58 protein-coding genes, 6 tRNA genes and 1 pseudogene (2 of these 65 cut by a window edge) are annotated in these 54,104 nt (G+C 70.8%); 40 read left to right on the top strand and 25 right to left on the bottom strand.

Annotated features, from left to right (window positions below; all coding sequences use genetic code 11):
- Positions 1-457, bottom strand: the beginning of a protein-coding gene (locus tag ACWEVS_RS28365; RefSeq protein WP_452416106.1) for a styrene monooxygenase/indole monooxygenase family protein. Its footprint begins 767 nt before the window's first position; 457 of the gene's 1,224 nt are visible here — the first part of the coding sequence; it begins with the start codon at positions 455-457; its stop codon lies beyond the left edge, outside the window.
- Between the two features lie 97 nt (positions 458-554).
- Entirely contained in the window at positions 555-1,532 is a 978-nt protein-coding gene (locus ACWEVS_RS28360; RefSeq protein ID WP_449923524.1) for an AraC family transcriptional regulator, read from the bottom strand.
- Between the two features lie 263 nt (positions 1,533-1,795).
- On the opposite strand from ACWEVS_RS28360, the gene ACWEVS_RS28355 reads away from it, so the two are divergent.
- Positions 1,796-2,647 carry a helix-turn-helix domain-containing protein gene (locus tag ACWEVS_RS28355; RefSeq protein WP_452416104.1) on the top strand — a complete coding sequence of 284 codons (852 nt, stop codon included), beginning with the start codon at positions 1,796-1,798 and terminating at the stop codon, positions 2,645-2,647.
- A gap of 12 nt (positions 2,648-2,659) precedes the next feature.
- Here ACWEVS_RS28355 and ACWEVS_RS28350 read toward each other — a convergent pair.
- Positions 2,660-2,998: pseudogene (locus tag ACWEVS_RS28350) on the bottom strand (class I SAM-dependent methyltransferase); the annotation flags it as partial.
- A 608-nt stretch (positions 2,999-3,606) separates the two neighbouring features.
- Here ACWEVS_RS28350 and ACWEVS_RS28345 point away from each other — a divergent pair.
- Positions 3,607-3,918, top strand: a complete 312-nt coding sequence (locus ACWEVS_RS28345; RefSeq protein ID WP_449923515.1) for a helix-turn-helix domain-containing protein — start codon at positions 3,607-3,609, stop codon at positions 3,916-3,918.
- Here the strand turns inward: ACWEVS_RS28345 and ACWEVS_RS28340 are convergent.
- Positions 3,915-5,330, bottom strand: coding sequence for an FAD-binding oxidoreductase (locus ACWEVS_RS28340; protein ID WP_452554051.1), 1,416 nt, complete (start codon positions 5,328-5,330; stop codon positions 3,915-3,917). The genes ACWEVS_RS28345 and ACWEVS_RS28340 overlap by 4 nt on opposite strands.
- A gap of 148 nt (positions 5,331-5,478) precedes the next feature.
- On the opposite strand from ACWEVS_RS28340, the gene ACWEVS_RS28335 reads away from it, so the two are divergent.
- On the top strand, positions 5,479-6,177 hold the full coding sequence (locus ACWEVS_RS28335) for a winged helix-turn-helix transcriptional regulator (RefSeq protein WP_452554050.1): 699 nt from the start codon (positions 5,479-5,481) through the stop codon (positions 6,175-6,177).
- A gap of 45 nt (positions 6,178-6,222) precedes the next feature.
- Here ACWEVS_RS28335 and ACWEVS_RS28330 read toward each other — a convergent pair whose 3' ends face one another.
- Positions 6,223-7,293, bottom strand: a complete 1,071-nt coding sequence (locus ACWEVS_RS28330; protein WP_449923506.1) for a glycerophosphodiester phosphodiesterase — start codon at positions 7,291-7,293, stop codon at positions 6,223-6,225.
- 150 nt (positions 7,294-7,443) lie between these two features.
- Complete coding sequence (locus ACWEVS_RS28325) at positions 7,444-7,998, bottom strand: GNAT family N-acetyltransferase (RefSeq protein WP_354922349.1); 555 nt, start codon at positions 7,996-7,998, stop codon at positions 7,444-7,446.
- Positions 7,999-8,043: 45 nt separating this feature from the next.
- On the opposite strand from ACWEVS_RS28325, the gene ACWEVS_RS28320 reads away from it, so the two are divergent.
- Together ACWEVS_RS28320 and ACWEVS_RS28315 are read left to right on the top strand one after the other, a co-directional pair.
- A complete protein-coding gene (locus ACWEVS_RS28320) occupies positions 8,044-8,634 on the top strand; it encodes a TetR/AcrR family transcriptional regulator (RefSeq protein ID WP_452554049.1) in 591 nt (196 codons plus the stop codon).
- Between the two features lie 121 nt (positions 8,635-8,755).
- Complete coding sequence (locus ACWEVS_RS28315; protein ID WP_452554048.1) at positions 8,756-9,499, top strand: SAM-dependent methyltransferase; 744 nt, start codon at positions 8,756-8,758, stop codon at positions 9,497-9,499.
- Positions 9,500-9,651: 152 nt separating this feature from the next.
- Here the strand turns inward: ACWEVS_RS28315 and ACWEVS_RS28310 are convergent, their stop codons facing one another.
- Positions 9,652-10,314, bottom strand: a complete 663-nt coding sequence (locus ACWEVS_RS28310) for a helix-turn-helix domain-containing protein (protein WP_449923494.1) — start codon at positions 10,312-10,314, stop codon at positions 9,652-9,654.
- 89 nt (positions 10,315-10,403) lie between these two features.
- Entirely contained in the window at positions 10,404-11,234 is an 831-nt protein-coding gene (locus ACWEVS_RS28305; RefSeq protein ID WP_449923491.1) for a helix-turn-helix transcriptional regulator, read from the bottom strand.
- A gap of 102 nt (positions 11,235-11,336) precedes the next feature.
- On the opposite strand from ACWEVS_RS28305, the gene ACWEVS_RS28300 reads away from it, so the two are divergent.
- Positions 11,337-12,044: an SDR family oxidoreductase gene (locus tag ACWEVS_RS28300; protein ID WP_449923488.1), complete on the top strand. Its 708-nt coding sequence runs from the start codon at positions 11,337-11,339 to the stop codon at positions 12,042-12,044.
- Between the two features lie 172 nt (positions 12,045-12,216).
- On the opposite strand, the gene ACWEVS_RS28295 is transcribed toward ACWEVS_RS28300, so the two are convergent.
- Entirely contained in the window at positions 12,217-13,512 is a 1,296-nt protein-coding gene (locus ACWEVS_RS28295) for a UDP-glucose dehydrogenase family protein (RefSeq protein ID WP_452554047.1), read from the bottom strand.
- 374 nt (positions 13,513-13,886) lie between these two features.
- Here ACWEVS_RS28295 and ACWEVS_RS28290 point away from each other — a divergent pair, with 374 nt between their 5' ends.
- Positions 13,887-14,522, top strand: coding sequence for a class I SAM-dependent methyltransferase (locus tag ACWEVS_RS28290; RefSeq protein ID WP_452554046.1), 636 nt, complete (start codon positions 13,887-13,889; stop codon positions 14,520-14,522).
- Positions 14,523-14,671: 149 nt separating this feature from the next.
- Here ACWEVS_RS28290 and ACWEVS_RS28285 read toward each other — a convergent pair whose 3' ends face one another.
- Complete coding sequence (locus tag ACWEVS_RS28285; protein ID WP_452554045.1) at positions 14,672-15,994, bottom strand: aspartate aminotransferase family protein; 1,323 nt, start codon at positions 15,992-15,994, stop codon at positions 14,672-14,674.
- A gap of 131 nt (positions 15,995-16,125) precedes the next feature.
- Between ACWEVS_RS28285 and ACWEVS_RS28280 the strand changes: the two genes are divergently transcribed.
- Together ACWEVS_RS28280 and ACWEVS_RS28275 are read left to right on the top strand one after the other, a co-directional pair.
- Entirely contained in the window at positions 16,126-17,031 is a 906-nt protein-coding gene (locus ACWEVS_RS28280) for a LysR family transcriptional regulator (RefSeq protein ID WP_449923478.1), read from the top strand.
- 138 nt (positions 17,032-17,169) lie between these two features.
- The gene (locus ACWEVS_RS28275) at positions 17,170-17,823 is read left to right on the top strand and encodes a maleylpyruvate isomerase N-terminal domain-containing protein (protein ID WP_452554044.1); all 654 of its coding nucleotides are present in this window, start codon (positions 17,170-17,172) and stop codon (positions 17,821-17,823) included.
- A 95-nt stretch (positions 17,824-17,918) separates the two neighbouring features.
- Here ACWEVS_RS28275 and ACWEVS_RS28270 read toward each other — a convergent pair whose 3' ends face one another.
- Entirely contained in the window at positions 17,919-18,380 is a 462-nt protein-coding gene (locus ACWEVS_RS28270) for a VOC family protein (RefSeq protein ID WP_449923472.1), read from the bottom strand.
- On the bottom strand, positions 18,377-18,964 hold the full coding sequence (locus ACWEVS_RS28265) for a DinB family protein (RefSeq protein WP_452554043.1): 588 nt from the start codon (positions 18,962-18,964) through the stop codon (positions 18,377-18,379). Before ACWEVS_RS28265 ends, ACWEVS_RS28270 begins: the two co-directional genes overlap by 4 nt.
- Positions 18,965-19,024: 60 nt before the next feature.
- On the opposite strand from ACWEVS_RS28265, the gene ACWEVS_RS28260 reads away from it, so the two are divergent.
- Positions 19,025-20,023: a helix-turn-helix transcriptional regulator gene (locus ACWEVS_RS28260; RefSeq protein ID WP_452554042.1), complete on the top strand. Its 999-nt coding sequence runs from the start codon at positions 19,025-19,027 to the stop codon at positions 20,021-20,023.
- 52 nt (positions 20,024-20,075) lie between these two features.
- On the opposite strand, the gene ACWEVS_RS28255 is transcribed toward ACWEVS_RS28260, so the two are convergent.
- Positions 20,076-21,005, bottom strand: coding sequence for an AraC family transcriptional regulator (locus tag ACWEVS_RS28255; RefSeq protein ID WP_452554041.1), 930 nt, complete (start codon positions 21,003-21,005; stop codon positions 20,076-20,078).
- 82 nt (positions 21,006-21,087) lie between these two features.
- Here ACWEVS_RS28255 and ACWEVS_RS28250 point away from each other — a divergent pair, with 82 nt between their 5' ends.
- Positions 21,088-21,816, top strand: coding sequence for an SDR family NAD(P)-dependent oxidoreductase (locus ACWEVS_RS28250; protein ID WP_449923461.1), 729 nt, complete (start codon positions 21,088-21,090; stop codon positions 21,814-21,816).
- Between the two features lie 94 nt (positions 21,817-21,910).
- On the opposite strand, the gene ACWEVS_RS28245 is transcribed toward ACWEVS_RS28250, so the two are convergent.
- Complete coding sequence (locus ACWEVS_RS28245) at positions 21,911-23,404, bottom strand: MFS transporter (protein ID WP_452554040.1); 1,494 nt, start codon at positions 23,402-23,404, stop codon at positions 21,911-21,913.
- Between the two features lie 246 nt (positions 23,405-23,650).
- On the opposite strand from ACWEVS_RS28245, the gene ACWEVS_RS28240 reads away from it, so the two are divergent.
- Both ACWEVS_RS28240 and ACWEVS_RS28235 read left to right on the top strand, forming a co-directional pair.
- The gene (locus tag ACWEVS_RS28240) at positions 23,651-24,022 is read left to right on the top strand and encodes a YciI family protein (protein ID WP_449923456.1); all 372 of its coding nucleotides are present in this window, start codon (positions 23,651-23,653) and stop codon (positions 24,020-24,022) included.
- A complete protein-coding gene (locus ACWEVS_RS28235) occupies positions 24,019-25,308 on the top strand; it encodes an RNA polymerase sigma factor (protein ID WP_452554039.1) in 1,290 nt (429 codons plus the stop codon). Before ACWEVS_RS28240 ends, ACWEVS_RS28235 begins: the two co-directional genes overlap by 4 nt.
- Here the strand turns inward: ACWEVS_RS28235 and ACWEVS_RS28230 are convergent.
- Together ACWEVS_RS28230 and ACWEVS_RS28225 are read right to left on the bottom strand one after the other, a co-directional pair.
- Complete coding sequence (locus ACWEVS_RS28230; RefSeq protein WP_449923451.1) at positions 25,272-25,556, bottom strand: hypothetical protein; 285 nt, start codon at positions 25,554-25,556, stop codon at positions 25,272-25,274. The two genes, ACWEVS_RS28235 and ACWEVS_RS28230, sit on opposite strands and share 37 nt — an antisense overlap.
- Before the next feature lie 317 nt (positions 25,557-25,873).
- On the bottom strand, positions 25,874-26,425 hold the full coding sequence (locus ACWEVS_RS28225; protein WP_452554038.1) for an isochorismatase family protein: 552 nt from the start codon (positions 26,423-26,425) through the stop codon (positions 25,874-25,876).
- A gap of 59 nt (positions 26,426-26,484) precedes the next feature.
- Here ACWEVS_RS28225 and ACWEVS_RS28220 point away from each other — a divergent pair, with 59 nt between their 5' ends.
- The 6 genes from ACWEVS_RS28220 (at position 26,485) to ACWEVS_RS28195 (ending at position 29,450) form a co-directional block, all read left to right on the top strand.
- On the top strand, positions 26,485-26,922 hold the full coding sequence (locus ACWEVS_RS28220; protein WP_452554037.1) for a MarR family winged helix-turn-helix transcriptional regulator: 438 nt from the start codon (positions 26,485-26,487) through the stop codon (positions 26,920-26,922).
- On the top strand, positions 26,919-27,584 hold the full coding sequence (locus ACWEVS_RS28215) for a tetratricopeptide repeat protein (RefSeq protein WP_452554036.1): 666 nt from the start codon (positions 26,919-26,921) through the stop codon (positions 27,582-27,584). The genes ACWEVS_RS28220 and ACWEVS_RS28215 overlap by 4 nt, the downstream gene beginning before the upstream one ends.
- A gap of 25 nt (positions 27,585-27,609) precedes the next feature.
- Positions 27,610-27,753, top strand: coding sequence for a hypothetical protein (locus tag ACWEVS_RS28210; RefSeq protein WP_452554035.1), 144 nt, complete (start codon positions 27,610-27,612; stop codon positions 27,751-27,753).
- Complete coding sequence (locus ACWEVS_RS28205) at positions 27,750-27,881, top strand: hypothetical protein (RefSeq protein ID WP_449923440.1); 132 nt, start codon at positions 27,750-27,752, stop codon at positions 27,879-27,881. The genes ACWEVS_RS28210 and ACWEVS_RS28205 overlap by 4 nt, the downstream gene beginning before the upstream one ends.
- Positions 27,882-27,954: 73 nt before the next feature.
- On the top strand, positions 27,955-28,602 hold the full coding sequence (locus ACWEVS_RS28200) for an FMN-binding negative transcriptional regulator (RefSeq protein ID WP_452554034.1): 648 nt from the start codon (positions 27,955-27,957) through the stop codon (positions 28,600-28,602).
- A gap of 305 nt (positions 28,603-28,907) precedes the next feature.
- Positions 28,908-29,450 (top strand): GNAT family N-acetyltransferase, encoded by a 543-nt coding sequence (locus ACWEVS_RS28195; protein WP_354908858.1) that lies wholly within the window; start codon positions 28,908-28,910, stop codon positions 29,448-29,450.
- Between the two features lie 155 nt (positions 29,451-29,605).
- On the opposite strand, the gene ACWEVS_RS28190 is transcribed toward ACWEVS_RS28195, so the two are convergent.
- Positions 29,606-30,652 carry a LacI family DNA-binding transcriptional regulator gene (locus ACWEVS_RS28190; protein ID WP_449923432.1) on the bottom strand — a complete coding sequence of 349 codons (1,047 nt, stop codon included), beginning with the start codon at positions 30,650-30,652 and terminating at the stop codon, positions 29,606-29,608.
- A 154-nt stretch (positions 30,653-30,806) separates the two neighbouring features.
- Positions 30,807-31,973, bottom strand: a complete 1,167-nt coding sequence (locus tag ACWEVS_RS28185) for an erythromycin esterase family protein (protein WP_452554033.1) — start codon at positions 31,971-31,973, stop codon at positions 30,807-30,809.
- A gap of 90 nt (positions 31,974-32,063) precedes the next feature.
- Here ACWEVS_RS28185 and ACWEVS_RS28180 point away from each other — a divergent pair, with 90 nt between their 5' ends.
- Positions 32,064-32,747, top strand: coding sequence for a TioE family transcriptional regulator (locus ACWEVS_RS28180; RefSeq protein WP_452554032.1), 684 nt, complete (start codon positions 32,064-32,066; stop codon positions 32,745-32,747).
- Positions 32,748-32,885: 138 nt separating this feature from the next.
- Here the strand turns inward: ACWEVS_RS28180 and ACWEVS_RS28175 are convergent.
- The 4 genes from ACWEVS_RS28175 to ACWEVS_RS28160 form a co-directional block, all read right to left on the bottom strand.
- Positions 32,886-32,958 (bottom strand) — tRNA-Cys (locus tag ACWEVS_RS28175).
- A gap of 28 nt (positions 32,959-32,986) precedes the next feature.
- Positions 32,987-33,067, bottom strand: a tRNA-Tyr gene (locus tag ACWEVS_RS28170).
- Positions 33,068-33,077: 10 nt separating this feature from the next.
- A tRNA-Leu gene (locus ACWEVS_RS28165) sits at positions 33,078-33,150 on the bottom strand.
- A 5-nt stretch (positions 33,151-33,155) separates the two neighbouring features.
- Positions 33,156-33,227: transfer RNA gene (locus tag ACWEVS_RS28160), tRNA-Gly, on the bottom strand.
- Between the two features lie 448 nt (positions 33,228-33,675).
- On the opposite strand from ACWEVS_RS28160, the gene ACWEVS_RS28155 reads away from it, so the two are divergent.
- The 5 genes from ACWEVS_RS28155 to ACWEVS_RS28135 all read left to right on the top strand — a co-directional run bounded on the left by ACWEVS_RS28155 (position 33,676) and on the right by ACWEVS_RS28135 (position 37,234).
- A complete protein-coding gene (locus ACWEVS_RS28155; RefSeq protein ID WP_452416073.1) occupies positions 33,676-34,245 on the top strand; it encodes a TetR/AcrR family transcriptional regulator in 570 nt (189 codons plus the stop codon).
- A gap of 78 nt (positions 34,246-34,323) precedes the next feature.
- Positions 34,324-35,478: an aromatic ring-hydroxylating oxygenase subunit alpha gene (locus ACWEVS_RS28150; protein WP_452554031.1), complete on the top strand. Its 1,155-nt coding sequence runs from the start codon at positions 34,324-34,326 to the stop codon at positions 35,476-35,478.
- 99 nt (positions 35,479-35,577) lie between these two features.
- Positions 35,578-36,993 (top strand): hypothetical protein, encoded by a 1,416-nt coding sequence (locus ACWEVS_RS28145; protein WP_452554030.1) that lies wholly within the window; start codon positions 35,578-35,580, stop codon positions 36,991-36,993.
- Positions 36,994-37,077: 84 nt separating this feature from the next.
- Positions 37,078-37,150 (top strand) — tRNA-OTHER (locus ACWEVS_RS28140).
- Between the two features lie 12 nt (positions 37,151-37,162).
- Positions 37,163-37,234 (top strand) — tRNA-Pro (locus ACWEVS_RS28135).
- A gap of 221 nt (positions 37,235-37,455) precedes the next feature.
- On the opposite strand, the gene ACWEVS_RS28130 is transcribed toward ACWEVS_RS28135, so the two are convergent.
- Entirely contained in the window at positions 37,456-39,057 is a 1,602-nt protein-coding gene (locus ACWEVS_RS28130; protein WP_452554029.1) for a multicopper oxidase family protein, read from the bottom strand.
- Positions 39,050-39,457: a hypothetical protein gene (locus ACWEVS_RS28125; RefSeq protein ID WP_452554028.1), complete on the bottom strand. Its 408-nt coding sequence runs from the start codon at positions 39,455-39,457 to the stop codon at positions 39,050-39,052. Before ACWEVS_RS28125 ends, ACWEVS_RS28130 begins: the two co-directional genes overlap by 8 nt.
- A 110-nt stretch (positions 39,458-39,567) precedes the next feature.
- Between ACWEVS_RS28125 and ACWEVS_RS28120 the strand changes: the two genes are divergently transcribed.
- The 13 genes from ACWEVS_RS28120 (at position 39,568) to ACWEVS_RS28060 (ending at position 51,019) form a co-directional block, all read left to right on the top strand.
- The gene (locus tag ACWEVS_RS28120; RefSeq protein ID WP_452554027.1) at positions 39,568-40,464 is read left to right on the top strand and encodes a LysR family transcriptional regulator; all 897 of its coding nucleotides are present in this window, start codon (positions 39,568-39,570) and stop codon (positions 40,462-40,464) included.
- Positions 40,465-40,603: 139 nt separating this feature from the next.
- Positions 40,604-40,903 (top strand): hypothetical protein, encoded by a 300-nt coding sequence (locus ACWEVS_RS28115; RefSeq protein WP_452416062.1) that lies wholly within the window; start codon positions 40,604-40,606, stop codon positions 40,901-40,903.
- Positions 40,904-41,199: 296 nt separating this feature from the next.
- Positions 41,200-42,060 (top strand): SDR family NAD(P)-dependent oxidoreductase, encoded by an 861-nt coding sequence (locus tag ACWEVS_RS28110; protein ID WP_449923406.1) that lies wholly within the window; start codon positions 41,200-41,202, stop codon positions 42,058-42,060.
- A gap of 10 nt (positions 42,061-42,070) precedes the next feature.
- The gene (locus ACWEVS_RS28105) at positions 42,071-42,613 is read left to right on the top strand and encodes a MerR family transcriptional regulator (protein ID WP_452554026.1); all 543 of its coding nucleotides are present in this window, start codon (positions 42,071-42,073) and stop codon (positions 42,611-42,613) included.
- Between the two features lie 141 nt (positions 42,614-42,754).
- Positions 42,755-43,468, top strand: coding sequence for an ABC transporter ATP-binding protein (locus ACWEVS_RS28100; RefSeq protein ID WP_452416056.1), 714 nt, complete (start codon positions 42,755-42,757; stop codon positions 43,466-43,468).
- Positions 43,465-44,154 carry an ABC transporter permease gene (locus tag ACWEVS_RS28095; RefSeq protein ID WP_354908828.1) on the top strand — a complete coding sequence of 230 codons (690 nt, stop codon included), beginning with the start codon at positions 43,465-43,467 and terminating at the stop codon, positions 44,152-44,154. Before ACWEVS_RS28100 ends, ACWEVS_RS28095 begins: the two co-directional genes overlap by 4 nt.
- A 4-nt stretch (positions 44,155-44,158) precedes the next feature.
- Entirely contained in the window at positions 44,159-45,259 is a 1,101-nt protein-coding gene (locus ACWEVS_RS28090; protein ID WP_449923398.1) for a sensor histidine kinase, read from the top strand.
- Positions 45,259-45,855: a response regulator transcription factor gene (locus ACWEVS_RS28085; RefSeq protein ID WP_354908825.1), complete on the top strand. Its 597-nt coding sequence runs from the start codon at positions 45,259-45,261 to the stop codon at positions 45,853-45,855. Before ACWEVS_RS28090 ends, ACWEVS_RS28085 begins: the two co-directional genes overlap by 1 nt.
- Before the next feature lie 350 nt (positions 45,856-46,205).
- Positions 46,206-46,844, top strand: a complete 639-nt coding sequence (locus ACWEVS_RS28080) for an urease subunit gamma (RefSeq protein WP_354908822.1) — start codon at positions 46,206-46,208, stop codon at positions 46,842-46,844.
- On the top strand, positions 46,837-48,747 hold the full coding sequence (locus tag ACWEVS_RS28075; protein ID WP_449923393.1) for an urease subunit alpha: 1,911 nt from the start codon (positions 46,837-46,839) through the stop codon (positions 48,745-48,747). Before ACWEVS_RS28080 ends, ACWEVS_RS28075 begins: the two co-directional genes overlap by 8 nt.
- Positions 48,748-48,823: 76 nt before the next feature.
- A complete protein-coding gene (locus tag ACWEVS_RS28070; RefSeq protein ID WP_452416048.1) occupies positions 48,824-49,498 on the top strand; it encodes an urease accessory protein UreF in 675 nt (224 codons plus the stop codon).
- A 25-nt stretch (positions 49,499-49,523) separates the two neighbouring features.
- The gene (gene ureG, locus ACWEVS_RS28065; protein ID WP_354908816.1) at positions 49,524-50,222 is read left to right on the top strand and encodes an urease accessory protein UreG; all 699 of its coding nucleotides are present in this window, start codon (positions 49,524-49,526) and stop codon (positions 50,220-50,222) included.
- Between the two features lie 47 nt (positions 50,223-50,269).
- Entirely contained in the window at positions 50,270-51,019 is a 750-nt protein-coding gene (locus ACWEVS_RS28060; protein WP_452554025.1) for an urease accessory protein UreD, read from the top strand.
- Positions 51,020-51,426: 407 nt separating this feature from the next.
- Here ACWEVS_RS28060 and ACWEVS_RS28055 read toward each other — a convergent pair whose 3' ends face one another.
- Positions 51,427-52,191 carry a helix-turn-helix domain-containing protein gene (locus tag ACWEVS_RS28055; RefSeq protein WP_452554024.1) on the bottom strand — a complete coding sequence of 255 codons (765 nt, stop codon included), beginning with the start codon at positions 52,189-52,191 and terminating at the stop codon, positions 51,427-51,429.
- Between the two features lie 346 nt (positions 52,192-52,537).
- On the opposite strand from ACWEVS_RS28055, the gene ACWEVS_RS28050 reads away from it, so the two are divergent.
- A complete protein-coding gene (locus ACWEVS_RS28050; protein WP_452554023.1) occupies positions 52,538-53,767 on the top strand; it encodes a serine hydrolase domain-containing protein in 1,230 nt (409 codons plus the stop codon).
- Between the two features lie 96 nt (positions 53,768-53,863).
- Positions 53,864-54,104, top strand: the 5' portion of a protein-coding gene (locus ACWEVS_RS28045; RefSeq protein WP_452554022.1) for a hypothetical protein. 167 nt of this gene lie beyond the right edge of the window; the window shows 241 of its 408 coding nt (coding positions 1-241); the start codon lies at positions 53,864-53,866; its stop codon lies off the right edge, out of view.

The raw sequence follows: 54,104 nt of genomic DNA, 5'->3' as shown, positions 1-54,104 counted from the left end.
GCGAGGCGATCTGCCCCTTGCCGGCGGCGACCAGGACCAGATCGTGCTGCGCGGCGTAGCCCTCGAGGTCCTCGGCGCCGGCGTCGTGGATGACGACCTTGCCGCCGAGCCGTTCCACCTCGGCGAGCCAGGCCGGCATCTTCATCCGCTGGTCGACCGAGACCGCCGGGGTGTGCAGGCGGGCGGCCCAGTCGATCGCCTTGCCGCCCTCGGGGCCGGGCACCGACAGCTCGATGCCCTCGACGGGCGGGCAGGTGCCCGCCCACCAGTCCAGGCCGAGGGCGCGCTCGTGCGCCTGGGCGGTGCCGAACATGGCCTGGCCGGACATCACCCGGCCGTCCCGGAGGGACTCGGCGGTGCGGTTGGACACGACGGTGACGTCGTAGCCGTTCTGGAGGAGGCCGAGGGCCAGGTGCAGGCCGGCCTGTCCGGCGCCGACGACGAGAATGCTGCGCATGGTGGGTGTCCCCTCTGTCAGGTGGTGGTTGTCGATCGGCGCCTGATCCGACGGTATGGCAGGCCCCGCCGGCCGGGCCATCCGCTGAGCGCGGATCTCATCCACCTGGCGCGAAGCGCAGCGTCTCCGAAGGGCTCCGCCCGAACTTCCGGCGATACAGCGCGGCGAACCGCCCCTGGTGCAGGAAGCCCCAGCGGGCCGCCACCGTCGTGACCGTGACCCGCGCCGGGTCCCCGGCCGCGAGCTCGTCGTGCACCCGCGTCAGCCGTACCTGCCTGAGATGGGCCATCGGGGTGAGCCCGAGATGGGCGCGGAAACCCTCCTGGAGCGAGCGGCTGCTGACCGCGACCGCCCTGGCGACGTCGTCCGTGGTGAGCGGGAGATGGGCGTGTCCCTCGATGAACTCCACGGCCCTGCGCACCACCTTCGGCACCGCGGGCCGGCGGGGGGCGCTCAGCCGTTCCAGGTAGTTGGACGGCTGCATGGTCAGCAGCGAGGTGATCAGCGCGTTCTCCAGATGCGCGACGGCCAGCGGCTGGACGGCCAGCCCGTCGTCGTGCTCGGCCTCCCGGACGATCAGGTCGATCATGCCTCGCCAAGCCCGGGCCCAGCCCGCGGCCATGTCCACCCCGAGATCGAAGATGACCGGCTGGTCGAGCGGCTCGCCCAGCATCTGCTCCAGCGAACGCTCGATCGCGGTGCGCTCGAACTTGACCAGCAGCTGGGGGCAGCCCGCCGCCCAGCGCATGTCGAGGTGGCGCTCCGGCGAGGGCAGCGCGGCCGTGGCCGGGGTGGAGACGATCTCCTGGTCGCCGCCCCTGATCAGGCTGCGGCCGGCGAGGGGGAGCATGGCCAGGAAGAACGTGCCCAGGTCGCCCGGCTCGATGCGGACGTCGGCCCCGTAGTCGAGGTAGCTGACGCGGACCGAGCCGAACTGGACGGAGTTGAACCAGGCCGACAGCGGGGCGCTGTCTCCCGCCAGGTCCAGTCGGTGCGCGCAGAACACCTTGGCCACCTCGTCGCGGACCTCGTCGAGGTCGGTGCTGGCGAAGATCGGTCGGTTGCTGAGAAGCACAGCCGATGGTCCCCGGGCCAGGCGCCGGCGTTCCAGGTAAAACGACGCACACGGGCCGGGCGGTTCCGCGACTTTCAGGAGGCGTTCGCCCGGAAGGAGGACCGGTAGGACTGCGGCGTGGCCGGCGACCCCGATCAGTCCCGCCGGTGAGTGACCCGCGTAGTTCCGCACGATGATGACAGGCGACTGTCCGCCCGTCCGTCATACGCCAAGGGCCGATTACAGTTGCCACACGTGATGATGAAAGGGGCGGCGGGAGGCTGATGCCGGATTTCGTCGTCGGCCGTGGCTACGCCTTCTACCAGGGTCCGTCGGTGGACAGTTCTCTGCACCGGCACGCCGCCTTTCAGATCGTCGTCGCCGCCGTGGGCGAGGCGGCCATGGCGGACGCCGACGGCGTCCGTCATCAGGCGCCCGCGCTCGTCGTGCCGCCCATGGTGCGGCATCGGATGCTCGCGACGGGCGACCTTCGGGTGTTCTTCGTCGAACCCCACTGCGCGATGGCCGACCGGCTGCGCCGGCGTTACGGTCCCGGGATCACCGGCGTACCCGAACTGCGCCATCTCGACGAGAGCGACGTTCGCCACGCCGGCGCCCGGCCGGCCGGCGAACTTGATCCCCGTCTGCTCGCGGCCATGACGGCGCTGGCGGACGGGTCGGTCCCGCTGGCGGATGTGGCCGCGACAGTCGGCCTGTCTCGCCAACGTCTGCGCTCCTTGGCGAGCAGCCAGCTGGGCATGCCTCTGGCGCGCTGGCGTGCCTGGTATCGGCTGCGCACAGCGGTCGAGGCGTTGCGGAACGGGGAGTCGCCGGCCGGCGCCGCGATGACGAGCGGCTTCGCCGACCAGGCGCACCTGACGCGCTGGATGCGCGAGATGATGGGGCTGACCCCGAAGGTGGTGAACCCGCTGCTGCGCTCCTCAGGGGCGGAACGCGACGTACACCGAGATCGAACCCGTGAGTGTCGAGACGACCTCGGCCTCTCTCACGTCACGGAAGCCGGCCTGGGCGATCAGGTGCGGCAGGATGCCCTTGGCGTTGGGCCGGGTGTCCTCGAATCCGTCCGCGAGTTGCACCAGCCGGAATCCCAGCCGCATCAGCCCGGTGCGCTGTAGCCCGTAGTCGGCGATGACCAGCTTTCCGCCGGGCCGCACCACCGCGTACATCGACGCGAGGATGGCCCGTTTCATGGCGAGCGGACATTGGTGGAGCACCAGGCTGGACACCACCGTGTCCGCGACGCTGGTCCCAAGGAGTTCCGGCAGCGCGTCGCCCATGCCGATCTTCCATTCGACCGCCGCGTCGGAGGCCTCGGCCTTGCGTCGTGCCACCGCGATCACGTCAGGGTCCGGGTCCACGGCGATGACCCGTGCGCGCGGCTCGATCCGGTTCAGCAACAGCTCCGTCGAACCGGTGCCGCAGCCCACGTCGACGATGACCTCCTCCGGTCGCGGCGCGACGTACATGACCATCAGCGTGCGCCACAGCCGTTCGCGGGTCACCGCGACGATCGGATCGTAGAAGCGCGTGGGCGCCATGCGTCCCAGAGCGGGAGTGAAGGTGTTTCCGGTCATGCCCGTAGTCTCGGCGGCACGGCACGCCGCGGTCTTGAACGAAACGCTCAGGTCGGCCCGCACCGGCCTCGATCGTCTTCGACGGCCCTCGCGGGTAACACCGGTGGCCGGGTGCGCCAGGTGTGGATGTACGACGCGATCGGCCCGTCACGGTGCCCCTTCCGTGGTTGGATCCGGCGCGAACGGCGGTGGACACGGCCGAGTGGGATGCCCGCTCGGCTCAGGAGCCGAGCGCGTGCCCTGTCGTTGCGTCGATGTGGTCGGGAATCTCGGCAGGACGGTCGCCGACCGTCGGTGTCCCGGCGGGCTCGAACCATGAGGATCGCGGCTCCGGCGGGAGCGGACGGCTTGTGCTCCGTGCCGCGGGAGACGGTGAACACCGCGACGCGCGTGACGATGCGGGGGCTCCACAGGGCGTCGAAGGAGGCCAGGGCCTTGCCGAGGGCGATGGGTTCGTTGTTCACGGCTGAATCCTGGCCCATGGGGTGCGACCGGCGTGAGTGCTGGACGCCGCGCTCACGGTGTCCGACCTCGCAGCGCGTGCCTCGGTCAGCCCGGCGACACTGCATCGCCGCTTCCAGGCACAGCTGGGCACCACACCGCTGCAGTGGCTCACAGGGGAGCGGCTTGCGTTGGCGTGCCGGCTGATCGAGCGGGGCGAGTCGCGCTTCGAGATGGTCGCACGGCACAGTGGGCTGGGCACCGCCGCCAATCCGCGTGCGCTGATGCGCCGCAGGACCGGGCTCACTCCCTTGGAGTACCGGCACCGGTTCGGCCCCGGGACAGGCCAGGGACCGGCCGCGCCCGCCTAGTGCTGTGGTGCCACCGTTTCCCGGCCGATCGCGCCCGCCCCCGCTCGACCGGGGCGGACGTTCTTGTTGTGGTGGAAGGCGTTGTCGGGGTCGTACGTGGCCTTGACCTCGGCGAGCCGCACGATGTGATCGCCGTAGGCCTCGTGGACGCGACCGGCGTCGTCGTCGGAATCGAGGAAGTTGACGTAGACGCCGCCGGCCCGATGCGGTCGAAGGGCCGCGAGGAACCTTCGGGCCCAGGCGGTCTCGGCCGCGGCGTGCTCGCCGGACTCGTCCGGGAGCCACACGGCGTCGATGATGATGTTGTGGGCCACGTCGCGACCGGCGTAGGCGGTGGCGTCGCCGGGCACTCGGGCGACGGCGCCGCCCAGGTGGAACATCGCCGCGTAGGTCCTGGGTGAGCCGGCGGCGTAGGCGTGATCGGCGATGGCGTCGACGGCTCCGTCGGACAGGCCCGATAGGTTCGTGGACTTCCAGTAGTAGTGCCATCCGTGCGGGACGGTGTCGTCCAGGCCGCTCTGGTGGGCCACGTAGGGGGTGGGGTCGAGCAGGTCCACGAGGGGCGTCCCGAACCGCCGCAGGGCCCGCACCGCACGTTCGCCGTCGTCGACGCCGCCGGCGTAGCAGCAGGCGACGGCGATGGCCGGCCGATGGTGCAGGTGCTCGGGGATGGTCGGCAGTGGAGGGACGGTGCCGAGCCTGACCACGCTGCCGAGCTCGTCGGGCGCCGCGGCGGCGAAGTCCCGGTAGAAGCGCAGCACGTCGGTGGTGTCCTCGGCCGCCCAGAAGACCGGTCCGGCCAGCACGGTCGGTCCGACGGGGTGCAGCGCGAACCTGAACGAGGTGACGACGCCGAAGTTGCCGCCGCCGCCTCGCAGCGCCCAGAACAGATCGGGGTGTTCGTCGGCGGACGCCTGGACGATGCCGCCTTCGGCGGTGACCACCTCGGCGGCCAGCAGGTTGTCGACGGTGAGCCCGTGCTTGCGCATGAGGAAGCCGATGCCCCCGCCGAGGGCGAGCCCGGCGACCCCGGTGTGGCTCACGATGCCGCCGGTGGTGGCCAGACCGTGGGTCTGCGTCTCGTGGTCGACGTCGCCCCACAGCGCGCCGCCCTGGACCCAGGCCGTACGGCCGGCAGGGTCGACCCGCACGGCTCGCATCGGCGAGAGGTCGATGACGATGCCGTCGTCGCACACGGCGGTGCCGGCGACGTTGTGGCCCCCGCCGCGTACGGCGATCTCCAGGTCGTGGTCGCGGGCGAAGCGCACGGCCGCGGCCACGTCGGCGGTCCCGCCGCATCGGGCGATCAGCCGGGGGCGCCGGTCGACGGCACCGTTCCACACGGCCCGGGCGGTGTCGTAGCCGGCGTGCTCAGCGGTGATCAGCCGGCCTCGGAATCCGTCGATCTCCATCGCGGTCGCCTCCTGATCGCGTGCCGATGGGTTCGGTGTCGTCAGCGGTCCTCCGCTCTCGACGGTCCCATCGCAGCACCGTGGGCCGCGGCCGTGAAGTCAACAATCTGGACTTCACACTCGAAATCGGGCGTTCGACACTGGTGTCATGCGGACGTACGGCCAGTACTGCCCCATCGCCCGTGGCGCCGAGATCTTCGCCGAGCGCTGGACGCCACTGATCATCCGCAACCTGCACCTGGGCTGCGGAAACTTCAGCGAGATCCTCGAGGGCGCGCCGGGGCTGTCCCGCACCCTGCTCTCGCAGCGGCTCAAGCAGCTCGAACGGCTCGGCATCGTCGAGTCGGCGCCCAAGCCCGACGGGCGCGGGCGCCACTACGAGCTCACCCAAGCGGGTCACGACCTCTTCAAGGTCTGCGCGTCGCTCGGCGAATGGGGTGCCGCCTGGCTTGAGATCGCCCCCGAGCACCTCGACCCCTTCGTGGCTCTGTGGTCGATGTGCAACGCGCTCCGCCGCGACCTGCTCCCGCACCGACGCGTCGTCATCCGCTTCGACTTCACCGGCCGCCGGCGCCGCGAGCGGTTCTGGCTGCTGATCGAGCACGGAGACACCGAGATCTGCAAGGAGTACCCCGGCCTCGACGAGGACCTCTACGTCACGGCGGAAGCCGAAGCCTTCGTCAAATGGCATGCCGGCCAGCTCACCTGGGCCGAAGCCACCGCCGACCGCCGCATCCAGCTCCACGGCCCCGGGTGGCTCGTACGGGCCTTCCCCACCTGGAACGCCCGCAGCATGTTCGCCCACATCAAGCCGCTCTCCCGGACCGCGGCGAGCACGCCGGGCTGACATTCGCGCGCTGCGTCCATGACCGCGGGGAGTCCGCGGCAACCCTCAGGGGCGGGCGGGTTTGGCGATGACGGCGCGGCCCATCGCGGGGTCGTCGCAGAAGGCGCCGTCGATGCCCAGGGAGACCAGCCGTCCGAGGAAGCCCATCACGTCACCCGTGGCGCGCGCGAACACGGGGCTGTCGGGGTTGCCGAGGCGGTGCTCGAGCGGGAGCTGGGAGTTCTCGTTGCGGATGGTCCAGACGTGGACGTCCAGCCGCCGCCGGTGGGCGTCCTCGATCAGGGTGGTGGGCGGCTGGAGCTTGCCGTCCGGCCCGACGGGGAGGATGCGGCGGGTGTCGACACCGATGCCGTTGGCGTAGGAGGCGACCTCGCGCAGCCCCTCTGGCTTCACCATGTCGTCATAGGTGCGGGGATCGCCGGAGACGACCCAGTCGTACGGCTTGCCGCCGAAGGTGATGAGCTGGATCAGCGGCAGCCGCGTCTTGCCCCGCAACTCGCGCAGGTTGGCCGTCTCGAAGGACTGGATGAACGCCTTGCGCACGCCGTACCGTCCCAGCACCTCCAGCAGCGGCTCCTCCAGCGACAGCCCGACGGAGTCGAAGTAGGAGGGGTGCTTGGTCTCGGGGTAGACGCCGACCCCGTGCCGCTGGGCGAGCTGGACGACCTCCTCGAAGGTCGGGATCTCCGCGAGCCCGTCGAAGGCGGCGTTGTCGGGGCGGATGTCCGGGATGCGCTCCTTGGCGCGCAGCGTCTTCAGCTCGGCCAGCGTGAAGTCCTCGGTGAACCACCCGGTGACCGGGCGGCCGTCGATGGTCTTGGTGGTGTACCGGTCGGTGAACTCGGGCCGGACGGCAACGTCCGTGGTGCCGGAGATCTCGTTCTCGTGCCTGGCGACCAGCACGTGGTCCTTGGTGGCGACCAAGTCGGGCTCGATGTAGTCGGCGCCCATCGCGATGGCGGCCTCGTAGGAGAGCAGCGTGTGCTCGGGCCGGTGGGCACTGGCGCCCCGGTGCCCGATGACGACGGGGTCCTTGTGCCCATGGGCCGCGGCGGGCTGGGGTTGGATCAGCACGACGGCGACCGTAACACCGGCGAGCAACCTGCGCAGAATCATGCGCGCAGGCTAGACCGGCTCGGTGACGCGCGAAGGCACGGCAGGTGGCGCCCGGCTCAACGGCAGGCAGCGTGATCCCCCCAACAGCGAAGCAGCGGCCTTCAGGGGGGAACAAGTTCGTACTCCTGGAACGCGCCCTTCAGGCTCGCGCTATGAAGCCGTGCGGGCACGCCATTCGCCGGCCAGCAGCGACCAGACCTCGACGTCGAGCCGGCCGTTCTCGCCCCGGACGGACTGGCGCAGGATGCCGTCGCGGCTCATGCCCAGCCGCTTGGCGACGTTGATGCTGCGCGTGTTGCCCGCGATGACGCGCCACTCGACGCGCTGGATGCCGCGTTCCTCGACCGCCCAGCCGACGATCCGCTCGACGGCGCGGGTGATCAGCCCGCGCCCCTGCACGCCGGGCTCCAGCCAGCAGCCCGCCTCGCAGCCGCCCTGCTCGGTGTCGAACGACACGAACAGCACGCCGCCGACCAGCCTGCCCTCCAGCCAGATCCCCCAGATGCCGCCGGCGTCCCTGGCCCGCTTGTCGGCATAGCGCTGCAACACCGCACGCGCCTCGGCGAGGTCGGCCGCCACGAACGACGGCGACACCCACGGCGCGATGTGCTCGCGTGCCCGGTCAAGGTTGGCCAGGAACTCCTCAGCCAGCCAGGGGTCGAGCGGCCGCAGTTCGGCGTCGGCGGTGAGGGGGAGAGAGAACATCCGGCCTCCATACATAACAAATGTTTGGTATGTACGCTACAGGACATGAGCCCCGCCCGTGCCGATCACACCGCCCGACGCCGTGACGTCTCCGAGGCCGTCTGGCGCGTCCTGGCGGAACACGGCTTCGCCGGGCTCACCCTGCGTGCGGTCGCCGCGGCGATGGGGGCCTCCACCGGGCTGGTCACCCACTACTTCGCGGGCAAACGGGAGCTCGTCGCGCACGCCCTGGACATCCTGGAGGCCCGCTCGCAGCAGCGACCACGCCTGAAGGCGCCCGCTCCCGGACTGGCGACGCTGCGCACCCACCTGCTCAACATCCTGCCGCTGACCCCCGAGGGCGTGGCGATGAACCGCATCTGGGTCGGTTCCTGGGACGTGGCCCTGTCCGACCCGAAGCTCTTCGCCGCGCAGACGGCCAGGTACGAGCGCATCCGCGCCGACCTGCGCGCCGCCGTCGAGGACGCGCGACGCCTGGGCGAGCTGCCGGAAAGCGCTGACGCGCAGCGCCTGGCCGTGACCGCGCTGTCCTTCACACACGGCCTGGTGGTGCAGGCGCTCTTCGACCCCGACGGCTTCCCGCCCGATCAGCAGACCCGGTTGGTCGACGGCTTCCTGGCCTCGCTCACCTGCTGACGCCCTCGAAGCGGTAGCCGTTCGACGCCGGGCGCGACCTCGCCGACCGGGCCGCGGCCGCGGAGATTCCGTACGGCAAATGCGGTGGCAACCGGTGATTCCGTTGCGCCATGGTGGTCCGATGGATCGTCAGCTCATCAGCGCCATCGCCCACGCCGATCACCCGATCGCCGCCCCCATCACCGAGGCCAACCAGGAACGGCTGCTGCGCCGCGCCGCACTCCCCGCCCGGGCCAGGATCCTCGACCTCGGCTGCGGCGAGGCGACCTGGACGCTTCGAGCCCTCGAGCTCTACCCGGACGCCACCGCCGACGGCGTGGACATCAGCCCCCACGCCCTCACCGCCGCCGCCAAGGCCGCCGCCGCGCGCGGCCTGTCCGAACGCCTGCGCCTGCACGAGACGCCCGCCGACGGCTTCCGCGCCGCCGAGCCGTACGACCTGGTGCTCTGCGTCGGCGCCGCGCACGCCTTCGGCGGCCTCACCCCGACCGCGACCGCCGTACACGCCCAGCTCAAACCCGGCGGACTGGCTCTGATCGGCGACGGCTTCTGGGAGCGCCCGCCCACCCCGCAGGCCCTCGCCAAGCTCGGCGCCACCCCGGACGACTACAGCGACCTGCCGGGCACGGTCGCGGCCACCGAGAGCGCGGGCCTGCGCACGATCTACGCCCACACCAGCCAGCCGGCCGAATGGGACGACTACGAATGGTCCTGGACCGGCACCCTGACCCGCTGGGCCCTCGACCACCCCGGCCCCGACGCCGACCGCGCTCTCGCGGCCGCACTCGAACACCGCGACATGTGGCTGAACGGCTACCGCGGCATTCTCGGCTTCGTCACCCTCCTCCTCAAGCGCACCGCCTGAGCCGCTCCACGCCCCGGCGGCCTCGCGCAGGACCGAGAGGTCCGCGCGGAGGCGCCGGCCCCCCGCGCCGGCCCGCAGCTCGTGCGGTCCCGCGGGGTCTTCGCAGCGTGAACGAGCTGGGCAGGTCCCAGGATCGAGGTCCCTGGCCTTTCCTACTCGGGCGGGACGTGTCGCGGTGCTGCGCGGACGTGCGCGCGTTCGCCTTGTTTCCCGATGAGGCTCAGGTACTCGACGGGCCCGGCGCTGGTGGCCCCGAACCAGTGCGGGGTGCGCGTGTCGAACTCCGCGGCCTCCCCGGGTCTGAGGACGAGGTCGTGTTCCCCGAGGACGAGGCGGAGCGTTCCGTTGAGGACATAGATCCAGTCGTAGCCCTCGTGGGCGCGCAGGTCGGGCTCGGTGTCGTCACTTCCGGCCGGGAGGACGAACTTGTAGGCCTGGATTCCTCCGGGCCGACGGGTCAGCGGCAGGACGACCGAGCCGTCGCCGCAGGGGATGGGACGCAGATTGATGCGGGGATCGCCGGTCGGCGGCGCGTCGACGAGCTCGTCGAGTGTGACCCCGTAGACGCGCGCGAGCGGGAGCAACTGCTCGAGCGTGGGACGTCGCAGGCCCGCCTCGAGCCGGGACAAGGTACTGGTGGAGATGCCGGTCTCCGCCGCGAGGTCGGCGAGCGTGACGTCGCGTTGCAGCCGAAGGCGCTTCAACCTCGCTCCGACAGCGTCAAGAGTGCGGTCAACCGAGGTGGGCCTCGAAGTGGCACGCCCGGCCTTCGGCTGCTCAAGGCCGCGCACGAGCCGATGCAGGTCGTCGGTCATGTCGGCAACGGTACGTGCTCGCGGGCCGTCAGGTGGGCGGGCGCCGGCTCGGTCGTAGGCGACCAGGACGGCCGGTTCGGCCGGTCGTCTCACGAGCTTGGAATCACCTCCCGCAACCTGCGCAGGGCCTGGTGCGAGGGCGAACCGGGTTCTGTGGTGTAGAGGACGAGCCGCAGGTCGTCGCGCTCGGGGACGGGCAGCACCTGGCAGATCGCGTCGATCGAGCCGACGGCCGGATGGGTGATGCGCTTGCGTTGCTCCCTGCGCACCTCCACCTCGTGCTCGGCCCACAACGCGGCGAACTCGGGGCTGAGCGCCAGCATCTCGGCCACCAGCGCCTGGATCTCCCGGTCGTCGGGGTAGCGGCCGGCCGCCCAGCGCAGGTCGGCGACCGAGGCGCGGGCGAAGCGGCCCTTCTCCTCGTCGCTCAGGTGCTCGGCCAGGTCGGGGGAGCGGAAGACCCAGCGGATGACGTTCAACTGGTCGCGCGGCTGGGCGTCGAGGTCGCCCATCAGCGCGCTGGCGAGCGGGTTCCAGGCGAGGATGTCGTACTTGGCGTCCAGGACGTAGGCAGGCACCTCCTCCAGGAACGCGATCAGGTGCAATGTGCTCGCGGGCACGTCGGCGCGCCGTCTGGCCGGCTCCAGCGGCTGGCCGGCCAGGTGGAACAGGTGCGTGCGCTCGTCGGTGGTGAGCATGAGCGCCCTGGCCAGCGCGTTGAGCACCTGGCGCGACGGGTGCGGGCCGCGGGCCTGTTCCAGCCGGATGTAGTAGTCGACCGACATGCCCGCGAGCTGGGCCACCTCCTGTCGGCGCAGGCCCGGCGTGCGGCGGCGTTCGCCCTGCGGCAGCCCCGCCTCGCGCGGCGTGAGCCTGGCACGCCTGCTGCGGAGGAATTCGGCCAGCTGGTCACGGTTCATGACCCCATCCTGCGGCAGGTCCGCGCGACGTGGGTGGTACTGCCGATCCCAGCCTCCGGAGGTCTCTCCCGCTCCTGGCGCGCCGACCGGAAGGTGGTCGCCATGACGACAGCTCTCATCACTGGTGCCAACAAGGGAATCGGCTTCGAGATCGCGCGGCTGCTCGCCGAGCGCGGCATCACCGCCGTCATCGGGGCGCGCGACGAGGAACGCGGGCGGGCCGCCGCCGAGCGGCTCGGCCAGCCCTACGTGCGGCTCGACGTCACCGACCCGGCCTCCGCGCAGGCGGCGGCGAAATGGCTGGAGGAGGAGTACGGCGCGCTCGACATCCTGGTGAACAACGCCGGGATCACGGTGTGGCAGGACGACCCGCGCCCCAGCGTCACCGGGGCCGAGACGTTCAGGCAGGTCTACGAGACCAACGTGTTCGGCGTGGTCACCGTCACCAACGCGATGATGCCACTGCTGCGCGAGGCGCCCGCGGCGCGGATCGTGAACATGTCGAGCGAACTGGGCTCGCTGGCCCTGGCGATCGATCCCGACAGCCCCTTCTGGCCGCACAACTACGCGGCCTACAACTCCTCCAAGTCGGCGCTCAACATGATCACCGTCGCCTACGCCAAGGAGCTCTGGGACACCCCGATCAAGGTGAACGCCGCCAACCCCGGCTACTGCGCGACCGACCTCAACGCGCACACCGGTTTCCGTACGGCCGAGCAGGGCGCCGCGATCGCGGTACGGCTGGCCACGCTCGACGCCGACGGCCCGAGCGGCGCCTACCTCCAGGACGACGGGACCGTGCCCTGGTAGGTCCCTTCTGGCGGACGGAGGGTACGCCGGCTTCCAGGGACGCGGCCACCACGACGACCTGTTCTCCGAGGAGTTCGGCCGGATGGGGCAGTCCGGCATCCACCGCCATCCGTCAAGCAGGTTGCTGCCCCGTGCGGCCGGAACCGTCGGCCACACGGGCAGCAGCATGAACCTACGGCCGGCCGACGCCGAGATAGGTGAAACCGACAGCCCGCATCTCGGCCGGGTCCAGCAGGTTGCGGCCGTCGAAGAGCACGGGCCTGCGCATCACCGAAGCGGCTCGCGCCCAGTCGACCTCCGTCAGCTGCGGCCACTCCGTCACCACGATCGCCGCGTCCGCCCCCTCGACTGCCAACTCCGGGCTCGCGTGGCGGCTCGTCGACGTCCACGGCTCCCGTTCGGCCGGCCGAGCCATCGGATCCCAGCAGCGCACCTCGGTACCCTCGGCCAGCAGCCGGGCCGCCAACACGGTGCTGGGCGCCTCCCGCATGTCGTCGGTTCCCGGTTTGAACGTCAGCCCGAGCAGCGCCACCCGCGCGCCCGCCAGGCTGCCGAGGACGTCCTTGAGCTTCTGGATCGCCCTGCGCTTCTGCAGGTTGTTGACCTCGATCACGGCCGTGAGCAACTGCAGGTGGTAGCCGGTGTTGCTGGCCAACTGCCGCAACGCCTCGGAGTCCTTGGGGAAGCAGGAACCGCCCCAGCCGATGCCGGGACGCAGGAAGTGGCGGCCAAGGCGGTGGTCCAGGCCGACAGCGTGAGCCACTTCCTCGACGTCGGCGCCGGTCTTCTCGCACAAGGTGGCGATCTCGTTGATGAAACTGATCTTCGTGGCGAGCAGGGCGTTGGAGGCGAGCTTGACCATCTCGGCGGACCGCACATCCATCACCACGACCGGCCCGTCCACGCCCTGGTGCAGCTGCGAGATCAGGTGTGCGGTCGCCTCGTCGGTGGCTCCCACGACGACGCGGTCCGGGTGCAGGAAGTCGTGGACGGCCGTGCCTTCAGCGGTGAACTCGGGATTCGCGGCGTACCCGACGTGCCCGAGACCGGCCGCATCCAGCGCGGCCCGTACAAGCGTGCCCGTCCCCACCGGCACCGTGGACTTCACCACCACGGCCCGGAGGTGTGATGCGCCCTCCAGCGACTTCACCACCGCCCAGACCCGCGACAGGTCCGCGTCACCGGACGCCGACGGCGGCGTGTCCACGCACACGTACACGATCTCGGCCCCGTCCAAGGCCTCCTGCAGATCCACGGTGAAGGTCAGCCGCTCCTTGTTCCGGGCGATCATGTCACCCAGCCCCGGCTCGTAGATCGGCACATCGCCGGACCGCAGCAGCCTGATCTTCTCGGGGTCGATGTCCCGTACCACCACCCGGTGGCCGAGCTCGGCCAGACAGGCACCGGTCACCAGACCGATGTAGCCGGCGCCGAACACCGCAACCCGCCGTTCGGGCTTGTCATGCATGGCAGACCATCCACTTCTTCCGCGGTCGAACGTCACAGCAGGGCCGCTGCCCCGGGTTGCCCACGTCTGCGAAGGACGCTCCACCATACGCTCCACCAGCAACCCCCGGTGTCACTCGGCTGTCCGACTTGGCAGGCGAGACGACCAGATGCCGCGGCGACGCCGCATGGCGGCACCGGACCACGACCAACGCCACCCGGCCGGCCGAAGCCGCCGCCCACGACGTCCTTTTTGCCATTCGGCAACAGCATTTGCAGATCCGCCTGGTCCGTCCGCACCATCAGGAACGCGCCCGCCGAGGGGGTGCGCGACCTGTCGGCGCCGATGGGGCTGCAGGCGGAGAGATAGATCACCGCGAACGAGGAGGACGACCTTTGACGCCCCGATTCGACAAGGACTTCTGGGAGCAGCGCTGGCAGCAGGGGCGAGCCGGGGGCCCCGCGTCCATGGGCGGCAACCCGCCGAACCCGTACCTCGCTCGTGAGACCAGCGGCCTGACACCGGGCACGGCACTGGATGCGGGGTGCGGCGGCGGTGCCGAGGCGATCTGGCTCGCCTCCCATGGCTGGCATGTCACCGCAGCCGACATCTCGTCCGAGGCCCTCGCCCGCGCCGCCGAGCGCGCGGCGACGAGCCGGGCACCCGAGCACCTGCAGTGGGTTGAGGCGGATCTGCGCGTCTGGAGCCCTGGCGGGCAGTTCGACCTGGTCATGACCCACTACGCTCACCCGGCGATGCCGCAGCTGGAGTTCTACGACCGCATCGCCGGATGGGTGGCTCCGGGCGGCACGCTGCTCATCGTCGGGCACCTGCACACCGCGGGCTCCACCGGCCACGGACACCACCCTCCCGCCGAAGCGTCGGTCACCTCCGCGGCCATCACCGCGCGCTTGGACGGCATGCAGTGGGAGATCGTCACCGCCGAAGAGCACCTCCGCACGCTCGCTGGCCACGGGGGCCGGACGGTCCCCCTCCACGATGTCGTCGTGCGCGCCACCCGACACCGGTGACCTGTGCGAACGCCGGCGCGTCACCCGCCTGACCCCGGTGAGACGGAACGCCGGGGGCCGACCCCGGCTTTCGGTGGTCGGTCCGTCGCGTGCGCGCCCAGATGACGGCGGTGATCGCAACGAGCAGGACGCGGGGAATGAGTTGGTCGTCAGGCCCTGGCGGGCGTCCGGGCTCCGGCGTCGAGCACGGCTTTGAGGGACGCCTCGAGGATGTCCACGCCGGCGTGCAGCTCGTCCTCCCCGATCGTGAGAGGCGGGGCGATGCGGAAGATGCCGCCCATCTCAGGTAGCTGGACGATGTTCAGGTGCAGGCCGCGTTCGAGACAGGCCGAGGTGATCGCGCTGCCCAGCGCGTCGGCGGGCGCCTTGCTCTTCTTGTCCTTGACGAGCTCGACACCTTGGAGCAGGCCACGGCCGCGGACGTCGCCGACGACTTCGTAGGTGTCGCGAAGCGCCAGCAGCCGGTCGGTGAGCTGATCGCCCAGCGTCGCCGCACGTTCGGTGAGGTTCTCGCGGGCGATGACGTCGAGGACCGTCAGTGCGACGGCGGCCGCCAAGGGGTCGGAGACGTGGGTGGTGTAGAAGAGGAAACCCCGGTCGTGGCAGACCTGCTCGATCTCGGCGGTCGTGACGACGGCCGCCACGGGCAGTCCGGCTCCCAAGGTCTTCGACAACGTGAGGATGTCGGGTGCGACCCCGTCGCGCTCGAACGCGTACATCGCCCCGGTACGGCCGAGGCCGGTCTGCGCCTCGTCCAGGATGAGCAGCATCCCGCGTTCGTCACACATCTCTTTGAGGCGACCCAGATACCCGGGCGGCAGGTCGATGATCCCGCCTGAGGACAGGATGGGCTCGATGAGGCAGGCGGCGAGGCTCCCGGCCGATTGCCGGTCGACCAGGGCGAAGCCGTAGGCGAGCTCAGCCTCCCAGTCGTGTGACCCGTCGGAGGTTCGGAACGGCGAACGATAGGCGTTCGGCGAGGGCAGCGCGAGGTTTCCCGGTGTCGGCGGGCCGTAGCCGCGCCGCCCGGCGGAGAAGGTCGCGGCGGCGGCCCCTTGGGTCATGCCGTGCCACGAGCGGTCGAAGGAGACGATCTCGAAGCGGCCGGTGGAGAGCTTGGCCATCTTGATCGCGGCCTCGTTCGCCTCGGCTCCTGTGGTGAGCAGCAACATCTTGCTGAGCGTCGGGGGCAGGGTCGCGGTGAGCCGGTGGGCGAGCTCCAGCACGGGAGTGCTGAGCATGCCGCTGAAGAGGTGGTCCAGCGACGCGACCGCGGAGGAAACCGTTGCCACGATGGCCGGGTGCGCATGGCCGAGGATGGAACTCATCTGTCCCGAGGTGAAGTCGAGAATCGGCGTGCCCTGGCGATCGTAGACATACGCACCGGAGGCACGTTCGATGACCCGCGGGGTGAAGCCGGCTCCGTAGCGGACCAGGAGGCGGTCCGCCTCGTCCCAAAAGGTGGTGTCCATCGCCAACCCTCTCTCACCGCGTCCGAGACGACGTCGAATCTTCTGCTCGATGCCATCTTCAATCGACGACAAAACTCGTCACAAGCAAACAAATGCGACTTATCATTCGGCGTTGCCTTACTGTCGATGCCATGCTCAACCCGCAACGCCTCGCGATCCTGCGCGCTGTCCTGGCAGCTGGGTCGATCAACAAAGCGGCGCGGAACCTCAGCTACTCTCCCGCGACGATCAGCCAGCACATGACCACCCTGGCGAAGGAGACCGGACTGGTCCTTTTCGAGAAGCAGGGACGCGGTATCAGCCCCACCGATGCCGCACGGCACCTGGCAGACCAAGCTCAGTCGCTCCTCGCCGACTTCGGACGGCTTGAACGAGTCGTGGCGGACCTTCGGAGCGGTCAGGCGCAGCAGCTGGCGATCGCCTGCTTCGCTTCCGCGGCCGAGCGGTGGATCCCGGAAGTCGTGCGGACCGTTCGCCGGCACCAACCCAACCTCGCCGTCGAGATCAGCCTCAACGAACCGGTCGACGGGCGTGGCCGCCGACGACCGGACCTCGACATCCGGACGGAGCCCGCCAACGGCGCCGAAGTACACCTTGACGGCTACCAGCGTCATGAACTCACCGTCGAGGAGCTCGTCGCCGTGCTCCCCGGCGCCCATCCCCTCGCCGATGCCCGCGAACTCGCCTTCCGGGACCTCGAAGGCGAGCCCTGGATAGACCACGACATCTACGACAGCCCGATCGGACAGATCATCGTGACCGCTTGCAGGGCCGCCGGATTCACGCCGCGCTATGCCGCCCGCCTGGACGATCACCGGGCGGCGCTGCGACTGGTGGAGGCGGGCATCGGCGTCACCGTCCTGCCGCGCCTGGCCGTCGCGGAACTCCCCGACGGAGTCGTCGCCAGGCCCCTGGTCCGCCCCACCGTCTCGCGGCGCATCGTCGTCCACGCCCGCCAGGACCGACGCCGCGGCGACCTCATCGCCCGGGCGGTGGCACAGCTTCGCGACAGCGCCCGCGGGACCCGAGACAACTGATCCTGGACGCCGGTCACCTCCATGAGGCCACCGGCCGCAGCCATGCTGCGCCGGTCGCCGCGATAAGCGTCCGCCGCAACCGAGCCGACCCTCCCAGGATGCTTGTCCGCCGTTCCGGTCCGGTACTACCGTGCCGCAGTGGATCTCTTCTCACGTTCCTGGACGGCACTGCGCGCGGCGGTCGCCGACACCCCGGACGAGGACTTCGAACGGCCGTCCGGCTGTACCGGCTGGCTCGTGCGGGACCTGGTGTGCCACCTGGTCATCGACGCCCAGGACGTCCTGATCACCCTGGTCACGCCCGCCGGAACCGAACCGACCGTGGACGCGGTCACCTACTGGAACCTCGTCGAACCCCCGACCGGCGAGGACCCGCTCGACGCGCTGATCCCCCGGCTGGCCGCCGCATACGGCGAACCGCGGTTGCTCAAGTTCCACCTCGACGACGTCGGTTCCGCCGCGGGCCGCGCCGCCGTACTCGCCGATCCCGCAGTCCGGGTCAGCACCCGCGACGAGGTGCTGACCGTCGGCGACTACCTGTCCGCGTACGTGCTCGAATGGACCCTGCACCACCTCGACCTGATCGCGCATCTGCCGTCGGCCGCCGAGCCGCCCGCCGAGACCCTCGCGGCGGCACGCGCGTCCCTGGAGAAGATCGCCGGGACCCCGTTTCCCGCCTCGTTCTCCGACAAGGAGGCGCTGCTGATCGGCACCGGACGTCGCGCCCCGACCGCCGCGGAGAAGGCCGCGCTGGGCGATCTCGCCGCGAAGCTCCCGCTCATCCTCGGCTGAGTCGCGAGGTGAGGGCACTGCCTCACCGGTCATCGGATCACACCGGCGGCGTTCGGCGGGCGCGGTGGTAGGCGGACAACAACAGCCGAGCCGCGTCAGTCCAGGCAGAACTCGTTGCCCTCGGGGTCGGTCATCACGATGAAGCCGGCGCTCATCGGGGGAGCGGGCTCGTGCCGACGGACCCGCTTCGCTCCCAGCGCGACGAGCCGGTCGCACTCGGCCTCCAGTGCCGCCATCCGCTCCTCTCCCAGCAGACCGGGAGCCGCGCGGACGTCGAGGTGGACACGGTTCTTGGCGACCTTGTCCTCCGGCACCTGCTGGAAGAACAGCCGCGGGCCGTGCCCGTCCGGGTCCTCGATGGCCGATCTCGTGTTGCGCTGCTCCTCCGGCACGCCGATCCGCGCGAGGAAGTCGTCCCATGCGGCCAGCGGGTCGGCGTCCTCGGGCAGGTCGACCCCGGGCGGGCCGGGATGGACGTAGCCCAGCACGTCACGCCAGAAGGAGGACAGCGCCCGCGGGTCGTGGGCGTCGAAGGTGACCTGGATGTGACGGCTCATCGGGTTGCTCCGTTCGTAGCGGGATTCGTGTGCAGGTAGAGGTCGCGCAGCAGGCAGACCTCGGACAGATGGTGGATCAGCTCGCGGTGGATGTGCAGCACCAGAGCGGCCATGGGCAGCTCGGGGAAGGGCTCCTTCGCGCCGACCGGGACCCGCAGCCCCGCCTCGCCGAGGCCGCGCACCCCGGCCAGCCAGAGGTCGAGCTGGGTCTCGAGCTGGTCGAGCGCGGTGGCCGCGCTGCCGGCGTACTCCCAGGTCTCGTACGACGCCGCAGGCGCGCCGAAGTGCGCCGCGTTGCGCGCGGCGAGCACGCCGACGATGACGTGACCGAGTCGCCAGGCGATCGTGGTGAAGGCCGCGGGGACCGGCTCGGGGAAGGCGTAGTCCATCGTGAAGTGCCCGGCACCGACCTGCACGGGCGCCGTCGAGCTGCCGCGCGGCCGTACGCTCCAGGCCTCCGGCACCGGCGACCAGAAGTACTCGTCGTCGGTGAGGCCGTCGAGCCGGGCTCGGAGCTGATGGTTCCAGTGGAACTCCCATTGCTCGCGCAGCGTCCGGTTCCAGTCGTGTTCGTCTGCGTCCATGGAGCCACACTGGCATCCCTGGCGGACAGTATCGGTCCGCTATCTGGCAGGGTGGCCGACATGGACGGGGCGAGCGGTGCCGAGCGGGGTACGACGGAGCGGGTGTTCACCCTGCTCGGGCTGTTGCAGCAGCGCCAGGTCTGGACCGGCCCCGAACTCGCCGACCGGCTCGGGGTCACGCCGCGCACGATACGGCGCGATGTCGAGCGGCTGCGCACGCTCGGCTACCGGGTGCATGCCGGCCAGGGTGTCGGCGGCGGTTACCAGCTCGGCCCTGGGCAGGACCTGCCGCCGCTGCTTCTCGACGACGAGGAGGCGATCGCCACCGCGGTATCGCTGCTCGCCGGCGCGGGTGGCGCGGTCGCCGGCGCCGGCGACGCCGCGCTCCGGGCGCTGACCAAGCTCGACCGGATGCTGCCCACCCGGTTGCGGCACGAGGTGCGCGCGCTCTCCGGCTCGGTGGAGTCGTTCGGCGGCGGCCGCACGCCGGTCGACCCCGAGGTGCTCATGACGCTGGCCAGAGCCTGCCGCGACGAGGTCGAGGCCGGCTTCGACTACCCGTCCGGGAGCCGGGTACGCCGGCGGCGGGTCGAGCCGTACCGTCTGGTCGCCTCCGACCGGCGCTGGTACCTGCTGGCCTACGACCTCGATCGCGACGACTGGCGCAGCTTCCGCGTCGACCGGATGACCGAGGTGTCGGCGCGGACCTGGCGCTTCCGCCCGCGCGCGGCGCCCGACGCGGCGACGTACGTGCAGGAGAGCGTGGCCAGCCGGGTCTACCCGTACCAGGCGCGCTTCCTCGTGCACGCGCCGGCCGACACGGTGCGCGCGCAGATCCCGGCGTCGGCGGCCGTCGTCCGACGGCGGGGGAGCGAGCGCTGCGAGGTGCTCAGCGGCGCCGGCAGCCTCGACTTCGTGCTCGTGCACGTGCTCCTGCTGGGGCACGACTTCGAGGTCCTCGACCCTCCGGAGCTCGCGAGGCGCTGTCGCGCGCTGGCGGGAAGGCTGCTGTCGGCCGGTGCGACGATCTCCCCGGCGCCGGACACGGAGGAGTCATGAGCCGCGACCACGCCGGCGCCCCCGCGCGGTCAGGTGCTCGACCACCGGCCGGTCAGGAGGAGTCGCGCCAGGCCGAGGGCGTGCGTCCGCGGGCGCGTTTGAACGCCACGCTGAACGCGAACGGATCCTGGTAGCCGACCTGTCGGGCCACCGTGGCGACGGTCTGCCGGGTGTCGCGGAGCAGGTCGGCGGCCAGGGTCATGCGCCAGTCGGTGAGATAGCCGAGCGGCGGCCGGCCGACCAGGGCGGCGAAGCGCTGGGCGAAGGCGGCGCGGGACAGGCCGGCCTTGGCGGCCAGCGAGGCGACCGTCCACCGGTGGGCGGGATTCTCGTGCAGCAGACGCAGCGCCTCACCGATCGCGGGGTCGGCCAGCGATCGGTACCAGGCGGGCGGCGTCGCCTCCGGCCTGGCGCACCAGGCCCGCAACGCGATCACGAGGACCAGATCCAGAAGCCGGGCGAGGACCGCGTCCTGGCCCGGCTCGTCACGGGCCGCCTCGGCGGAGAGCAGATCGAGGGCCGGCCGGGTACGTGGCCCCGCGGGCACGACCGCCAGTGGCGGAAGCAGCTCCAGCAGCCGGGAAGCCACGTCGCCGTGCAACTCGTACGCGCCGCGGAGCATGACGGTGGCGCCGGACAGGCCGTCGCCGTACGTGCGGGGAGCCAGTGTCGGGTGAGGATCGGCCGGGGCGCCGGTGGGGAGGTGCTTGCGTCCGTCGCGGATCACGAACCGGGGCGTGGTCGCCGGGTCGTCCGCGATCGTGTACCCGCCGGGCGCGGTGACGAGGGCGATGTCACCAGCGGCGAGGCGCACGGGAGCGCAGTCCCCGAGCCGGATCCACGCATGGCCGCCGAGCGTGGCCGCGACCGTGAGCGGCGGCGCGTCGGCGTACGTCATCCCCCACGGTGGCCGCTGGATCAGCTGCCTCACCAGGGCGTTCTGCGCGCGGGCTCGGTGCAGCAGGTCCGTCAGCACGTCCACACCGTCACCCTAGACGATCACAAAGGCACTTCAGATGTTCACCCATGGATCGTCCAGGCGCCGCTGCGGTTGGCTGGACGGCATGACGAAATCCATCGCAGTGTTCGGCGCCGGTCCAGGTGTGGGACAGGCCATCGCCCGCCGATACGGGAAGGAAGGGTATGAAGTCGTCCTGGTCGCCCGCCGCCAGGGACCCTTGGACCTGCTCGCCCGGGATCTGTCCGGCGAGGGCATCACCACCCATGTGATCACCGCCGACCTCGACCAGGCCGGTGCCGTCCCGGCGCTCGCCGAGCGGATCCGCGCGCGCGTCGGGGACCCCACGGCCCTCTACTACGGCCCGGCGCCCACCGAGCTGGCGCTGGTCCCCGCCGTCGATCTCACTCCGGAGCTGTTGCAGGACCGCATGCCGATCACGATGTACACGCTCCTGGCCCTGGTCCGGGAGTTCCTCCCCGCCATGCTCGAGCGGGGCGACGGCGCCATCCTCAGCGCCCAGGGGGCCGCCGCCGTCCGGGGCCGGCCGCACATGAGCGGCTGGCCCACGGTGCTGGCCGCCCAGCGGAACTACCTTCAGTCGCTCGCGGCCGAGGTCGCCGGCAAGGGTGTCCACGTCGGGGTGCTCTACGTCGGCGCTCGCATCGTCGGCACCGCCTTCGACTCTGATCACCGGCGGCGCCGGGCCCAGGGCGAACCCGTGCCCGACATGGCCGCCGCCGACCCCGCCGAGCTTGCCGACCTCCTCTGGGACATGCACGCCACGCGGAATCGGCATGAGACCGGCGTCCCGGCCGGGCTCATGGACGGATGACACCGAACGTCACCTGGGCGTCATGACCTATCGTGGTGGCCCGGTCATCCGCCGCGCCCGTGGCCCGCAGGACCATGTCTGCCTCGGCAGGGCGCTACGAGCGGGTCGCCTCGTACTCGGGCAGCCCGGCCGGCGTGGTCCTGGTTTCCGGGCGCATGGCAAGGACCAGGACGGCCAGCCCGGCGAAGATGACCGCGGCGACGACGCCGGTGACGTGCACGCCGACGGTGAACGCCTCCCGCGCGGTGTGCAGCAGTTCCGCGCCCTGGCCGGCGGGAAGGTGCCGGCTGGCGGCGACCGCGCCGGCCAGCGAGTCGGACGTGCCGTCCATCCGGCTGCGGTAGACCACCGCGGCCACCACACCGAGCAGCGCGAAGCCGAGCGAACCGCCGAAGTAGTTGCCCGTCTCCGACATCGACGCCGCCGAGCCGGCCCGCTCCGGCGGTACGGACCCGACGACCAGCCCGGTGCCCAGCGCGAACAGCGGGCCGGTGCCCAGCGCCAGTACGGCGATGCCGATCATCACCAGCGGCAGGGCGCTCGCCCCGTCGACGGCGACCAGCAGCAGGCTGCCCAGCGCCGATCCCACCAGCCCTCCGGCGATGGCGGTCGTGTGCTTCATCCGCCGGGCCAGCGCCGGCGCGGCCATGGTGCCGACCGCCACACCCAGGCCCATGGGCGCGAACAGCACCGCCGACGCGAACGGCGAGAAGCCCAGCACGCTCTGCAGGTACTGGGTGACCAGCAGGCCCGTGCCGGCCATGGCGATGCCGGCGAAGACCAGCGCGACGAGTACGGCCGTGAACGGGCGGTTGGCCAACAGCCGCAGGTCCAGCAGCGGCGTCTCCAGCCGCAGTTGCCGGCGTACGAACAGGAATCCGATGGCTGCGCCGACGACGAGGGTCACCGCCGGCACGACCGGCACGCTCTCGACGGTCAGCTGCTTGATGCCGTAGACCATCAAAAGCACCGCCACGAGCGACAGGCCGACGCTCGTCAGGTCCGTCCTGCCGGCCTGGTCGCTGCGGAACTCCGGCAGCAGGACCGGCCCGGCGAGCAGCAGCAGCGCCATCGCCGGCACAGCGACCAGGAACACCGACCCCCACCAGAAGTGCTGGAGCAGGAATCCGGCCAGCACGGGTCCGAGCGCGCCGCCGGCGAACTGGCAGGTCGCCCAGATCGCGATGGCCTGCCCGCGCTGCCGCTCGTCGCGGAACATGTTGGTGATCAACGCGAGGGTGGACGGCGCCAGGGTCGCGCCGGCGACGCCCAGCAGCGCACGCGCGACGATCAGCATCAGCGGGGTGGGCGCGAAGGCGGCCACGACCGACAGCACCCCGAACGCCGCCGCGCCGATCATCAGCAGTCGCCGGCGGCCGATCCGGTCGCCGAGCGTGCCCATCGTGATGACCATGCCGGCCACCATGAATCCGTAGCTGTCACTGATCCACAGCTGCTCGACGTTGGTGGCGCCCAGGTCGGCGCTCAGCCGCGGGAGGGCGAGGAGCAACGCCGTCATGTCCATCGCGACGAGCAATGTCGGCAGCATGAGGACGACCAGTCCCAGCCATGCCCGGTTGATCCGCATATCCGAAAACTCCCTGTTGTCTCGACGTTTCGCCGGTTGGTCGGAGCGGCCGAGAGCTTCTTGACATCGTCACGGACGGAAATCTCTTGCGTCCGCCACGGTGGGGCAGACATGCTGACGGCCGGGCGCCGCCAGGGCGAAAAAATCATGCGGATTTTCTGGCCGGGGATGTCAAGACGACGGCGGCCGCTCCGACCAACCGGTGCAAGGGCCCAGCCGGGGCCCGCGAATCACGCGGAGTACGAGATGAAGTTCCTGATCAGCATGCATATCAACCCGGCCGTGCTGGACGCGCTGACCGACGAGGAGAAGGCGGCGATCGGCGCCGGCCACGGCAGGTTCATCGAGGCGCTGAAGGAGTCCGGCGAGCTGATCACCACGCAGGCGCTGGTCGACCCGTCCCAGGCCGCCGTGGTGTCGGTACGCAACGGCCAGCCGGTGGTGACCGACGGCCCCTTCCTGGAGTCGAAGGAGTACCTGGGCGGCTTCTACCTGGTCGACTGCGAGAACAAGGAGCGGGCGATCGAGCTGGCGGCGCAGATCCCGGACGCCGCGATCGAGGGGCTGGGGATCGAGGTGCGCCAGGTGATGTTCGCTGACGGACACCTGGAGGCATGACGGCAGCAGCCGTCGAGGACCTGCTGCGTGAGCTCACGCCGCAGGTCCTCGACACGTTGGAACGCCGGCACGGCCAGTTCGAGGGGTGCGAGGACGCCGTGCAGGAGGCCGTCCTCGCCGCCACCGTGCAGTGGCCGGCCGGGGGAGTGCCGGACAGCCCGCGCGGCTGGCTGGTGACCGTCGCCTCCCGGCGGCTCATCGACCAGATGCGCAGCGACCACGCGCGCCGCGAGCGGGAGTCGGCGACGGCCACCGAGGTGGTGCCCGAGGGCGTACCGGACACCGACGACACGCTCGTCCTGCTGTTCATGTGCTGCCATCCGACGCTGACCGCGGCCTCCCAGACCGCCCTGACGCTGCGGGCGGTCGGCGGCCTCACCACGGCCGAGATCGCCCGCGCGTTCCTGGTGCCGGAGGCCACGATGGCGGCCAGGATCAGCCGGGCCAAGCAGCGCATCAAGGCCGCCGGCAGCTCGTTCAGCCTGCCGGACGGCGCGGAGCGCGAGGAGCGGCTACGGGTCGTCCTGCACGTGCTCTACCTGATCTTCAACGAGGGCTACACCGCCTCATCGGGCGGCGAGCTGCACCGCGCCGACCTCGCGCACGAGGCGATCCGGCTGGCCAGGATGGTGCACGCGCAGCTGCCCGAGGACGGCGAGGTGACCGGGCTGCTCGCGCTGATGCTGCTGACCCACGCCCGCCGGGAGGCACGGACGACGGCGGCCGGCGACCTGGTGCCGCTGGACGAGCAGGACCGTACGATGTGGGACCGCGGACTGATCGACGAGGGCATCGAGCTGGTCAAGGCGTCGCTGGCCGGCCCGGCGCTGGGGCCCTACCAGCTGCAGGCCGCCATCGCCGCCACGCACGCCGACGCGGCCACGGCCGAGGAGACCAACTGGCCACAGGTGCACGCCCTGTACCTGATCCTGGAGCGGATCGCGCCCAACCCGATGGTGACCCTCAACCGGGCGATCGCGCTCGCCGAGACCGAGGGCCCGGCGGCCGGGCTGGCCCTGCTGTCCACATTGGACAGGGACGAGCGGATGGCCGGGCATCACCGGCTGCTGTCCGTTCGGGCGCATCTGCTGGAGAAGACCGGCGACAACTCCGGGGCGTACGAGCTCTACCGGCGGGCCGCGAAGTCGACCGCCAGCATCGCCGAGCAACGCTACCTGGAGTCCCGGGCCGGCCGGGTGCGCCGTAGATCATCCTCCCCGTCCGCGGCGCCGAAGGCCTGGAGTAGCCGCTACCCGGACGCCACGACCTCGCCGGCCGTGACCTGAGGAGCGTTCGGAAGCAGGGAGGCGAGATTCTCCCGCACGTAGTCCGCGGCCCTTCTGGTGGACTCCTCGGCTCCGGCTTGATCTTCGAAGACACTGGTGGAAAGCATCACCCCATCCCCGGCGTCGACCCAGTAGTAGGCCACGAACCCCGGGACCTGGCTGATGAGCGACACGAACTCCTCACTCACCCGGCGTCCCGCCTCGGCGGGATCGGTCACCCCTTCGTATCGCCGTACCGTTGCGTACATGGCTTTCCTCCTCACCGGGCACAAGATCGCCCCATGGGGGAGGACATACCCCCACCTTTCGTCCTGCGACGCCAAGGGTCCGTAATGAAACGACACGATGTGGCGGAGGACGGCTGGCCCTGAGTCAACGCGGCGGCGGAGGCGCCCCGGACGAGATGCGGCCCATCTCGTCCGTCCCGCACCACATCGTGGCCGCCGACCGTTCACCCCAAGCCCGCGCCGGCCGCCCTGTACGCCCCTGCGGCATCCCGTGCCGCCGGCCCGCCCACGAGCTCGCCCGCCGCACCGTGGCGTGCCGCCGAGCAGGCCGCCGCCGGTCAGGCCGCCGTGGTCAGGCCGTGCAGGGCGGCGATGGCCTGCCGGCCGGTCGGCGTGGTGAAGTCCCGCACCATGTCGGAGACGAAGCCGGCCACCGACGTCACGACGCCACCGGCGGCCTCGATCTGGCGCAACGCCGCGTCCTCGGTACGGCCGGCCAGCCCGCCACTCGCGTCGATCAGTACGCGCACGTCATAGCCGCCCGCCAGCGCGTCGAGCGCGGTGTGCAGGACGACGATCTCGGTGGTCACGCCGCACACGACCAGCGTCCTGCGGCCGCGGGCCTCGATCGCCGTGCGCCACGCCGGGTCGTCCCAGCAGCTGGGACCGGTGCGCACGAACGGCGGCGCTTCGGGCACCTCCGCGATGACGCCGGGACCGCCCGGCCTGGGCGCGACCGAGACGGTGAACGGGATGCCGAGCGCCGGCGCGACGCCGCCGACGACGCCCGCGGCCCGCCGGATGGCGGCGGGGCTGTTCGTGGCGCTGGCGTCCACGATGCTGTCCTGGAGGTCGGCGAACACGATCTGCACCTGACGATGATCCAGCATCGTTCTACCCCCTTAATCGTTCAGATTATGAATGATATTGGGACGCTAGCATAGCGATCGTGAACGATGTCAAGCTCACCTCCACCCTCGCCTTCCGGCTGGGCACGCTGGGGGCCATCGCCACCGACCGCTTCTCGGCGCGGCTGGCCCCGCACGATCTCAAGCCGAAACACGTCGGGCTGCTGTCCGTGCTGGCATCCGGCGCGGCCGCCTCCCAGCTCGACATCGCCAAGCTCATGGGAGTGGCGCCCAGCCTGGTCGTCTCCCTGGCCGACCACCTCGAGGCCATGGGCGCGGTGCGTCGCCTGCGCGACCCGGCCGACCGCCGCCGCCAGACGCTCACGCTCACGGTCGAGGGGAGCGCGCTCCTGGCCGAGTGCACCACGGCCGCCCGCGAGCTCGACACCGAGCTGACCGCCGGCCTGACCCCCACGCAGCTGGATGCGCTGCACGAAGCGCTCGGCCACCTCGCCGCCGCACACGGCCTCCCCGCATGACCACCGACGACCGCATCGAGCGCGCCCGCTCGCTCTACGACCGGGCGGTGTTCGCCGGCGACACCCACGCCCTCGCGGCGGCCGAGCACGCGCTGAACGCCGTCGAGGCCGATCTCGCCTTGGCCCGCGGCCGCCTCATCCACGCCCGGTTCCTGGACGGCGGTGCGGAAGACCCGTGCGAGCTGGAGCTGTTCGAGCGAGCCGCCGACCTCTACCGCACGCTCGGCGACACTCGCGGCGAAGCCGAGGCGCTGTTCTGGATCGGCGCCTTCCACCAGGTGGTCCGCGGCGACGACGGCGTCGCCGTACCGGCTCTCGAACGCTCGCGCGCCCTCGCCGCAGAGGCGGCCGACGCGCTCACGACGTCGTACGCGCTGCGCCACCTGGGCATCGCCGCGCACCACGCGGGACGCCTGGACATGGCCCGCACGCACCTCGAGGAGTCGGTACGGCTGCGCCGCGGGCTCGGCTTCCACGCCGGGGTCGCCGCCAACCTGGTCGGCCTGGCCTACATCACCGCGGCGGAAGGCGATCGCGACAAGGCGCTGGAACTGCTCGACGAGGCGACCTCACTCGCCCGCTCGGACGGCGCGCACAGCGTCATCGGCTGGATCGACGAGGCCCGCGCGCAACTGGCCACCGGGGGAGGGGCAGGCGGATGACGTCGTCGGCCAGGCGGTGTCCTCGGTGATCACGTTGACCGCGACCGTCCTGATGTTCCGCAGGCTCGGCTCCGAGAAGCCCGCCTACGCGCTGCCGGCCACCGCCGGGGTGCTGGACTCCATGGCGAACCGCTGTTCCTGCTCGCCGCCAGAAGCGGCGACCTGGTGATCGTCGCGCTGTATCCGGCCGGGACGGTCCTGCTCGCCCGGGGCGTCCTGCACGAGCGGATCGGCCGCGGCCAGCTCGCCGGCCTGGGCGCCGCCGCCCTCGCGGTCAGCCTCCTCGCCCTCACCTGACCGGTCCCGCCGCCCTTCCGCCTTCCACTCCGCCGATCACGACCACTCCGCCGATCACGAAAGGGAGACCCGTATGTTCATCCAGCCCTGGGACGCGAGCCTGGACGAGGCCGAATGGCAGGCCTGGATCGCCGACGGCCACGACTTCGGGCAGCTGTGCGTCAACGGTCCGCCCGGCCGGCCGCCTGTCGTCGTCCCGACCCACTTCATCTGCGACGGGACCGACCTGCTGGTCCATCTCGCCCGGCCCAATCCGGTCTGGAAGGCGATCGAGCACGATCCGAACGTGACGTTCACCGTCATCGGCGACTACGCCTTCGTCCCCGGCCCCTGGCGCGCCACCCCTGGCACCCCTCCCCAGGACGGGGTTCCCACCAGCTACTACGCGGCCGTCCAGTTCACCTGCCGCGCCCACATCATCGACGACCCCCACGGCAAGGCCGACCTGCTGGCCCGCCAGCTCGCCCACTTCCAGCCCGACGGCGACCACGCCGAGGTCACCGTCGACCGGTCCCCGTACGGGCGGTTGCTGTCCGGCATCCGCGGCCTGCGTCTGGAGGTCACCGGCGTCCGCGGCAAGTTCAAATACGACGACCACAAGTCCGTCCAGCACCGCACCGCCGTCGCCGACCACCTCACCGCACGAGGCCGAGGCCTCGACGTCCCCGCGGCGGCCCAGCAGCGACGTCGCACCGACCGCATCGGTACCTGGAAGCCCTGACCCCCACCAGCTAGCTGCTCGCCCCGCACACCGAACAGCTCGCCGTCCACTACCTCAGCTCAGCGCACTCCCGGGCCACCACCTGAGAACGCGAGCCGGACGATCACCGGCATGGCGCCAGCACGCGCGGACCGCTGTGCGGCGTTGCCGAGTCTTGGCAGCTCCCGGATGGTCGCGGTGTATCCAGTGCTGTGCCCGGAAGCGTTCACCAGGTCGCACTGAGGTCGTGACGCGGGCCGGGGTGGACATCGACCACACCGAAAACCGTTGGACACGGCCCAGGGCGCTCCACGATCATCCGCGCTGTGACAGATGAGTTCGAACGCCGGCCCACCGCCGGCCTGAAGTCAGTGAGATTCGTTGATCTGACGAGCACGGCCATGACCGCCCTGCTGGACGACGACCTTGCCCGGGCCAGTGCCGAGGCAGGAGTCGAGCTGACGGAGTACTTCCTCAGCGATCAGGCGAAGTGGGTCTGGCGGTATCGGGTCGATCAGCTGGCTGCGGATCCGGATAGCGCCGGGTGGCTCACCCGAGCCGTGGTAGCCGAGCCCGAAGGCGTCGTGGTGGGGTATGCCGGGTTCCACGGGCCGCCGGACGAGGCGGGCATGGTGGAGATCGGTTATTCGGTGGCTCCCGGCTACCGTCGTCAGGGGTACGCCAGGACGATGCTGACCGAGCTGATGCGTCGGGCCGCGGCCGAATCCGGAGTCAGGACTGCGCGCGTGACGATCAGCCCCGATAACACCGCGTCCCTGGCCACGATTTCCGGATTCGGCTTCGTCGAGGTCGGAGAGCAGTGGGACGAGGTGGACGGCCTCGAGCTCATCTTTGAAGTCCCTGTCTGACTGAGCCGCTGCGCTGCAGGGTGTGGGCGGCCTGGCGCGGGCCCGGCGTCGCGTCGTCTACGGTCAGGTCGGCAGCGCTTTGACAGCAGGCGCGGCGGGAACAACGACATCGACCGATGCACGTCTCAGCCCGGCCCGGTTCGCGGATGGCGTCGTCATGGGGGCGGGGCGGTGGTGGCGCGGACGACGAGTTCGTGCGGCAGCAGGGTGCGCTCGGGCGTGGGTTCCCCGGACAGCACCAGGCGGCCCGCCGTCCGTCCGGCGAGCCGGCTGTACTGGCGGATCGTGGTGAGCCCGGCCTCTTCGGCGCCGGTGTCGGAGAAGCCGATCACCGACAGCTCCTCCGGCACCTTCACCCCGGCCTCGGCCGCCGCGTCGAGCACACCGAGCGCCAGCACGTCGGTGTTGCACAGGATCGCCGTCGGCCGGGGCGAGCGCGCGAGCAGTGCCCGACCGGCCTCGCGACCGGACTCGCGTTCGTTGGCCGCCACCTCATAGACGGGCGTCCGCGCCCAGTCCAGCCCCGCGGCCTCCGCCGCGGCACGGTAGCCGAGCACGCGGTTGCGCATGGCGCGGAAGACCGCGGCTTCCTGCCGGTCGGGGTCGGCCCAGCCGTGCCGGCCCTCGTGTCCCAGGCCGACCACGGCCAGCCCGAGGCGCCGGTGCCCGAGGTCCAGCACGTGCCGGACGGCGGCGCCGGCGGCGGCCGGCTCGTCGATGCCGAGGTGCGGCACGCCGTCCACGATCGGCTCGTCGACCAGGAGCGTGGGCAGGCGCCGGGCGAGGACGGCGTCGAGCGCCGCGTGCCCGTCGGGCAGGCAGAAGACGACGAAGGCGTCGACCACGGCGTTCCGCACGAGTTCGGGGCGTTCGACGCCACGGGGCTGCTGCAGGAGCAGCAGCCCGACGGCCGCCTCCTCGGCGGCCACGGCCAGCCCCTGCAGAAAGCCGATGGCGTAGGGGTCGCCGAGGGCATAGGGCAGCGTCTCGGTGAAGATCAGCCCGAGCACCCCGGCCCGCCCGAGGCGCAGGGAACGCGCGGTGGGGTTGGGGCCGGCGTAGCCGAGCTCGTCCGCCACGCGCAGGATGCGCTCGCGCAGTTCCGCGCTGAGCTGGTCGGGCCGGGAGAAGGCGTAGGAGACGGTGGCGCGAGAGACGCCGACGCGGTCCGCGATCGTCTGCAGGGTCACTCGCTCGGCCATCCCCCAACCCTAGCGCGCCGCTCCTTAATCAGTTAAGCGCTCAAGCGGGGGGCAGGGGTGCCTGCGTCACCTGCTCGGATCCGGGCTCGGACCCCGCTCGCCCATGAGCAGCCGAGGCGCGTGTGTCAGCACAGCCTGACAACGCACGCGCCTGTCAACCCAGCCTGACGGCCTGCTTGAGGAAGACGACGCCGTCGATCATGTCGAGCTGGTCCGGGTTCAGCGGGAAATAGGCGAAATCGTGGGAGGTGCGCGAGGTGGGCTTCGTGACGGCCTCGGCCATGCGGCGGGCGTCGATGAGAGAGTGGTCCCACGGGAGCGTGGACAGGATGCCCTCGACGGTGTCCGGGGGCGGAGTGTCGTCGCCGACCGTGCCGAGGGCTGAGGCCAGGAAGGCGTACCGGTCGCCGAGGTGCGTCGCGGTGATCGCTCCAGCGCTCCACCACTCCAGCACCTGGTCGCCGAAGGCCATGAGGCTCTTGTTCCGCTGCAGGTGCAGGTTGCTGGCGAAGACCAGGGCCGGGCCGTGCTCGGCGACGGCACGCAGGTTGGCGGCCATCATCGCGTCCCGCAGGGCCGACAGCCGCGTCCACCGTGCCGGGGACGCGTCGGCCATCCAGTAGTGGTAGCGGAGCAGGCCGGTGGCGGTGCGCCCGTACAGTGCCGCCCGCTCCCTGTCGGCCGCGCTCAGCTGCGGCGCCTGCGTGTCGAGCAGCGCCACCAGGTCGTCGGTGATCAGCCGCAGCCGCTGGGCGTCGGCGGACTGGCCGATCGACTGGGACGGGTCCATGGCCGTCGCCTCGTTCGACCACCGGTCGTCCGGGCCCAGCAGCGTGTCGAGGGTCTCCCTGGTCACCACAGTGCAGAGGAGCGGGCCGTCGAGGAGGTCGTAGAGGGCGGTGAGCGCCTGGCGCGGGCTCGCCGCCCAATACTCCAGAGGGCCGTCGAACCCGAAGAACCGGAGCTTTTCGTCATGCTTCTCGTTGTACGCCCGCATCCAGCGTACGAGGTCGCGGTTGGCCGGTGCGGCGCCGAATCCGTGGCTGAAGCCGCGTTCCATGACGTCGTCGAGCGTGCCCGCGCCCGTCGTGATGTAGTCGTCCACCAGGAGGCCCATGAGACAGTCGCTCTCGATGGCGAACGACCGGTAGCCCTCGTGCTCGACCAGATGCCGGAAGATCTCGTTGCGCAACTCGCCCAGCTCCCCGACGAAATGTCTGGCCTCGCCCAGGCCGAGAAGCAGGGGCTCGGCGGGAAGCGACCGCAGGAACGCCGAGATGCCCGCGCCGTCGAGCTGCCGGGCCGTGTCCTTGATATCCATACCTTCAACGGTATCGTTGAACCTTCGTTGTAAACTTTGACGTGGAAACCCCCGCGCTTATCGCGATGACCTTCAAACGGTGATGCATCCATGAGACCAGTGGACCTGGCGCGCGAGCACGGCCTGTCCACCCAGGCGATCAGGAACTACGAGGAGGCCGGCATCCTGCCCGCCGCCGAACGCACCGTCCACGGCTACCGCACCTACACGCCGCTGCACGCGCAGGCCCTGCGCGCGTTCCTCGCCCTCGTGCACGGGCACGGCCACCAGACGGCCACGTCGATCATGCAGGCGGTCAACGGGGGCGCGACCGAGGACGCGCTGCGGCTCATCGACGAAAGCCATGCCCAACTCCTCGACGACCGCCGCACCCTCCAGGCCGTCGAAGCCGCGCTCCGCGACCTGGCACCCGTACCGCTGGAACGCGGCGACGCCTTCATCGGCCCCCTGGCCAGAAGGCTCGGCATCCGCCCTGCCACCCTGCGCAAATGGGAGAACGCCGGACTGGTCCAGCCGCACCGCGACCCGCAGACGGGCTACCGGGTCTACAGCGCGGCCGACATACGCGACGCCCGGCTGGCCCACCAGCTCAGACGGGGCGGATACCTGCTGGGGCAGATCGCCCCGCTGATCGCCCAGGTCCGCTCCGCCGGAGGCGTCGCGCCTCTGGAGCAGACCCTGCGCGACTGGCGGACCCGCCTGTCCGCCCGGGGCCGCGCCATGCTCAAGGGCGCCGCCGACCTGGACGTGTACCTCCGCGCCCGCGAACCTTGAGGTCGAGTCACGTCCACCACAGGAACGGCATGGCCACGGAAGGACGGGGCCATTTCGCTTGATCAGAAGCAGCACGTTGCCCCGACCCCGCGCCGTATTCGGGGAGGACCGTCAAGCCGCTCCGCAGCGGAACACACATGGAGACGCAGGCGAGAGTCGAACTCGCTCGTACGGGCTTTGCAGGCCCGTCTCCGCACCGGCGAACTGCGCCAAGGCCGCCCTCTTGTCTGGGCGGATCGTGCGCGAGGACGGAGCCGAACCGCCACAGCCGAAGCGTCCGGTCTACCGCCGGGTGGGCTCCCCAGGTGCCCAGCTCGCGCATCAGCGGCGTACGTCCGGCGGGATTCGAACCCGCACCGTCCGGCTCCTAAGGCCGGCGCCTCTTCCATTGGGCTACGGACGCCAGAGAGCCGCAGCGGGGACTCGAACCCCGTCCTGCTGGGTGGAAGCCAGCTGCCTTACCAGTTCGGCCTCTGCGGCAATGTGGACTAACGGATCTCGAAACCCTTACCGTCCTTGTGTTCCGCTGTGGAGTTGTCAAAATACCGGTACCGGATTCCGGGCAGGGGAAAGAGAAAAGGCCGCCTGGTGTGCACCTGGCGGCCTCCGAAAGTCCTTCGCGGATCATCCGGAAGCCTGCCTGAGCAGGGCGCAGCCGAGCGCCGCACAACGGCGACAGCGGCACCGTCCCGGTCCGTGCGCGGTGGCTGCGATGGTCATGGCCGGCCTTTCCTGATGTTTCCGTGGCGGCTCTCCGCCCGTGTTCCGTTGTGTCGACAGTAATGGCCGGCACGGCGGCCGTGCCACTTGTTTATTCAGACGCACGGCGCCGCAATATGGTTTTAGCCATTGGGTAGGCACGAAGGCGGACGTGACCAGCCGATCCACTACTAAGGTTGTGGATGTGAGTCCTAGGTCCGTGGGCGCGATGGACGCCGATGAGAAAGTCGACCGGCAGACGCGGATCCTCGAGGCGGTGCTTCGGCTCTTGTCCTTGCAGGGCATATCCGGCGTCAGCATGCGTGCCGTCGCGCGTGCGGCCGGGGTCTCGTTGGGACTGGTGAACTACTACTACGAGGACAAGACGAGCCTGATCCGTGCGGCCCTGCACCGCATCGAGGAGCAGGACGTCGCGATCGTCGAGCCGGACCTCACCCTGGAGCCTGAAGAGCGGCTGCGTGCTGCGCTGAAGCGGGTGGCCGACCCGGAGTTCCTGACGACGGAATACCTGTCCCTGCGACTTCAGCTCTGGGCGCTCGCCCAGGCCCACGAGGACTTCGAGCGCATCAACACGGTGGCCCAGAAACGCTACCGCGCCGGGCTCGCCGCCCTCATCCGTGCGGCCCGCCCCGAGCTGTCGCGCGGCGAGTGCAACAAGCGGGCCACCGACATCGACGTCATCCAGAACGGCTTGTGGCTCACGGCCCTGCTGGGGCTCGACCGCGCCTCGATCGGCAGGAGCGTCGCTCGCTGCGAGGAAATCGCACTCGCCGACTGACTGGTCGCCCGACGGCAAATCTGAACGAACGTCCAGAAGCGCATTGAACGATCGTTCAAACGCTCGTATGCTCCCCCCATGACACCAGTGACCATGGACGACGTACGCCGCGTCGGCACCGGGTTCCACCAGGACCCCGGACGATCGATGTCGCTGCGGTCGGAGGCGTACACGGACCCGCTGTGGCTCGAGGTCGACGTCCGGGCGATCTTCGCCCGCACCTGGCAATGGATCTGCCACGCCGAGAAGCTCGAGTCGCCGGGCAGCTACGTATCGGCAACCGTGGCCGGCATGCCGATCGCGATCGTCCGCGATCGTGACGGGGCGCTGCGCGCGTTCTACAACGTCTGCAAGCACCGTGCCCATGAGCTGCTCACGGGCTCCGGCACCACGCGCAACATCGTCTGCCCCTACCACGTGTGGACCTACGGCCTCGACGGGCAGCTGAAGGCGGCTCGTCGCGCCGACAAGATGGCGACCTTCGACAAGCGCGAGATCTGTCTCGACCAGGTGCGGGTGGAGGAGTTCGGTGGATTCGTCTACGTGAACCTGGACCAGGGCGCCGCTCCGTTGGGTGAGCAGGCCGGGGATCTGGGGGCCGACATCGCCAGGTGGGCTCCCGACGTGGCAGGGCTGACCCACGCGAAGCGGTTGACCTACGACGTCGCCAGCAACTGGAAGAACGTCATCGACAACTTCCTGGAGTGCTACCACTGTCACATCGCCCACAAGGAGTTCGTCGACCTCGTCGACATGGACACCTACGAGGTGAAGACCCACGGCATCTGGTCCAGCCATTTCGCCGAGGCCGGCAAGCACGAGAACGCCGCGTACGACGTGTCGGGTGCGTCAGTCACGCAGCACGCGGTGTGGTGGCTGTGGCCCAACACCTGTCTGCTGCGATACCCCGGTCGCGGCAACTTCATGGTCTTCCAGGTCGTTCCTGCCGGTCCCGGCCGGACCCTGGAGACCTGGGACTTCTACTTCGAGACGGCCGAGCTCGAGGACGCCGAGGCGCAGTCGGTGCGGTACATCGACGAGGTGCTGCAGCAGCAGGACATCGCGCTGGTGGAGAGCGTCCAGCGGGGCATGAGCACCCCGGCCTTCGACCAGGGCCGCATCGTGTACGACCCGTCCGGCTCAGGGCTGTCCGAGCACGGCGTGCATCACTTCCACGGCCTCGTCCTCGACGCCTATCGGTCGTGGGTGGAAGGGGCCGCCGAACGCCGGTAGCCCTCGCCTTCCGAGCCGCGTCGCCGGGCAGAAGCTAAGCGAAGGAAACGGGAGAAATCCGGTCGCAGTCGCCGGCGATCGGCGGCGATGATGGCCGCCATGAAGTTCCGCAAGGACCGAGACCGCTCGCCCCGCGAGATCCTGCTCGAGCTGTACGACTCGCTGGACCGACGCCATCGGCCCGAGGATGTGGCCGATCTGGTGCTGCAGGCGCTGGAAGGGAGCCTGTCCAGGCGCGAGCGGGTGGTGCTCCAGCGCGCGGCCAAGCACTCCTCGCACAACGCGGCATGGTTCTCCTCGATGTCCACGGACTACGCCCGGCCGGTCGGCGGCGCGCGGCAGGTCGCGGCGGCGACCCGGCTGTTCGAGCGCTCCGTGGAGGTCGACCCCGACGACCCGGAATCGCTGCTGGAGTTCGCGACGGCCATGGGGAGCGACATCCGGTGGGCGCCGGACCGTACCGACTTCCTGGCCGACCGGCTCAACCGGGAGTCCCGGGACGCGGCCGGGATGGAGCTGTCCAAGCGACAGTACAACCGGCGCTTCCGCATGCTGCGCAGGCTCGCGGCCAAGGCGGACACCCTGGGCGTCGAGCAGGACAAGCGGCGGCTGCTCATGCTGGGCACGACAGGGTTCGGCGCCGACATCCCGCGCGAGCGTTTCCTCGCCGACGTCGACGCCGCCTGCTTCGTCGCCTACTACACCGCGCGGCGCAAGCTGCGCCGGGAGTTCACCCTGTCGGGGCGGGACAAGCCGTTCGACGAGATCGCCTCCGTCCTGCTCGATCGGTGCACGGACTCCAGCGACTGGTGGCTGATCGCCCAGGTGCGGGCGGCGCCAGACATCCTGGAGCGCCTCACCGAGGAGGAGCGGGGACGCCTTCTCGGCCAGTGGTCGGCGGTCATGCGGCACAGCGCAGGCATGCTCCGCGACCGCTGGAATCCCGGCACCGACCGCGTCTCGATGGTCGTGCGGCCGGGCGACGACTCCACCACGTGGAACAACCTGGCGGTCGCCTACAACGCCGCCCGAGCGGGGTGGCTGGCCTGCCTGGCCTCGCTGGACGCGCTGCGCCTGCTGGACGTGGCCTGCCCCGGCAAGGCCATGCGGCTGATGGCGGGCGACCTGGTGGCCTGGCACCGCGGCGCCGGGGGAGGTGTCGACCCCGACACCGCGGTGTGGGCCGCGTTGCCGCCGCCCTGGGAGGTCCTCGACGGGAGCAGCGCCTGCACCCGCGCCGACGTCGAGGCCGCCTGCCGTACGGCCGGGCTCGACCCGGAGGGCTCCGGTTGGACGGCGCCCGCCGTCCGACGCGGTGTGGCCGTGTTCCGGCCGACGCCCGAGCTGGTGCACGGCGTGAGCATCGCCGACCCGGTCTGGGCGTCCCTGCTGCGGCGGGCGGGAGCGTTCAGCGGCAAGCACGTCAAACCCGAACTCGCCGCCGACGCCGGTCACGGCCTGGCCACCGGGGTGGTGGTGAGCGAACTGCCCGCGGCAGGCCGTCCCGCGGAGTAGGGCAGCGGTGTCGCTCTCGCGGCGGGAAACGCCCACCGATAACCGGTGGCGCTGCCGGGGAGGGACCGAGCAGACTGGTCCAGGCCCGCCGTAGTTCAGTGGTAGAACGCCTGGCTCTTCTTCCAGGTGGTCGCCGGTTCGAGCCCGGTCGGCGGTGCCTGGAAGTGGTCTCGTTGTAGCTCAGAGGTAGAGCGCCCGGCTCGGGACCGGGTGGACGCCGGTTCGAGCCCGGCCGGCGAGGCCCTTCCAGATCTGCCGTGGGCGACGTCTGACCGCGAGGGCAGGCGGCCGGTCCGCCCTCGTGTCCGGCCGACCGCGCCATCGGCGCTCGCCCCCAGCCGCTCTTTCGGCAACCGCCGCATGGCGATCGTCAGGCCGGCGGGAGCGGCAGACCCGCCTCCGGCCGACGTCGGCCAAGCCCTCAAAGCCGTCCGAGGCGCCCCCTGATCCGCCGGCTCGCGATCAGATGATCTCGAGGTTGGCCATCATCCCCATGTCCTCGTGCTCGGCGTTGTGGCAGTGGAAGAGGTAACGGCCGCGGTAGCCGTCGAAGCGGGTGATGATCTCCACGGCTTCGCCGGGTCGTAGCGAGACGGTGTCCTTGAGCCCCGCGTCGTGGGCCAGGGGCGCCCTGCCGCTGCGCGAGAGCACGCGGAAACCGACCAGGTGCAGGTGGACAGGATGGTGGACGTCGGCGACGAGCCGCCAGACCTCGACGTCGCCGAGCCGGGTCGTGACATCGGCGCGGGCAGGGTCGAACGGCAGACCGTCGATGAGCCAGCCGTGACCTGTGTGCATCTGCCCGGCGCGGAAGGCGAACTCGCGCACCCTGACGGCGTCCGATCGCCGCCAGTCCGGCAGGTCGGTGGACAGCGTGCGGGGGACGCGGCTGTCGTCGGCGGCTCTGCGGGCGACGCGGAAGGCCATCACGTCGCGGGTACGGCCGGAGCCGAGCCGGTTGATCACCTTGACGAGGCTGCCGGTCGGGACGCCGGAGAAGTCGACGACCACGTCGTAGCGTTCGGCGGGTGCCATCGGCAGCAGCCGGTGGGTGACCGGGGCGGCGAGCAGTCCCTGGTCGGCGCCGATCTGGACGAGGTCGAGGCGGCGCCCGTCGTCGGTGACCGCTTCGAGTTCGTAGTGGCGGGCGTTGGAGGCGTTGAGGACGCGCAGCCGGTAGCGGGCCGCGTCGACCTCGTGCACGGGCCAGGGGGCGCCGTTGACCAGGATCACGTCGCCGAGGACCCCGGCGAGATACGGCTCGCGGACGCCGGGCCGTACGCGCAGGGTGGGGTCGAGGGAGGGGTAGGCCAGGCTGCCGTCAGCGGCGAACGCCCGGTCGGCGATCATGATGGGCAGCTCGCGTGGTCCGGCGGGCAGGCCGAGGGCGTCCTCGGCGTCGTCGCGGATGATGTGCAGCCCGGCCAGGCCCCGCCAGATCGCGGGGGCGGTGAAGTCCATCCGGTGGTCGTGGTACCACAGCAGCGTGGGCCGCTGGTCCAGCGGGAAGGTGTAGTCCCTGGTCCGCTGGGTCACCACGGCCCTCGGGTCGTGCATGCCGTGTTCGGAACCGTGCCCCGTCTCCAGGGAGTGCTCCCGCCAGCCCTCGGGCAGGACGAGGTCGGTCGGGTACCCGTCGGAAGCCGCCGGGGTCCGTCCGCCGTGCAGGTGCACGACGGTCGGCACGGGCAGCTCGTTGCGGTGCGACACGGTGATCGGCCGGCCGCGGCGCGACTCGATCGTCGGCCCAGGGAAGGTGCCCTCATACGTCCACAGCGGTGTCCTGACACCGGACAGGATCTCCGCGCTCGCTTCGCGCTGGGTGACCTCGTAACGGTCGACTCCGCCCGAGGTGCTGACCGGCGCCAGCACGGAGGGAATCGGCAGCGGCACGCGGAAGGGCGGCGGTAGCGGTACGGCACTGCGCAACTCGGCGCCGGTGATCGACGGCCTGCGCGCCAGCGCCGCCGAGGCCGACAGCCCGGTGGCCGCCATCAGCCCGAGCGCCCCGCCGATGCCCAGCGCCCGCCGCCGGGTCAGGTCCCGGGCATCATGCTCACGCACGGTGGACCTCCCGCCGCGGCAAGGGCCGGAGCCAGACGGCGATGAACAGCACGACGAGCGCGGCGACGGTCATCACACCCAACGGGATGTGCAACCACAGCGCGCCGTCCAGCCCGGCGAAGTACTGCACCGTCTCGGCCGCCACCACGGTCATCGTGGCCGCGAACGGCCAGATCTGACGTAGCCGGATCCACACCACGATCGCCACGATCACCTGCACGTAGCCGATGGAGGTGACCACGTCGGCGCCGATCGCGTGCCAGCGCAGGCTGTCGAAGTCACCGGTCAGATACACCCCGGCGAACACCGGCTGGCCGACGATCGCCACCACATGCGCGCTGACGACGGCCCGCAGTGTCCACCCCGTCGGTGTCGTCCGCTGCGCGGCCATGGTGAGCATGCGATATCCCTCCTCACTTCGTCGTCGCTTTCGCGAACGGCATCGACGCTATGGCCCACTGGTTATCTTGTCTAAGATCAATATCGCTATGGTGTTATGTAGTGGGAGGCATGATGGAGCTGAACACGCTCAGGCAGTTCCTGGTGGTGGCGCGGCTCGAACACCTCAGCCGCGCGGCCGACGAGCTGCGCGTCGCCCAGCCTTCGCTGAGCCGTACCATCGCCCGCTTGGAGAGCGAACTGGGCACACCGCTGTTCGAGCGCAGCGGCCGGCTCCGGCTGAACGACACGGGCAAGCTCTTCCGCGGTCACGTCGAACGCGCTCTCGGTGAGCTCGATGCGGGCCGGCGAGCCGTCGCCGAGGCCACCAGTGAGGGGGTGGGCACGGTGCGACTGGCGTCGGAGACGTTCCTCACCCTCACCGGGCCGCTGGCGGCCTACAAGCGCGCTCATCCCTCCATCGAGGTCGAACTCCGCTGGGCGGCGGCCGAGGACATGGCCCGCCACCTGCGGGCTCAAGAGGTCGACCTGTGTGTCGCCTCGCAGCCGATCCACGCCGAGGGCTTGGAGGCGGTTCAGCTGGTGGACGAGGCGGTGTGGGTGGCCACGTCACTCGATCATCCGCTGGCGGGCCGTACCTCGGTGCGCATCGACGAACTCGCCGACCAGCCCTTCGTCGCCGCCCGCAAGGGGCACTGGCAGCGCAGGCTCCTCGATCGGCTCTTCGCCGCCAGAGGCCTCACACCGAAGATCGTCTGTGAGGTCGACGAGCTCAGCGCCATCGCCGACCTGATCGGCGCGGGGCTCGGCATCGGCCTCGTCCCTTCCATGGCCCGGCGGACCTCCATCCGTGCCCCCATCGCCGCGATCACCGTGGACAGCCCCGACTGCCGTCGCGCGCTCACGCTGTACTGGGGCGCCGACAGCCACCTGTCGACCGCCGCCCGCCTGATGCGCACGGCGATCACCACCTGGAACTGGGCCACCAGCGAACCAGGCGCGCGTTGACCGCACGCTCCAGGATCGCCACGTCATGCCACTGTCGAGGACGCCGATGCGGGCGTGGATGTCCTCGGCTTCCCATGCCGGCGCCAGGCCGCCCCTGCCGCACCGCGCGCGGACCTCGACCGGCGGCCGGATCGAACCCATGGACCACTACGACGAGGGACTCGTCGGCAGCGCGTCCGACGCCATGTGGAAATCGCTCCCTGCCCTGCGATCGCTGACCGTCGAAGGAGCGCTCCTCTTCCACGGGATAGCCGGAGACGCCCTGACCGACCAGCGCCTCCGCGGCGCCACCATCAGCGACGGATCGGCATTCCCCGGCTCCGGCCCGGACCTCGTCACGCTCCCCAACCTCACCACCCTGGAACTGGACACCCGGTCGGACGACTCCACATCAGCACCCTGGACATCGCAAGCCATGAAATCGACGGCGACCCCCTGACCGCCCTCGCAGGCCTGGTCTCACATTTCGTCCACCTGGACCTGTCGGTGGCCGGCCCCATCGCGATCGAAGGCGTCGCCCGCGCACCGACATCGACCGGCTTCTCCCAACCGTCCCTTGACGTAACGAGCTGAGGCGGCTCCAGCAGGCGCGGTGGATGCCGTACTTCCCGGCGGACGCGAAGCCGGCGGAGCTGTGCAACAGGACGACGGCCTGATCGACGATGTTCGCCCAGCAGGGGGGACGAGCGCGCAAGGTTTGCGTTTGAGCGCGCTCGAAGCCGTAGCGTCGCCGCCATGACGACACAGACCTGGATCATCACCGGCGCGTCCCGCGGTTTCGGGCGCGCATTGGCGGAGTCGGCGCTCGCGGCGGGAGACCGCGTGGTGGCGGCGGTGCGCCGGCCCGAGAGCATGGCCGACCTGGAGGCCGAGTACCCGGACAACTGCCTGATCGCGAAGTTCGACGCCCGAGACGTCGCTGCTGCCGCGGACCTCGTGCGGGACACCCTCGACCGCTTCGGTCAACTCGACGTGCTCGTCAACAACGCGGGCCGGGCCGTGGTCGGAGCGGTCGAGGAGGTCAGCGACGCGCAACTGCGTGAACTGATGGATCTGCACCTGTTCGGGCCTGCCGCGCTCGTCCGTGCGGCGCTGCCGGCGATGCGCGCGCGGGGCGCCGGGACGATCGTGCAGATGAGCAGCCAGGGTGGGCGGATGTCGTTCCCCGGCGTGTCGACGTACTCCGCGTCGAAGTTCGCCCTCGAAGGCTGGTCCGAGGCCCTGGCCGGGGAAGTCGCGCCGTTCGGGATCCGCGTGATGATCGTTGAGCCCAGCCGCTTCCGGACCGACTTCAACGCGGGGGACGTGCTCGAGTTCGCCGAGGCGTCCGAAACCTACAGTGACGTGCTCGCCGCCGTCCGCGCGGACATGGCCGGAGCCGACGGTCTCCAGGAAGGCGACCCGGCGCGGGCGGCGGACATCATCGTGTCCCTCGCGCACAGTGACGAGGTGCCGCTGCGGCTGCCGCTCGGGCGCGAGGCGGTCGAGCGTATCTCGGGTGCGTACCGGCGTGGCCTGGACGAGGTCGACCGGTGGGCCGAGATCGCCCGCAGCGCCGACTTCGAGGACGTCCCGGCGTCGGTCCGGCCGATTTAGGCTGGCTGTCATGGCCACCGACGATCTGATGACCAGGGCGCTCGACACGCTCGGGGACGACGGCCCGCTGTCGGTTGAGGCGATCCACCGCCTCACCGACCTGGCCGAGGTGCCCGAGTCGATGACGATCGCCGAGGTCGCCGACCTCCTCGACCTCTCTCCTCACACGCTGCGCTACTACGAGCGGGCCGGGCTGGTCGAGGTGGCCCGTGACAGCAGCGGTCACCGGGTCTACGACGCAGAGGCGGTGCGGCGCCTGGTGTTCCTCACCAGGATGCGGCTGTCCGGCATGCCGATGCGCGACCTGCAGCACTACATCTCACTGGTCGACGCCGGGGAGCACACCGTGCCCGAGCGGCTCGACATGCTGGTCGAACATCGCGACACCACCCGCCGCCGGATCCGTGAGCTGACCCTTTCCCTCATGGCGATCGAGTACAAGATCGCCACATACGGAGGCTCGACCGGGCAGGACGTCGCGGCCCTCGACACCGCCACCGGCGCCGACCGCACGTTCCGAACCGCGCTTGTTCACGCCCGCTCCGCCTCGTGATGGTGTAGGCGAGGAGCGGCGGCGCCTGCGGGCGTGTACTGGCGCCAGGCGGAGAGCCTGGCCTGGCATCCCCCGTATGGAGGATGCCGGGCGACGAGATGGGCGATGCCGCCTGTCCCGACACGACGGGAACCTTGAGGCATGGAAGCCATCGAGGTGACAGACCTGCGCAAGACGTACGGGGGCACGAACGTCGTGGACGGCGTCACGTTCACGGTCCACGCCGGTGAGACCTTCGGCATCGCCGGCCACAACGGGGCGGGCAAGACCACCACCGTCGAATGCCTCATCGGGCTGCGGCGGGCCGACGGAGGCAGCGTGCGGGTCCTGGGGGAGGACCCGGCACGCCGGCGCCGGGCCCTGGCCCAGCGCATCGGCGCCCAACTCCAGGACAGCGCGCTACCGGAGCGGATGAAGGTCGCCGAGGCGCTGCACGCCTTCGCCTGCTTCTATCGCCACCCCGCCGACTGGCGGGAGGTCATGGAGCGCTGGGGCCTGACCCCGCTGGCGCGCAAGGCGTACGGTGACCTGTCCGGCGGGCAGAAGCAGCGGCTGATGCTCGCCCTGGCCCTGGTCGGCGACCCCGAGGTGGTCGTGCTGGACGAACTGACCACCGGCCTGGACCCGATCGCCCGCCGGGAGACCTGGCGACTGGTGCGCGAGCTGAAGACCTCCGGCACCACCGTGGTGCTGGTCAGCCACTACTTCGACGAGACCGAGGCCCTGTGCGACCGCCTGGCGGTCCTGGCCCGTGGCCGGATCCGGGCCATGGGCACCCCGGACGAGATCATCGCCCGGACCGGCACCGCCAGCCTGGAAGAGGCGTACTTCGCCCTGGAAGGAGCGGACCGATGAAGGCGTTCGCCGCTTTGACGGCCACCGAGCTGAGGCTGCTGCTGCGTGATCCTGCCTCGGTGTTCTTCATGCTGGCCTTCCCGCTGATGCTGCTGGTGCTCAAGCGCGGCGACACCGGCGCGGTCCCGGGGTACGTCGCGATGATCGCGGCCATCGGTGGCATGGGCGCGCTGCCCGGCATCGTGGCCGCCTACCGCGAGCGCAAGGTGCTCAAGCGGCTGGCGACCACGCCGATCTCTCCCGTGCTGCTGCTGGCCGCGCAGTTGGTGGCGCAGGTCGCCGCGGCCCTGGCGGGCTCGGTGCTGCTGATCGCCGCCGCGATCGTCGTGTTCGGCACGCGGCCGCCCGCGAACGTGCCCCTGCTGGCGGTGGCGTTCCTGCTGTGCTCGGTGGCGGTCTGCGCGATCGGGTTCGTGATCGCCGCGATCGTGCGCAACACCAGGGGCGCCGGCCTGATCGGCATGCTGGTCATGTTCCCGATGATCTTCCTGGCGGGGGCGGCCGTGCCCAGGAAGTCCCTGCCCGGCTCGCTGCGGCAGATCGGCGACTTCCTGCCCCTGACCCCGGGCGTGGACGCGCTGACCAGTGCCTGGAGCGGCACCGCCGCGCTCTTCCCGATGCTGATCCTGATCGGGATAATCGTTGCGGGCACGACCCTGGCCGGCGCGCTGTTCCGATGGGAGTGACGAGGTGAACGTCTGGGAGGCGCGCTGGCTGCGCGCCTTCCACATGCTGTTCTACGCCTGCCTGGCGCTCGGCCTGGTGCTGTCGTTCGGCGAGGACGCCGGCCCAGGCCCGGTGAGCCTGGGCCTGCTCGCGCTGCTGGCCGGCTGGCACTGGTTCTTCGTCCTGCGCCGCCCGCACCTGCTCGGCCGGCTCCACCCCATGGCGTTCCACCTGGCCGTGCTGTGCGCGCTGTACGTCGCGCTGGTACTCACGGACCGCTCGTTCGATGTGGTGATCTTCGGGCTGATGCCCCAGCCGTACCTGATGCTCTCCACCCCGTGGTCGTACGCGGGGGCGGTGGCGACGATCCTGTGCACCTTCGCCGCCAGGGGCTACCTGGACGACCCCAACGCCCTGTGGCGGCTCGTCGGGAGCTGCGGCCTGGTGGTGGCGATCGGCCTGTTCGTGGCCTACGTGTTGCGGCAGAGCGCGCAGAACAAGACGGTCGGCGTGCTGGAGGAGCGGGCGAGGCTCGCCAGGGAGATCCACGACACCCTCGCCCAGGGCCTGAGCGGGATCATCACCCAGTTGGAGGCGGCCGAGCAGGCCATGCCCGAGCAGGGCAGGCCCGACCTGCCCGCCGTACGCAGGAGGATCGCGCTGGCCAAGGAACTGGCCCGCGACAACCTCCAGGAGGCCAGGCGCTCGGTGGACGCGCTGCGGCCTGGCCCGCTGCAGGAAGCGCACCTGGACGCGGCGCTCGCGCAGGTCGCCGAGCGGTGGTCGCGCACATCCGAGGTGAGCGCCACCGTGACGGTGGAGGGCACGCCCCGGCCGCTGACGGCCGAGGTGGGCGCCACGCTGCTGCGCGCGGCGCAGGAGGGGCTGTCCAACGCGGCCAAGCACGCGCGGGCGGACCGGGTGGCCATCACACTGACCTACATGGACGACGAGGTGACGCTGGACGTGTTCGACGACGGCACGGGCTTCGACCCGGGCGCGCACGGTTCCGGTTACGGGCTGGCGGCCATGCGTGAGCGCGCCCGCGGCGTGGGCGGCACGCTGACGGTCGAGTCGGCGCCGGGAGAGGGGACGGCACTGTGCCTGCGCATCCCCTCAAACTGATGATCGTCGATGACCATCCGGTGGTCCGCGACGGGCTGCGCGGCATGTTCGACAACGTGGACGACATCGAGGTGGTGGCCGAGGCGTCCGACGGGTTCGAGGCGCTGGCCATGGCCAGGAGGGCGGGCCCGGACGTCGTGCTCATGGACCTGCGCATGCCCGGCCTCGACGGCGTCGGCGCGATCCAGCGGTTGCGGGTCGACCACCCGGAGATCAAGGTGATCGTGCTGACTACCTACGACACAGACGCCGACGTGACGCGGGCCATGGCGGCCGGGGTCGCGGGCTACCTGCTCAAGGACGCGCCCCGCGAGGAGTTGCACCGGGCCGTGCGAACGGCCGCGGCGGGCGGCGCCGTACTGGCCCCGTCGGTCGCCTCCGCGCTCATCGGCCGGCCCGCGGGGCAGGAGCCGAGCCTGCGCGAGCTGGAGGTGCTGCGCCTGGTGGCCCGGGGGGCGGCCAACAAGGAGATCGCCAGGACCCTGCTGATCAGCGAGACGACCGTGAAGACGCACCTCAAGCACGTCTTCGCCAAGCTCGGCGTCGAGACCCGGGCCGCGGCGGTCGTCGTGGCCATGGAGCGCGGGCTCCTGTAGTGCCGGCGATCGGACAGATGCGGAACAGAGCAGGCGGGATCGGTGAACAGGGCCTCCAGCCGGGCGGCCGGTCTGGGCGGATGCGGTTCACAGCTCTGCCGGTGTGACAGGTCACCCTGCGTCACTGGTAACACACGCTTCACTCCTCCGTCATATCACTCAGAGCGTTCATCGGACTACTTTCGGTCGCAGCGGGTGGTGACCGCCGAAGCCCAGCGCAACGGCGAAGGGATCACCTCTCGGCTGAAGAGCGGACGGCGGCATGACCGAACGCCGGTCATGCCCCGCGATCTGCACCGTTGGCCGCCCGGGGACGACGCCTCGGGGCAGAGCGAAGGCGAGGTGGCAGAGTGCATCTGACTCCGCACGAACAGGAACGCCTGATGATCCATGTGGCCGCGGACGTGGCCCGGAGGCGTAGAGAACGGGGGGTTCTCCTCAACTATCCGGAGGCGGTCGCGCTGATCACGGCACATGTGCTGGAGGCGGCCCGGGACGGCAAGTCCGTCCATGAGCTCATGTCCGCCGAGGAGAAGATCCTCTCCCGTGACGAAGTCATGGAGGGCGTCCCGGAGATGATCTCCGACATTCAGATCGAGGCGACGTTCCGCGACGGCACCAAGCTGGTCACCATCCGCGACGCCTTCGCCGAAACGGGAACGGAGGCGCTGGTTCATCCGGGGAAGATCGACCATCCTGAGGGCGCTGAGCCGGTGGCCTTCAACGAGGGCCGCGAGATCACGATCGTGTCCGTCACCAACAGTGACGACCGCCCCATCCAGGTGGGTTCTCACTACCACTTCTACGAGGCCAACCCCCGCCTCAGCTTCGACCGTTCCGCCGCCTACGGCAAGCGCCTGCACATTCCCGCCGGCAGTTCTGTCCGGTTCGAGCCTCGATGCACCAGGACGGTCACGCTCGTGCCCATCGAGGGCAGGCGCATCGTCGCCGGCCTGCGCGGCGAGGTCGGGGGGCAGCTCGATGGATGAGCCCCTGACAGACGCGGCGGCGGACGCGCCCGACGAGCTGGCGGCAGGGGCGTCGTCGCGGGATGGCGTGCCAGGCCCGGAGATCCTGCCGATCGATCAGCCGCTGACCCGGGTCCAGTACGCCGACCGGTTCGGGCCGACGGTCGGCGACCGCATCCGGCTGGCCGACACCAACCTCCGGATCGAGATCAGTGAGGACTGGTCGGGTGGTCCGGGGCGCAGCGGCAACGAGGTCATCTTCGGCGGCGGCAAGGTGATCCGTGAATCGATGGGGCAGTCCTGCGCGCCGCGCGACTCGGCGAGATTCGGCGCCCCGCAGCCGCCCGACACGGTCATCACCGGCGCGGTCGTCCTGGACCATTGGGGCGTGATCAAGGCCGACGTGGCCATCCGTGACGGCCGGATCGTCGCGCTCGGCAAGGCCTACAACGACGAGACCATGGACCGGCTGCACGACGGGCACCAGCGGGCCACGGACTTCCTGATCGGCCCCGAGACCGAGGTCATCGCGGGCAACGGCAAGATCCTCACCGCGGGCGGCATCGACACCCACGTGCACTTCATCTGCCCCGAGCAGGTGACCGAGGCACTCGCCGCGGGCGTCACCACCCTGATCGGCGGTGGTACGGGCCCGGCCGAAGGCAGCACCGCCACCACCGTCACGCCCGGTGCCTGGCACATCGCCCGCCTGTTCGAGGCGCTGGACGCCTTCCCGGTCAACATCGGGCTGCTCGGCAAGGGCAACACCATGTCCACCGAGTCCCTCTACAACCAGGTGGAAGGGGGAATCCTCGGTTTCAAGATCCACGAGGACTGGGGTGCCACCCCGGCCGTCCTGCGCCGGTGCCTGGAGGTGTGCCGGGCGACCGGCGTCCAGCTGGCCCTGCACGCCGACTCGCTGAACGAGGCGGGCGCGGTCGCCGACACCATCGACGCCATCGGCGACCACCCCATCCACGTCTTCCACATCGAGGGCGCCGGCGGCGGCCACGCCCCCGACATGATCACGATGGCGAGCCTGCCGAACGTGCTGCCCGCCTCCACCAACCCCACCCGCCCCTTCACCGTCAACACGGTCAAGGAGCACATCGACATGGTGATGGTCTGCCACCACCTCAACCCGCTGGTGCCGGAGGACCTGGCCTTCGCCGAGTCGCGGATCCGGCCCTCCACGATGGCCGCCGAGGACATCCTGCACGACCTCGGCGCCATCTCGATCATGTCGTCGGACGCCCAGGCGATGGGACGCATCGGCGAGATGATCATACGGACGTGGCAGACCGCGCACGTGATGAAGGCCCGGCGCGGCCCGTTGGACGGCGACCAGGCCGGCGACGACGGGGCCGACAACCACCGCGCCCGCCGCTACGTCGCCAAATACACCATCAACCCGGCCATCGCGCACGGCATCGATCACGAGGTCGGCTCGGTCGAGGTGGGCAAGATGGCCGACCTGGTGCTGTGGGAGCCGAAGTTCTTCGGCGTCAAGCCGCACCGGGTGATCAAGGGCGGCCAGATCGCCTACGCGCAGGTGGGTGACGCCAACGCCTCCATCACCACCCCGCAGCCGATCCTGCCCCGCCCCATGTGGGGGGCCAGTGGCCGGGCACCTGCCGCCAACGCGGTCAACTTCGTCACCGAACACGCCATCAAGTCCGGCCTGCCCGAACGGCTCACGGTGGGCAAGGAGTTCAAGGCCATCCGCGACACCCGCAAGGTGTTCAAGGCCGACATGCGGGAGAACAACGCCTGCCCCGACATCCGCATCGATCCCGACACCTTCGAGGTCGTGATCGGTGGAGCGGAGGCCAAGGACGTCAAGACGGAGATCGACGACCAGCTGGTCGACGGCACCCGGTTCGCCGACACGCTGCCCATGGCCCAGCGCTACTTCCTGTTCTGACCACCGCCCCGGAACGGCCCGCCGCGCGTGCAAACCGGGGGCACGCTCCATGTCAGCGAAAGGTGAGTCACGCACCATGAACCGTGCCGCCCTGCTCGTCCTGGCCGACGGTCGATTCCCCGCCGGAGGGCATGCCCACTCCGGCGGGGCCGAGGCGGCGGTCACGGCGGGACGGGTGCGTGACGTGGCGAGCCTGCAGGAGTTCTGCCGCGGCCGGCTGTACACCAGCGGCCTGGTCGCGGCGGGCCTGGCCGCCGCGGCCGCCGCCGGGTACGACCCGCTGCTGCTGGAAGAGGCGGCCGACGCCCGCACCGCCGCCCCCGCCCTGCGGCACACCGCGCGCAGGCTCGGCCGGCAGCTGCTGCGGGCCGCCCGAGTCGCCTGGCCCTGCTCCGAGCTCGACTCCCTCGCCGCGGCGCTGCCGCGGGGCGCTCATCACCCTGTGGTGCTCGGCCTGGCCGCCCGCTCCGCCGGGCTGACCCCGCTGGACGCCGCGTACGTGGCGGCCTATGAGAGCGTCGGCGGCCCGGTCAGCGCGACCGTGCGCCTGCTCAGACTGGACCCCTTCGACGCCACCGCCGTCCTGGCCCGCCTGGCCGCCGACATCGACCACGTCGCGGCCCGGGCGGCCGAAGCCGCACAGCGCGTCCACACCGACGGACCGGCCGCGCTGCCGGCCGTCTCCGCGCCGCTGCTCGACATCACCGCCGAACAGCACGCCGCCCGCCCCACCCGTCTGTTCGCCTCCTGAGCACCCCTTCACCCCCGGAGCAGCCATGCACCTCCACCACAGCGACACCTTCCCCGAAGCCCACGCCCACGGCCCCGGCGGTTCCTCCTCCCGTCCTGACGGCCGTCGCCGCGCCCTGCGCATCGGCCTGGGCGGGCCGGTCGGCTCCGGCAAGACCGCCACCGTCGCCGCCCTGTGCCGCGCGCTGCGCGAGGAGCTGTCCATCGCCGTCGTGACCAACGACATCTACACCCGCGAGGACGCCGAGTTCCTGCTGCGCGAGGCCGTCCTGCCCGCTGAGCGCATCACCGCGGTCCAGACCGGCGCCTGCCCGCACACCGCCATCCGCGACGACATCTCCGCCAACCTCGAAGCCGTCGAAGACCTGGAAGAACACCTGGGCCCGCTCGATCTGATCCTCGTCGAATCAGGCGGCGACAACCTCACCGCGACCTTCTCCACAGGCCTGGCCGACGCGCAGATCTTCGTCATCGACGTCGCCGGCGGCGACGACATCCCCCGCAAGGGCGGCCCCGGCGTCACCTCCTCCGACCTGCTGGTCATCAACAAGACCGACCTCGCCCCCTACGTCGGTGCCGACCTGGAAGCCATGGCACGCGACGCCGAGACCCAGCGCGGCCACCGTCCCACCGTCTTGACCGCGGTCAAGACCGACGGCGGCATCACACCTGTGGCCGACTGGATCCGCCGGCGCCTGGCCGCCTGGACCGCGGGCCCCGCATGACACTCGCGCCCTCTGCACCCACACCGGCCGGGCGGTCCGCGCCGGGTGTGCATGCCACCGCCCGCATTCGGGCGACCCACGCGGGCAACACCACCGCCCTCCCGCTCCTCGCCGGTGACGGCCCTTTCGACCTGCGCCGCGGCCGCTCACACGGCAACCAGGCGCGGGTGTGCGTCCTCGCCGCCATGAGCGCCCCCCTGGGCGGCGATCGGCTGCGCATCGAGGCCACCGCCGAGCACGACGCACACCTGCACATCACCTCCGCCGCCGCCACCATCGCCCTGCGTGGCCCCACCACCGAGCACGCCACCTACGACGTGCACCTGACCGTTGCCGAGCGGGCAAGCCTGCACTGGCTGCCCCAGCCGCTGATCTCCGCCGCCCGCAGCAACCTGCGCCAGAGCTGCACCATCGACCTCGCCCCGACCGCACGACTCCTCCTACGTGAAGAAATCGTCCTCGGCCGCGCCGGCGAGCCGCCGGGCCGGCTGGCCACCCGCCTCACCGTCCGGCGCGACAGTCGCCCCCTGCTGGACCAGCAGGCGATGTACGGCCCCGGCGCACCCGGCTGGGACGGCCCCGCCGTCCTGGCCGGCCACCGCGCCGTCGGCCAGATCCTCATCATCGATCCGGCCCTGCAGCCGCAACCGCCCCACGTCCGGCTGCTCGGCGACGACCCGGAAGCCGGCCAGGCCCTGCTGGCCCCCCTGGCCGGGCCCGCCATCCTGATCACCGCCCTGGCCCCGGACACCCTGCACCTACGCCGCCTGCTGGATGCGGCGCACCCCACCCCGTGAACACCTCACCGCATCGCCCCAACCTGGTGCACTGAACGGCTCCACTGGGTTGTGCAGGATCAGCTCCCTGTTCCTGGCTGCGGGGGTCGTCGGCCTGGGTCCACTCGGCGTCGACGCGCATGGTGGTCCTGCGCTCGTCGTCGTACGGGTCCCGGCCAGGGGCGCCGGTCCTGGCGAACCGGACCCGGATCTCGCGCATGCGGGGCGGCGCGATCCGCGGGTGACTTGCCGGGGCCGACCGGAGCGCCGCTCCGCCGGATCTCCTCACCCGATGACAACGGCCGCTCCCGCCCGAGGGCGGTAATGGTGTGATCGATGGCGAGGGCGTAGGCGCGCTGCGTGTTCGGGATGGCCAGCTGGGCACTGTCAGAGCCTTGCCAGTCAGCCGCCGGCTGCCCACTCCGTGTTCAGTACGCGAGTTCGTCCTTTGTGGTCAGCGAGTCCGGGTCAGGGTGCTGGGTGCTCCGGGCGGCCAGGCTCTGCCGCCACTGCTCCATGGCCTTCCCGAGGGACTCGGTCACGAGGTGAAGGAATTCGGCGGAGGACTTGAAGCGGGCGCCCGCCGGGGTTGCGACCCCGAGAATCTCGGCTCCGCGCTGCGACGCGGCCTCCAGGGCGTCGTTCGTCTGCACAGCCGCAAGGGTGGACCGGAGCCAGATCTCATCGTCGATGACATAGCGTTCGCGGCGCCCGCCGGGAACCCGCTCCCGCGTGAGCAGTCCCTGCTGTTCGAGGAAGGTGACGGCGTGCGAGATCGACGCCGGGCTGACGCGAAGCCGCTGGACCAGCTCGGCGGCGGTGAGGGCGCCGGAGTCGGTGATGTACAGGCAGGCCAGCACCCTGGCCGTCATCTGGGGGAGCCCCTGCTGAACGAGGAGATCGGTGAAGGACTCGGTGAAGTCCTGAACCGCTCGGGGGTCACGCCCGTGGTCGCCGTGGGGGACCGGCGGCGCCGGAGACTGAGCCTGCTTGCGTCGGCGCGCACGGTGGCGTGTGGCCTCGTGCGCCCGGTCCGCCCCGTAGCCGTCGGGGCCGCCGTTGCGGGTGACCTCCCGCATGATGGTCGAGGCGGGCCGCCCGAGAAGCCGACCGATCTCTGCGTATCCGAGTCCCTCGGCCAGCCCCGTAGCGATGCGCTGCCGGTCCTCATTGGTGAGCCTGCCTCCGGGCATCGGTGCTTGTTTCCTCTCGCTCGACATGCGCGAAGCTCGGCGCCCGCGTACCCCGCTGCACAGTATGCATTCACGCGCAGTCCATTGCAATTCTGACCCTGATCACCCATTGCGTTCAGCATCACAATCATTGCAATGCGCGCTCTTTGGTCCGCAAGAGCAGGGGCAATGCTCTTCTTTGCTTGTTGACTGATGTGTAAACGCAATGTAGTGTCGCAGACGTTCAGGGATTCCCGAACACATGCGGCGCCGGTGGCGCATGACCGAGCCCCGGCTCGCCGAGGCCATGGGTGCCACGCCGGGACGGGCTCGCAGAGATCGAACATTTGAGGCAGGGAGCTACGTGATGGACACAAGCAACAGCGGCTTCTCCGCGGCAGGGCTGCGCAGGCTGCGCGAGGTGCTGACGCGGCATGTCGACTCCGGGAAGATTCCCGGGCTGGTCGCCCTGGTCAGCCGGGGCGGTGAGACGCACGTCGAGGCGATCGGGACGATGCGCCATGACGGCGGCCCGCCGATGAGCCGGGACATGATCTTCCGGATGGCCTCGACGTCGAAGCCGGTTTCGATGGCGGCCGCGATGGTGTTGCTGGACGAGTGCAGGCTGCGGCTGGATGACCCGGTCGATGCGTGGCTGCCGGAACTGGCCGACCGACGGGTGCTGAAGCGGAGCGACGGCCCGCTGGACGACACCGTGCCGGCGCGGCGGCCGATCACCGTGCGGGACGTGCTGACCTCCACGTTCGGGCTCGGCATGGACATGACGTCGCTCGGCACCCCGATCATGAACGCGATCTTCGAGCAGGGGCTCACGCCCAATCTTCCGGTGCCGATGCCCGGGCCGGATGAGTGGATGCGCCGCCTGGGCACGCTCCCGCTGATGCACCAGCCCGGACAGCGCTGGCAGTACCACATCAGCAACGATCTGCTCGGCGTGCTGGTGGCCAGGGTCACCGGCCAGTCGTTCGAGACGTTCCTGCGCGAACGCGTCTTCGACCCGCTGGGGATGAAGGACACCGGGTTCCACGTGCCCGCCGACAAGATCGACCGGCTGCCGACCCTGTACGCCCCCGACCCGCAGACCGGACAGTTCCTCGTGTGGGACGAGGCCAAGGGGGGACGCCACAGCCGGCCTCCGGCGTTCCAGGGCGGTGGCGGCGGTCTGGTCTCTACCGTCGACGACTACCACGCCTACTTCCGGATGCTGCTCAACGGCGGGATGCACGGCAGCGAGCGGATCCTGTCCAGGCCCGCCGTCGAGCTGATGACCACCAACCGCCTGACGCCCGAGCAGAACGCCGCCCGCAACGCCATGGCCCTCGACAACGTCCACATCTCGCACGGCCAGGGGCAGCACGGCGGCTGGGGCTTCGGGATGGCGGTGCGCACCTACCGCGGCGACTACGCCCCCGTCGGCCAGTTCGGCTGGGACGGCGGGAGCGGCACCGCGACCTACGCCGACCCGGCCAACCAGCTCACCGGAATCCTGCTCACGCAGGTCGGGGCGTCCACCCCGGATTCGACGCGGCTGATCCACGACTTCTGGACCATGCTCTACCAGGCGATCGACGACTGACCCCGCGCCCTCGCCCGGTAGGCCGGCCCTCACCCCGCATTCCACCATCCGCCCGTTCCATCGAATTTCCTGACAGCTTTGAAGGAGCACACCACCATGTCCATCACCCTGACCGACCAGGACAAGTCCACCCTGCGCACCGCCGCCTACGGCGCCGTCTCGCTGCTGGCCGCCGCCGATGCCACCGGCAAGCCCCACAAGGTCGCCACCGAGGGCTCCATCGCCCTGGCCTCCGCGACCGGCCTGGTCGGCCACGTGCTCGCCGAGAAGACCAGGGACATCACCCTGGACGGCAAGTCCGTGGCCGCGATCGCCGACCACGTGCTGCCGGCCCTGA

This window comes from Nonomuraea sp. NPDC003754, from assembly GCF_053605785.1.
Note: the sequence above shows the minus strand (reverse complement) of the source record. Positions and strands in the feature narration are given on the sequence as shown.

Excerpts from the sequence above, each read along its gene's own strand:
- ACWEVS_RS28355 (WP_452416104.1), top strand. The coding sequence starts at position 1,796 with ATGCCGGATTTCGTCGTCGGCCGTGGCTACGCCTTCTACCAGGGTCCG.
- ACWEVS_RS28340 (WP_452554051.1), bottom strand. The coding sequence starts at position 5,330 with ATGGAGATCGACGGATTCCGAGGCCGGCTGATCACCGCTGAGCACGCC.
- ACWEVS_RS28335 (WP_452554050.1), top strand. The coding sequence starts at position 5,479 with ATGCGGACGTACGGCCAGTACTGCCCCATCGCCCGTGGCGCCGAGATC.
- ACWEVS_RS28330 (WP_449923506.1), bottom strand. The coding sequence starts at position 7,293 with ATGATTCTGCGCAGGTTGCTCGCCGGTGTTACGGTCGCCGTCGTGCTG.
- ACWEVS_RS28325 (WP_354922349.1), bottom strand. The coding sequence starts at position 7,998 with ATGTTCTCTCTCCCCCTCACCGCCGACGCCGAACTGCGGCCGCTCGAC.
- ACWEVS_RS28320 (WP_452554049.1), top strand. The coding sequence starts at position 8,044 with ATGAGCCCCGCCCGTGCCGATCACACCGCCCGACGCCGTGACGTCTCC.
- ACWEVS_RS28315 (WP_452554048.1), top strand. The coding sequence starts at position 8,756 with ATGGATCGTCAGCTCATCAGCGCCATCGCCCACGCCGATCACCCGATC.
- ACWEVS_RS28310 (WP_449923494.1), bottom strand. The coding sequence starts at position 10,314 with ATGACCGACGACCTGCATCGGCTCGTGCGCGGCCTTGAGCAGCCGAAG.
- ACWEVS_RS28305 (WP_449923491.1), bottom strand. The coding sequence starts at position 11,234 with ATGAACCGTGACCAGCTGGCCGAATTCCTCCGCAGCAGGCGTGCCAGG.
- ACWEVS_RS28300 (WP_449923488.1), top strand. The coding sequence starts at position 11,337 with ATGACGACAGCTCTCATCACTGGTGCCAACAAGGGAATCGGCTTCGAG.
- ACWEVS_RS28295 (WP_452554047.1), bottom strand. The coding sequence starts at position 13,512 with ATGCATGACAAGCCCGAACGGCGGGTTGCGGTGTTCGGCGCCGGCTAC.
- ACWEVS_RS28285 (WP_452554045.1), bottom strand. The coding sequence starts at position 15,994 with ATGGACACCACCTTTTGGGACGAGGCGGACCGCCTCCTGGTCCGCTAC.
- ACWEVS_RS28280 (WP_449923478.1), top strand. The coding sequence starts at position 16,126 with ATGCTCAACCCGCAACGCCTCGCGATCCTGCGCGCTGTCCTGGCAGCT.
- ACWEVS_RS28270 (WP_449923472.1), bottom strand. The coding sequence starts at position 18,380 with ATGAGCCGTCACATCCAGGTCACCTTCGACGCCCACGACCCGCGGGCG.
- ACWEVS_RS28265 (WP_452554043.1), bottom strand. The coding sequence starts at position 18,964 with ATGGACGCAGACGAACACGACTGGAACCGGACGCTGCGCGAGCAATGG.
- ACWEVS_RS28260 (WP_452554042.1), top strand. The coding sequence starts at position 19,025 with ATGGACGGGGCGAGCGGTGCCGAGCGGGGTACGACGGAGCGGGTGTTC.
- ACWEVS_RS28250 (WP_449923461.1), top strand. The coding sequence starts at position 21,088 with ATGACGAAATCCATCGCAGTGTTCGGCGCCGGTCCAGGTGTGGGACAG.
- ACWEVS_RS28245 (WP_452554040.1), bottom strand. The coding sequence starts at position 23,404 with ATGCGGATCAACCGGGCATGGCTGGGACTGGTCGTCCTCATGCTGCCG.
- ACWEVS_RS28240 (WP_449923456.1), top strand. The coding sequence starts at position 23,651 with ATGAAGTTCCTGATCAGCATGCATATCAACCCGGCCGTGCTGGACGCG.
- ACWEVS_RS28235 (WP_452554039.1), top strand. The coding sequence starts at position 24,019 with ATGACGGCAGCAGCCGTCGAGGACCTGCTGCGTGAGCTCACGCCGCAG.
- ACWEVS_RS28230 (WP_449923451.1), bottom strand. The coding sequence starts at position 25,556 with ATGTACGCAACGGTACGGCGATACGAAGGGGTGACCGATCCCGCCGAG.
- ACWEVS_RS28225 (WP_452554038.1), bottom strand. The coding sequence starts at position 26,425 with ATGCTGGATCATCGTCAGGTGCAGATCGTGTTCGCCGACCTCCAGGAC.
- ACWEVS_RS28215 (WP_452554036.1), top strand. The coding sequence starts at position 26,919 with ATGACCACCGACGACCGCATCGAGCGCGCCCGCTCGCTCTACGACCGG.
- ACWEVS_RS28200 (WP_452554034.1), top strand. The coding sequence starts at position 27,955 with ATGTTCATCCAGCCCTGGGACGCGAGCCTGGACGAGGCCGAATGGCAG.
- ACWEVS_RS28190 (WP_449923432.1), bottom strand. The coding sequence starts at position 30,652 with ATGGCCGAGCGAGTGACCCTGCAGACGATCGCGGACCGCGTCGGCGTC.
- ACWEVS_RS28185 (WP_452554033.1), bottom strand. The coding sequence starts at position 31,973 with ATGGATATCAAGGACACGGCCCGGCAGCTCGACGGCGCGGGCATCTCG.
- ACWEVS_RS28180 (WP_452554032.1), top strand. The coding sequence starts at position 32,064 with ATGAGACCAGTGGACCTGGCGCGCGAGCACGGCCTGTCCACCCAGGCG.
- ACWEVS_RS28155 (WP_452416073.1), top strand. The coding sequence starts at position 33,676 with ATGGACGCCGATGAGAAAGTCGACCGGCAGACGCGGATCCTCGAGGCG.
- ACWEVS_RS28150 (WP_452554031.1), top strand. The coding sequence starts at position 34,324 with ATGACACCAGTGACCATGGACGACGTACGCCGCGTCGGCACCGGGTTC.
- ACWEVS_RS28145 (WP_452554030.1), top strand. The coding sequence starts at position 35,578 with ATGAAGTTCCGCAAGGACCGAGACCGCTCGCCCCGCGAGATCCTGCTC.
- ACWEVS_RS28125 (WP_452554028.1), bottom strand. The coding sequence starts at position 39,457 with ATGCTCACCATGGCCGCGCAGCGGACGACACCGACGGGGTGGACACTG.
- ACWEVS_RS28120 (WP_452554027.1), top strand. The coding sequence starts at position 39,568 with ATGATGGAGCTGAACACGCTCAGGCAGTTCCTGGTGGTGGCGCGGCTC.
- ACWEVS_RS28115 (WP_452416062.1), top strand. The coding sequence starts at position 40,604 with ATGGACCACTACGACGAGGGACTCGTCGGCAGCGCGTCCGACGCCATG.
- ACWEVS_RS28110 (WP_449923406.1), top strand. The coding sequence starts at position 41,200 with ATGACGACACAGACCTGGATCATCACCGGCGCGTCCCGCGGTTTCGGG.
- ACWEVS_RS28105 (WP_452554026.1), top strand. The coding sequence starts at position 42,071 with ATGGCCACCGACGATCTGATGACCAGGGCGCTCGACACGCTCGGGGAC.
- ACWEVS_RS28100 (WP_452416056.1), top strand. The coding sequence starts at position 42,755 with ATGGAAGCCATCGAGGTGACAGACCTGCGCAAGACGTACGGGGGCACG.
- ACWEVS_RS28095 (WP_354908828.1), top strand. The coding sequence starts at position 43,465 with ATGAAGGCGTTCGCCGCTTTGACGGCCACCGAGCTGAGGCTGCTGCTG.
- ACWEVS_RS28085 (WP_354908825.1), top strand. The coding sequence starts at position 45,259 with ATGATCGTCGATGACCATCCGGTGGTCCGCGACGGGCTGCGCGGCATG.
- ACWEVS_RS28075 (WP_449923393.1), top strand. The coding sequence starts at position 46,837 with ATGGATGAGCCCCTGACAGACGCGGCGGCGGACGCGCCCGACGAGCTG.
- ACWEVS_RS28070 (WP_452416048.1), top strand. The coding sequence starts at position 48,824 with ATGAACCGTGCCGCCCTGCTCGTCCTGGCCGACGGTCGATTCCCCGCC.
- ureG (WP_354908816.1), top strand. The coding sequence starts at position 49,524 with ATGCACCTCCACCACAGCGACACCTTCCCCGAAGCCCACGCCCACGGC.
- ACWEVS_RS28055 (WP_452554024.1), bottom strand. The coding sequence starts at position 52,191 with ATGCCCGGAGGCAGGCTCACCAATGAGGACCGGCAGCGCATCGCTACG.
- ACWEVS_RS28050 (WP_452554023.1), top strand. The coding sequence starts at position 52,538 with ATGGACACAAGCAACAGCGGCTTCTCCGCGGCAGGGCTGCGCAGGCTG.